Below are 52,943 nucleotides of genomic sequence, written 5' to 3'. Positions count from 1 at the left end.
GCGGCTCGTCTCCCGAGCCAGCCCGGCCAGCGTGATCCAGGCATCGGTCGGGCCCGGCTCACCCGTGCCCCCGGTCACCCCGGGGATGTGCAGGTAGTGGTCCGAGCGGAAGAAGGCATCGAAGCCGCACTGCTCCGCCGTTCGGGCGAGGGTCAGCAGCTGGTCGTAGGTGGCCCCTTGTTGGGGCTCGGTGAAGATCCGGACTCGCACGAACAATCCTCTCAGCCCGGCGCGGGCCCATTATCGTTAGCCGGCCCGGGAGGAGCCTGAGAACCAGGGGCCCACACGCCGCGAGCGCGGCCGACCGCTCCCACTCCCACCAGGGTCGAGGCGTACGGGCCGAAGCGGATCCTACGGAAGTGCACGCCCAAGCACCAGTATGGGACCTCGAGAAGGGGTCTGCGAAAACGCCGGGCCCTCGCTCAGGCAGATCAGAAGGTGGCCGTGCTCATCGGATGGCCGGGTGAAGTCGCGACGGGCGGGACCCGGGGGAAAGCCGAAGCTCGTCGTACCACCGCGCCGACAACGGCCCCTCGTATTCGGAATACCGATCATGCTCGAAAATGTGGGCAAGGTAGATCTTCTCGGGCCAGCTCAGCTCGAACTCCGTACGGGGCAACCCGTACTTGAGGCCGTGAACAGGGCCGACCTTGCGGTGGGTGTGAATCTCGTTGAACTCAGCGATGGCTGCTCGCTCGCCGTTGAAGTCGCTCCAGCCGAGCCCGAATATGTCGTCGAAATAACACACGACCCGAGGCAGGATTCGGCCGGAATCGCCATCAAGGAGATGGAAGGCGTGCATAGTCGAGGTGTAGTAGTCCAGGTCGAATGCTACGAAGCCGACCGGCGGATGTTCCTCGGCAAGCCACTCCCTTGCTGTGGTCTCGACCGGGCCCAAGACGAGGCGGCCGCGGCTCAGCCGGGTCTCGAGAGCGTGAACATCCATTGGGAAGTTCCCACCCTGTATGACGAAGGGGGCGTCTCGGAGATCTTGCGGCTCGGGCATCCCCGTCCCTGAGTCGAACCCGAAGACGTCGATGCCGACTCCGAGCAACGACTCGACCAACTCTGCCACCGATTCGAGGGCGAGAAGCCCGTTCCCGCCCGCGACGCCGAACTCGATCGCCGACATCCGTTCGATGCCGAGGCTGCGCGCGAGCTTTGCCGCTGCCAGCACCGACCAGAGATAGTGCGGTCGTGACGTCCCCGCAGTAGCCCGGCACCAAGTGAACATCGATGTGATGTCGGTCATGTCGGGCGGATCGGGAGGCGCGGAAGAGACATTGATGTTCTTGACCCATTGTCGGGCACGGCGTCCCGCTGCTCTCACGCGTCGGCCGACGCTTGGTGGTACCCGTTGAGAGACGTTGGCGACATATGCAGCCATATGATCCTCACACGCACTGCCGTGCCTCTCGCGCTCCGCTATCGAGGCGTGGTCGGTCTCCTGATCGGCGCGTCGACCTCCGGTGGCGTCGGCTTGTCGTTTGGGCTCGAACCATGTTCTGGGATCAACGGCCGAGCAGCCGACAACTTGCGGTATCCGACAGAGAAACTTGTGCCCTCGGCGCTCCGAGCGGGCCGGGCCGCGAAGGCGACGCGCCATTTGCGACGGCCTGGGGGCGGCGAATGCCCGGTTTTACGTCACGGTCGCCCCGACCGCCGCGGTTACCGCCGGGGCGGGCGAGGGGTGCCTACGTCCCGACCAGCTGCGACGAAGGCGGAGAAATGGCGATTCGATGGCTATGTAACTGACCAGTGCTACGGCGATACAGAGCGGCAGGAGGATGGCAAGCAGGGGCAGGAACCCGGTCGGCGACCATCGGGCGCCCGCGACCTCCTGGACGATCGGCATGTGCCAGAGATAGAGGCTGTAGGAGGCGGTGCCGAGCACGGCGAGAGGACGCCAGTCGAGACCGCGGACGAGCCGGCCTCTCCGAAGTGGCAGCGCCGCCGAGCCAACCACCAGGAAGCTGGCCAGGGCCGCGACCGCGTCGAGGTCGTACCGCCAGAAAGTCAGCAGCCACAGCGGAAGAGAGGCGAGGAGCCACGTGTTGCCATTCTGCAGCGGGCCAGCCAGCCACCTAGGTGTTCCCGCTTCCCAACGAACGCGGACCAGGGCGAGCGCGAGCCCCGAGACGAAGAAAAGGAAAGTCGTCGGAAGGGAGTACTCCCACCGGAGGTCGTGATGCGCAGGGTGGACGACCAGGGCTATCCGCAGGCCGAGGCTGGCGCCGGCGAGCACGGCGAGCATCAATGCGGCCCGGAGGTACGAACGGCGGGCGAGGAGACGGATCGCCGCGGCAAGCACTGGGAGCAGTATGTAGAAGTGCAGCTCGACGACGAGTGACCACATGGGTCCGTCGACGGTGCCCACGGTATGACGGGAGAAGCTCTCCCCGAATACAGCAAAGCGCCACCACTGGTCGAACGTCCCCCCGTGCTGGGTGGTCAAGAGGACGACGATGAGGACTGCGTAGTACAGCGGAAGGATGCGCACGGCCCTGTTGCCGAGATAGCGGCTCAGCCTGATGCTGGTTCCAGCCCCGAAGTCCCGACGCGCGAAGGGAAGGTAGAGCAGGTACCCCGATAGGGCGAAGAACAGGAACACCGCGAACCCCCCGCCCAGGAGTACGCGGTGGAGAAAACCTCCGTAGATTGCCGGTCCCCACAGATAGGCGAACCCGAAGACGTGCGACACCAACACGGCGACGGCAGCCAACGCCCGCAGCGATTCCATGCTGGCGAGCCGGGTCTCGCCGGCCTGATCGATGCGACCCCCGGCCTCTGGCTCTGCCCCCTCCGCGGCATCGGCCTCCACTCCGTGCGCCGCTGCCCTTCCTACGGTGCCCGAGCGAACCTCAGCCTTCGATGCGGAGACCATGAACGAATGTTCCGCCCATGGCGGCCTGGTTCCTGCGTCGCCCATGCTCACCGCGTGGTGACTGCACGCGATGCGACGGTGGCTCCTGAATTTCAGTGCTATCAATGACTTCCCTTGCTACTTCGCGCTAGGGTCGAGCGGTGGCCTCCCCCGATGTGACGCGCGCCTTGGAGCAAGTCGTGCGGGCGCTGCCCCAGGGAGGGGAAGCTCGTGAGGGACAACGGGCCATGGCCGAGGCGGTGGGGCGGGCAATCCACGATCGCCGCCACCTGGTTGTCCAGGCCGGGACCGGGACTGGGAAGTCGCTGGCCTATCTGATCCCCGCGATCCTGTCCGGCAAGCGCGTGGTAGTCGCCACTGCCACCAAGGCGCTACAGGACCAGCTGGCCACGAACGACCTCCCGTTCCTCGCTCGTCATCTGGGACGACCGTTTCGGTTCGCCGTGCTCAAAGGCAGGTCCAACTACTTGTGCCGCCAACGAGCCGCCGAGATGGCCGGAGGGGGGGAGCAGTTGGGCCTGGAGGAGGCTGCCGGCTGGGACGAAGCCGGCGCCAGCTCGGGATCGGCCGATGGCATGGTCGTGCAAGCGCGGCGCCTGCTGAGCTGGGGCGCCGAGTCGACGAGCGGCGACCGGGCCGAGCTTGACTTCGAGCCGAGCCCCCGGGCGTGGGCCATGGTGAGCGTCGGACCGAGAGAGTGCCCGGGGGCGCACCGCTGCCCCGCAGGCGAGAGGTGCTTCACCGAGGCGGCCCGGGAGCGGGCGGCGGGGGCCGACATCGTCGTCGTGAACACCCACCTGTACGGCGCCCATCTCGCCAGCGGGGGCGCCGTCCTCCCGGAGCACGATGTGGTGGTCTTCGACGAGGCCCACGAGGTCGAGGACGTGATGATCGCCGCCTTCGGTGCCGAAGTCGCGGCGGGACGCTTCCGCGCCCTCGCCCGATTGGCGCGCGCCGTGCTCCCGCGGGACGAATCGACCCTGGCCGACGAGCTGGCGGGAGCCGGCGACGGACTCGATGCAGCCCTGTCACCACACGTCGGCCGCCGGGTGCCGCCCCAGTCCGATCTGCACCTGGCCAGCGCGCTGGAGGTGGCGTCGGCCCGGCTCTCGCGGATCAGCTCAGCGCTCCGGCACGCCGATGCCGACCCCGGTCGCGACCAGCCGGGCCCGGGAGGAGCAGCCAGGACGAGGGCCGTACTGGCGGCCGGTCATCTCACGGCCGACGTGGCGATCGCGTCCGATGTGGGTCCAGATCAGGTCGCCTGGGCGGATGGACTTCCGCACGCGCCGGTACTCAAGGTAGCGCCCCTCGACGTCGGCCCGGTGCTAGCCGACGCGCTGTGGGCTCGAACAACGGTCGTTCTCACCAGCGCCACGATCCCACCGGGCATCGGACGCCGACTGGGCATGGGCGAGGGAGCCAACGACCAACTGGATGCCGGCAGCCCCTTCCCGTACGCGACGAACGCCTTGCTCTACTGCGCCACCCACCTGCCAGATCGTCGCCGCGAGGATGCTGAGGCGGCCCTGCACGAAGAGCTCGCTGCGCTGATCGAGGCAGCAGGCGGCCGCACCCTGGCGTTGTTCACCAGCTGGCGCGCCATGGAAGGGGCCGCGGCGGCGCTACGAGCGCGAGTCCCATTTCGCCTCATGACCCAGTCCGAGCTGCCCAAACAGGCCCTCGTCGAGGCGTTCTCCCGCGACGAGACCTCCTGTCTCTTCGCGACCATGGGCTTTTGGCAGGGGGTCGACGTACCCGGTCCTGCCCTGTCGCTGGTGGTCATTGACCGCATCCCCTTCCCCCGACCTGACGAGCCGTTGCTCCAGGCCCGACGGGAACGATTCGGCTCGACGGCCTTCCGGGAGGTTGACCTGCCTCGGGCCGCCACTCTCCTCGCCCAGGGAACTGGGCGCCTCATCCGCTCGGCCACCGACCGGGGAGTAGTTGCCGTACTGGACGCGCGACTGGCGAAGGCCAGCTATCGCTGGGACCTCGTGCGAGCCCTCCCGCCCATGACCCGCACCCGCACCCGCGGCGATGTCGCGGCTTTCTTCGGCCACCTCGGGGACTCTGGCAATCCATCTAGACAGCGACCGAGCGGCGAAGCAGCACTCGTACGCGCTCACTCCCCCAAGTCACTCGACGGCCCGCCGGGTGGGCCCTCGGACACCAGCCGGTGCTACGACGAGTAGACGCCAGTCCCGCTTGAAGTTGAGTAATCACCCGGTACAGGACCGTCAGTCTGGAGAGGTACCGTGGCGATCGTCGTCCACGGAACAGCCTGGCCCTGGTCAACGCTGACGGTGCACGATAGGTCGAGGCTGAGGACTGCGGACGTACGCGCGTACGTACCACCACAGTTCATCAGCAGGAGGTGGGTCGCCGCCGGCTCACCGCAGGGACTGCCTCCGAGGACGAGGGGATGTTCGAAGGCGACGGCCGGCTGGACGCCTACGGCGGCGCAACCCTCGGCAGTGCTTATCGGGTTGATCGTGCCGGTCTGGGACAGGCTCGAGTCGAGCTGGGGCGAGAGCTCACCATTGTTCAAGAACCCGACGAGACCAGAGTACGTCTGTCCTTGGATCTGAAAGACGCCTTCAAGATCCAACGAGAAGACGTGGCCTTGCGGCCCTGGATCTGGACCGGGCCCGAACCACCCCATGGCGAAGCTGGCCTCACCGTAATTCGATGGCGTCGCAGCCCCAGCAGGCTGCTGTGCCACGAATGCAGATGCGATGAGCATGAGCGCGAGAAGAGGCGCCCTCCCGTATCGCGTGGCCAAATGGCTACGCCGTATCACTATCGACCTCCCCAGCTCGACCCGTCCCACGCGGGCGCCGTAGGCCTACACCCGGGCCCGCCTTTTGGCAATTGGGGGGGCAGCGGAGACTCAGTACCCCAAGCGCTCGAGCGCGTGTGGGCGACGTTGCCAGTCCTTGTCGACCTTGACGAAGAGCTCCAGGTAGGCCCCGGGCTCCAGTTGTGCTCGCACCGCCTCGCCAACGGCTTTGAGGACGGCGCCGCCCCGGCCAATGACGATCCCCTTCTGGGACTCCCGCTCGACGAGTATCTCGCAGCGAATCCGCGGCCACTCCCATTCGGTGACCCGGCAGGCGATCGAGTGAGGCAGCTCCTCGCGTGCCTGAACCAGCAGTTGCTCGCGGACCAGCTCGGCCACCCACACGGCCTGGGGAAGGTCGGCGGCGACGTCCGGCGGGTAGTACGCCGGTCCCTCGGGCATCCGGGCCACGAGGGTGGAGACCAGCGGCTCGACTCCCTCACCGGTGACGGCCGAGACCGGGAAGTACTCCGCCAGCTCGAGGCCGGCAGCGGCCTGGAGCTGGGCTAGCACCTGGGCGGGCGAAGCGACGTCGATCTTGTTCACCACCACGATGGCATCGGTCGGGACCTGCCTGGCCACGAAGCGATCGCCCCGACCGAGCGGAGCAGTGGCGTCCAGCATCAGGACGACGACATCGACGCCGTTGATCGAGTCGGCGGCTAGGTCGTTGAGGCGCTCGCCGAGCGCTGTGCGCGGCTTGTGGATGCCTGGGGTGTCGACGAGCACCACCTGAGCCCCGGGCTGGTTGAGCACGCCACGAATCCGCAGGCGCGTCGTCTGGGGCTTGTCGGACGTGATGGACACCTTGGTTCCGAGGATGCGGTTCACGAGGGTGGACTTGCCGACATTCGGCCTTCCCACCAGGCCGACGAACCCGGTTCGCACCTGCGTCCCCTAGTCCCGGGGTTTATCCGTCGCCTCAGCTGGGTCGCCCGGCAGCTTGGCGATGCGAACCCGACCGATGCGGCGACCCTGGATCTTCTCAGCGGCCAGGCGATGACCGTTGGCCTCGACGCTCTCGCCCTCGGTGGGCACATGGCCGAGAAGGCTGAACACCAGACCCCCGACAGTGTCCCAGTCGCCATCGGGCAGCTCGGCATGGAGGAACTCGTTTACCTCGTCGACTGGCATCCGGGCATTGACCCGGTACTCGCCGTTGGCCAGGGGCTCGATCGCGGGCTCTTCGACGTCGTACTCGTCAACGATCTCACCGACGAGCTCCTCGATGAGGTCCTCGAGGGTGACGAGGCCGGCCGTGCCTCCGTACTCGTCGATGACGATGGCCATGTGGAACTTCTGGTTCTGCATCTCGCGCATCAACTCGGCGATCCGCTTCGTCTCGGGAACGAAGTGGGCCTCCCGGACGAGGCTGCGTGCGGGCGTCTCCTCGCGGTCGTCGAGGTCCGCCCGCATCAGGTCCTTGGCGTAGACGATGCCGATGATGTTGTCGATGTTGCCCTCGTAGACGGGAATGCGGCTGTAGCCGGCCCGCATGGCCACCTCGATGACGTCGGAGACGGGGTCAGACGCTTCGGCGGCCAGGATGTCGGGCCGCGGGACCATGACCTCCCGCACCACGGTGTCACCGAACTCGATGATCGAGTGGATCAACGCCCGCTCCTCGGTCTCGATCACGTCCGCCTCCTCGGCCACGTCGGCCATGGCCAGGAGCTCTCGCTCGGAGACGTAGGCGTCGGGACGACCCTTGCCTCCGGGGAGGATCAGGTTGGCGAGCCCGATGAGCACCCCCGACAACAGACGCACCGGTGGGAACCGGATCAGAGCGGCCACGATCGGGGCCGAGAAGAGGGCGGCCCGGTCGGGGTGCTGCACGGCCCAGTTCTTCGGCACCGCCTCGGCCAGGACGAAGATGACGGTCACCTCGAAGACGGTGGCCAAGGCCACGCCAAGGGCGCCGAACAGGTGCTCGGAGACCACGCCGACCAGGGTGGCGGCCACCAGCTGGCAGACGAGCACCAGGAGCAAGACCGGGTTGAGGAAGCGCTCGGGGTTCTCGACGAGGCGGGCCAACCGGCGAGCGCCTCGGCGACCCTCCTCCTCGAGGCTCACCGCCTTCACCCGGCTGGTGCGAACCAGGCTGGTCTCGGCCAGCGCCAGCACGGCGGCGAAAAGGAGAAGGATCGCGATGGCCACGACGAGTGCAGAATCGGTCGTCTCCCACCCGGTGGTGGCCAGCAGCACCATCACGCCTCTGCCGACGACGAAGCTCCGGGTCGTCGCCGGTGGTAGCGGTCCAGGAGCTCGCGCTCGCGCCGCTCCATGGCCGTCGCCTCCTCATCGTCGAGGTGGTCCATCCCGAGGAGGTGGAGGATGCCGTGGACCACGAGGAGGGCGAGCTCATCCTCGTAAGTGCCGGCGTGGTCCGGGGCGTTACGCCAGGCGACCGCGGGACAGATCACCACGTCGCCGAGGAGGCTCGGCACGTCCGCGGGCTCGGAGGGGACCCAACCCGGACCGGTGCCACCCGAGTCGGGCGAGCGGCCGCTCTCCACCGGCTCTTCGTCGATGGCGAAGGCCAGGACGTCCGTCGGCCCCTCCTCGCCCAGGAAGCGCTGGTTGAGCTGGGCCATGTCCTCCTCCTCGACGAAGAGGACGGACAGCTCTGCCTCACCAGTCACCTCTTCGGCGGACAGGACAGACTCGGCGAGACCCATCCACCGAGAGGGCTCCACCGGACGGGTCGACTGCTCGTCTGCGACGAACACCTCGATGGCCACCCTCGCCAGCTGCCCTTCTCAACGAGGCCCGGCAGTAGCCGGGCCAGATGCCCACTCGGGCGCGGGCTCGGGCGCCAGCCCGCGGGGCGACTCGCCGTCAGGCGGCGTCGTCCGGGTCGGTCCCACGGAGGGCCCGGGCGCCGAACCGCGGCCGACCGGGCCCCCGCCGCCAACCCGCTCGTAGGCCGAGACGATGTCGGCCACGATGCGATGACGGACGACGTCGCGCTGGGTGAGCCACACGAAGGCCAGGTCGTCGATACCGTCCAGGATCCGGTCGAGTCCGACCATCCCGGAGCGCCCCCCCGCCAGATCGACCTGGGTCACGTCGCCGGTCACCACGGCCTTGGAGCCGAAGCCGATCCGGGTAAGGAACATCTTCATCTGCTCGGGTGTGGTGTTCTGGGCCTCATCGAGGATGATGAAGCTGGAGTTGAGCGTCCTCCCTCGCATGAAGGCCAAGGGAGCCACCTCGATGGTGCCCCGGTCGATCAGTCGCTGCATCGCCTCCGGCTCGAGCATGTCGTAGAGGGCGTCGTACAGCGGGCGGAGGTACGGGTCCACCTTGGCCATGAGGTCCCCGGGCAGGAAGCCGAGCCGCTCGCCAGCCTCGACCGCCGGACGGGTGAGGATGATCCGGTTCACCTGCTTGGCCTGAAGTGCCTGCACGGCGAGGGCCACCGCCAGATAGGACTTCCCGGTGCCCGCCGGACCGATACAGAAGGTGATCACGTTGTCACGGATAGCGTCGGTGTAGCGCTTCTGGCCAGCGGTCTTGGGCCGGACGGTCCGGCCTCTGGCCGACCGGAGGACCTCGGAGCTGAGCACCTCGGAGGGCCGCTCGTTGGCCTTGACCATGTCGATGGTTCGACCCACGTTGACGGCGTCGAGGCCGTGGCCCTTCTCCAGCAGGAGCACGAGCTCCTCGAAGAGGCGACCCACCCGCTCGGCGTCCTCCCCTTCCACGGTTATCTCGTTGCCCCGCACGAGGATCCGGGCTCCCCCGAAGGCCTCCTCCACCAGGCGCAGCAACTCGTCGCGCTGCCCCAGGAGGCCGACCATCAGATGGTTGCCGGGAACGAGGATCTTGACTTGGGTCGAGGACACGGGTATCCGCTCGCGAGGCTACCAGCGGGCCAGGCGGCGGGACGCGCTCAGTTGGTAGCTGGCGTGCCTGCCTCACAGCCCTCCCCAGCGCCACTGAGGATGCGAACTCACCGGCGGATCAGACCCAGCCGGCGTCCCTTTATGGCGTCGAGCACCGCGCTCCGGAAACGAAACAGGGTGGCCAGGGCGAGGGCGAGCGCTCCCATCGCCCCGAGAGCCAGGCCGGCGGCTGCTCCGTTGTCACCCGATGCAACCTCCTTCAGGGCAATCAGCCGGCTCTTCCCCGGGGGTGACTGACTGGCACCCCGAGCCGTGCCATCCGGAGGCAAGGGGGGCGTTTCGTCAGGCGCTCGAACGAACGGGGCACCGCCAGCCGCCAAGGCGGTGCCCCCGTCCTGAGTCGACGGGTTGCCCACGCCATTCGCCCCTATGCCCGGCGCAGCGGCAGGAACAGAGGGGCTCCCGCGGCCCGAGCCCGCAGTGCCGCCCGGCGCGCCTTCAGCCGACGCGCTACCCGGTGATCCGGCGCCAGCCACCGAATGGGCCCCGATCAGGCTCTCGGCGGGCTTGTTCTCGGGGCTACGGGGCTCGGTGTCGTTCCACGCCCACCACAGGACGCCGCCCCACCAGGGCTGTCCGACGAACGTGTCGAGGAGGGCGCGGTACGCGAGATACTGCAGGTCGGGGTTTGCCGGGTTGGGAGCGTTCCACCAGGGCTGGTTGGCCGGATAGGTGGTAGCCGTGTAGCCGGCCTCGCCAAACACGATCGGCTTGCCCCACCGTCGAGCGAAGCCAGCGACCTCGGAGAACGCGTCCTGGGTCTGGGTCGCCCCCGGAGACCGATAGGAGTGCCACCCCGCCTCCAACTGGGCCAGCGTGGGGGACTGCGCGTCTGAGAGAGGGAAGTAGGCCGAGAGGAGCAAGACATCGATCGCATCGCCCCAGCTGAACTGGGGGATCTCCCGCCAATCGACCTCGTAGCCGATCGGGCCACTAAAGCGCTCACGCGCCGAAGCGATCACCTGCCGCCAGTATCCGACGTATCCGTCCGAGGCGGTCATCTCACTGCCTACGAGGAACATCGACATGCCAGCCTGCTGGGCCAGCAAGGCGTAGTGATTGACCATCGATTGGTAGCTCGCGAAGAAGGTGGCGGGATCGGGCGGGTTGTACTCACCCCGCCAGCCGCTGTTGTTGACGTTGGAGCCGATCACGATCTTGGGCGTGAGGGTGACATTCAGCCCAGCCTGGTGCGCCTCCTGCGCAGCAGCGAGAAGGTCCGCGTCCGAATCGGTTGCGCCCGGTTCAGGGGCCACGGTCGACGAGGACGAGCTCGGGACCTCCCACCAGACATCGAAGGAGACCGTGTTGGCGCCATCGGCCTTGATCCGCTGGAACTCGGACCCGTTCTGAGCGAGCGCCTTGTAACCAGTGAGGAAGTCCACCCCAGACAGCCGACCGCCTGTGGTGTCAGCACCCGCTCTCGCCGAGGAACCTGCCGTCGTCGCCAGTGTCAGTCCGGCGATGGCGAGTGTCCCCAGCGCCACCCTCAGGATCGATCGACCCATTCCCCCATATCATACCGATAGCGTCAACAGGGGCCAAAGCCGCGAATCAGGCAATTAGGACCGCGATGGGTGCTCCTGACCAGCGGGACTGCGCCGATGGCCCGAGGATTCTGTGGGTAGGCGAGGACGGGGGACGGCAAGCGCCACGAAGACAGGACCCCGCTCTCCCGCCGCCGGAAGGATTGGGTCCCCTTCGTGTCGAAATTGCCGCGGCCGCAGGCGAACAAGTTGCCACTCAGGACATGGAGCGAATGAGCTCGACACGAGGTTCAGGACCAGCTCTTCGACGTTGCCACGGCCTGCACTCAGTGTCGGGGCGAGCACGAGGTGCACGATGACAGCCCTCCTCTCCCGAGGTCGCGCGGAGGCGCTCGGTTTGCTCGAACGTGTTACAGACCCGAGCCGCCAGCGCTATGCCATATCTCTCTTCATGGTGGGGCAGCCGGCGCTGTCCGACCGACTGGCCGCATCCCTCTACTACTTCCTGGCGGCCCCCCGGTGGTCCGGCTACGGGGACACCCGGTCGCACAGTGCGCCGCTCCTCGACGGACTCACCTCGTGTCGCACCGCTCGCCGGGCACTCGACATCGGCACCGGTGCCGGCCCCTCGGCCGCCTTGGTCGCCGATCGGGATCCAGCGACCGAGGTCACGGCCGTCGACACCTCCCGCCGAATGCTTCGCCAGGCGCGATCGCGCTATCCGCGCCCGAACCTGTCCTTCAAACACGCGACGTCAATTCGCCTGCCCTTTCCGGCAGCATCGTTCGATCTCGTCACATCGCTGAATGCAGTCCCCGTGCTCGACGAGCTTCGGCGGGTGTGCACGGACGATGCCGAGGTGCTGACGGCAAGCACGACATACCCCGTGCGGGACAACCTGTCGGCCTGGGTCGGACGCTGGCACGAAGCGGGATTCGTCCGAGTCCGAACGGGGTCTGTGGGGTCCGGCTCCTGGGAGGTATTCACGCCAAGATGACGTATGCCCTCCCGTCGGCGACGGCTGCCAGTACTAAGGAAGACAGGCCGATCTTCGTCGTCGGCTTCCAGCGCAGCGGCACAACTCTTCTCCAGGCGCTACTGGGTGCCCACCCACGGATCGCTGCACCGCCCGAGACGTACTTCTTCTTCCGCGTGTACCACCTGCGGGACTTCTGGGGTGATCTTCACGACGATGCCCGGCTGCGCCGCGTTGTTCACGAGACCCTGAACCCCGTGCCGCCTCTGCTGGCCGATTCAGGTTTCGATGAGGCTACCTTGTTCGAGCGGCTGAAGGGCTCCGATCGCACGTACCGAGCCGTCTTCAACTCGATGATGGCCGACTTCGCAGAGCGGCACGGGAAGCAGCGTTGGTCGGACAAGACCCCGGGACAGCCGGCCACCGACGCCTGGGAGCTTTTTCCAGAAGCGCAGATCGTCCACATCGTGCGGGACCCGCGGGACGTCGTCGCCTCGTCGGCAGCCATGCCGTGGGAACAAGAAGACCCGGCGGCGATCGCCCGCCGCTACCTGCGGTTCACACTCGACAATGTCAGGGCGGGCACCGCCCGCGGTCCTGCCCAGTACATGCGCGTCCGCTACGAGGACCTCTGCCGGGAAGCCGACACGACCCTGCGCCTGGTGTGCTCATTCCTCGACGAGCAGTACGACCCAAGCATGCTATTGGATCCGTCCCGTCGGCAAGCCACGATCGCTACCGCCGCTGCGCCCTGGCAGCGTCGGGCGCTCGACGCTGTGGCACCAGCTCCTCGTGGTGCATGGCAGGACCGATTCGGGGCAGCAGACCGAGCGCGGGTGTCAGCGATCGTCACGCCGATGCTCGCCCCCTACGGTTATCCGTCTCCGCGGGCGGTCGCGAGGATTGCTGGAAGCGCTCTCAACGCGGCGTCCGCCCCCGCGCGGCTGCTTTCTTCTGGTCGTGCAACCGTTACTGCCCGCCTCACCCTACGAGAGCCTGAGCAGCGGTACGCCGCTGTGCGGCGTTTCCAGGAGGAGGGCGCACGCCGAGTCTGGAGGGCTCCCAACAACACCTGAGACTTAGCGAGTCTGCTGGGGCTCCCCGCTGAGCAAACCTCCCAGTACGGCCATCCCCGACGGGGTGGGCACGTAGTTGGCGTCAGGGCCCACGTCGGCCAGCAGATCGAACTGACCCGATGTGCTGCCGTCCCAGGCAAATGCCACCCAGCCCCACCCGTGGACCTGAGCGAATTTGATGACATTCGCCATGTACCGACCGTCATTGCGATCCGGCCAGCCGAACTCGGTGATCATGACCGGAACCCGGGTAGCGACCGACACCCAGGGATTAAGGAGGGCCGGGGGATCGTAGGGATCAGAGCTGCCGCAGGTGGGCGGCGGATTGGCGGGACAAGTGTACGCATGGACGCCGTACACGATGTTGTAGCCAGCGAGTGGGGCTGTGCTCGGAAACTGCGTCGCCCATTGGTTGCCGCTGACGAAGACGAGGTTGTTCGCCGCCTGGCTCCGCACGGCGTCGTAGAGCTGCTGCATGCCTGCGGCGACAAATGTCACGCCCGCCTGGTTGACGGGACCTCCATTCCGCCAGACGGCGTCGGAGATGTCATGAGGCTCGTTGTAGAGCTCGAACGCGACCAGTGGGTTAGAGCGGTATCGCTGCGCCACCTGCCGCCAGAACGTGATGGCGTTTGGGGCATCGGCCATCTCCTGGAGCCCGGGTCTCGAGCAGGGAGCGATGGCGTTGAAATGGAGGTCGAGCACCGCAACCATGCCCAGCTGCGTGACCCATTTGACGATATTGTCGACTTTTGTGGTGTAGGCGGGATCGTAACCGCAGCTGCCAGCCAGCCAGCGCTCCTCCCCCAGGGAGACCCGGACGAGGTTGGCCCCCCACTGCTTGGCGTGGGCGATGTCGTTCTCGTTGAAGTTCGGGTCGGGGCCGTCCGACTCGAGCCCGTACCGTTGTATGCCCCGTAGGACGACAGCACGGCCGTTGGCATCGAGGATCTGATTGCCGGCCGTGTGGAGAGGGCCGATCACGGCTGGCGAGCCCGATGGGGTCGTCGTGAGTAGGGGAGAGTCGACGTAGTCGACGGCATTTTGGGTTGCGTGCCAGAACAGGATTGCCATCTCTACGAACGTGCTTCCCGTCGGGGCGATCCCGACAGCCGGAATGGTTTGGTCCCAACCACCGGCGATGGCCGGCGTAGCCTGCCCCCAGACGCTAGATAGCGGCGTCCCGGACGCTGAACGAAAGACCAAGACGACATCGGCTTGGAGTCCATTGGCAGCTCCCGCCACCCATGCCGAACCGGTGTAGGCCTGCCCTGGCACAGCCGGCGAAGACGTTCCGGGGCCGCTCCAGGAGCTGGCCGCGACGGCACGAGCTACAGGAGTCAACGGCGCCACAGCCAGCGCGCCCGCACCCGTCCGGCTGGGGCTGTTGACCCAGGTGAGCCGAGCGTCCGTACCCGCCCAGGTCCCCACACCGGGACGAAAGGCCACCTGGACCGGTGTAAGCAGATTTGGGCCCGGGGGGGCGGTTGTCGGGGGGCCCCCTGGGCTGGGCTGGCTCGGGCCGGTTACTACGGCCGGTTCCGTTCCGCGATCGACCTTGCCCTGCCCAACGACGAGGGCCAGTACGAGCGCGGTGCCGATGGCCAGGACCATCGACGCCGTCACCCAGAACGTTCTGAAGACGCCGGTGCCGCAGCGACTGTCCGACGGGCGGTCAACAGGTTGCAACGCCGACACCGGGCAGGCCGCATCCATCCACGCGGCGAAGAGCTTCCGGGCGCGAGAGGCCACCCATCGGTAGAGTCTTCGCCGCCGCGGGTCATATCCCTCCGGTACTCGCGACCGCAACCCGCAGCCTCGCCCAGAACAGCACGAGACAGCATGGAAACTCCCGCCATCGAGGCCGCCCCGGCCAATCGGCTCTGCCGGAAGGCTGGTAGTTGGCAAGATCCGCGCACGTGAGGCGACTCCGCGTCGCTCTGGTACATCCATTCTCGTGGCCCGAGGTCCGTCGAGGCGCTGAACGCTACCTGCACGATCTTGGCTGGTACCTCTCGGGGGCGGGTCATGAGGTCCACGTGATCACGGGCACTTATGATCATCCCTCAGTCACCGATGAGGTAGGCGTGACCACCCATCGCCTCCGGCACCGCACCCGGATCCCCGGAGTGAAGCACCCGTTCAGGCCTGCCGACACATTCGGGGTCGTGGCCATGCAAGCGCTCGCCGCCAAACGCTTCGACGTTGTCCACGCCCTCACCCCGACGGCCGCGATCGGAGCGCGACTCACAGGTCAGCGCGTCGTCTACACCGTCCTCGGCCATCCGACTGTGGAGCAGTTCAAGCAGCGGGGCGGCTTGTCTCTTCAGTACTTCGTACGAGGCGTCGGCGCGGCGACGACGGTGACCGCCCTCAGCCAGTCCGCAGCTCACGCGACAAGGCATCTGACCGGCCGGCTGCCAGAGATTGTGGCGCCCGGAGTTCGCCTGGATCAATTCACACCGGATCTCCGTCCTCGCGTTGGACCGCCGCGGATCCTCTTCCCGGCAGATGCGGCCGACGCGCGCAAGGGCGTGGACGTCACCCTGGCCGCTGTGGCCCGGCTCATTGACCGCCGGCCAGACGCCCGGCTGATCCTCGCAGGTCCCGGCGACCCCTCGTGGGCGACCAAAGGCGATGGCCCGCATGGTCCGCGTGCCGTCGCAACGCTGGCGCTGGGAGCAACAGACGTGCTGGGCGTCGGGGAGCTGGGAGAGATGCCACGTCGCTACCGCGATGCGACGGTGACGGTGTTACCGTCACTTCACGAGGCGTTCGGACTCGTGCTCGCTGAATCGATGGCGTGTGGCACGCCAGTGGTCGGGAGCGCCGCTGGAGGCATCGCGGAGGTCGTCGACCGACCTGAGGTCGGCGCGACAGTCCCCTACGGGGACGTGGCTGCGCTGGCGTCAGCGCTTGACCACGTGATCGACCTGGCCGCAAGTCCGGCCACGCCAGCCCACTGTGCCCGACACGCCCGTCGTTGGGACTGGAAGGAGGTCATCGGCCCCGCCCACGAGAATGTCTACGAAGCCACCACGGCCAGTCGTCGGTCGTTTCGGATCCCTGCCCATGACACCTGCAACTGAACATCCCAAGACGGTCATCCTCTGCGGGGGTAAGGGGACCCGCGCCTATCCCCACACTCTGGAGTTGCCCAAGCCGCTACTCCAGGTCGGCGACCGCCCGATCCTGAGACACCTCCTGGAGATCTTCGCCGGGCAGGGATTCGAGGAGTTCGTGCTGGCCGCCGGCTTCCGGAGTGACCTAATCGTGGACTTTGCCGCGCGGCTCCCCAGCCAGTGGGCAGTCGAGGTTCTAGATACGGGCGTTGACGCCGGCACTGGCAGGCGGATCGCCGGCTGCCGCCCGCTAGTCGGGACCACCTTCATCGCGACATATGGAGATGGACTGGGAGCAGTCGACATCCCCGCTCTGCTCCAATTCCACGCCTCTCACGCCGGCGCAGCCACGGTGACCACCGTCCCCCTGCCGTCTCCGTACGGCACAGTCGAGTGCACGGATGAGAGTCGCGTCGTTCGGTTCGTGGAGAAACCCAAGCTGGTCGACCACTGGATCAACGCCGGGTTCCTCGTAATCGAGGAGCGGGCGTTCGAGCATTGGGCAGGTGACGACCTCGAGCGGGAAGTTCTTCCGTCCCTCGCCGCCGCGGGCGAGCTGTACGCCTACCGTCATAACGGCTTCTGGCGCTCAATGGACACATACAAAGATGCGCTCGAGCTGAGTGCACTATGTAGCGAAGGAGATGGACCTTGGCTGAGCTCGTCGGTGCCCGTGTCCTCGTAACAGGCGCCACCGGCTTCATCGGCTCCCACCTCGTTCGCCGACTCGTCGACGATGAGGCAGAGGTTCATGCCCTCACCAGCACCGTATCGTCCGTCTATCCGGTTCGGCTCCTCGATCTGCGGGAGCGGATCAACTTGCACGAGGGCAGCCTGACCGATCCAACTGCAATGGCGGTGCTGGCTGAGACGGTCAGGCCTCAGGTCGTCTTCCATCTTGGCGCCTACACACACGTCGGTAAGTCCTGGCAGCGAGTGGACGAGTGCGTCCAAACCAACGTGCACGGCACCGTGAACCTCCTGCAGGCTCTTGCGTCCACGGGTTACCGACGGTTTGTCTACACGAGCACCAGCGAGGTCTACGGTGACGTGCCCGTTCCCTTCGCCGAGGATGCCACGGTCAACCCGCTCTCGCCCTACTCCGTGAGCAAGTACGCCGGGGAGCGGTTCGGCCGGATGTTCCACCTTGGGAGAGGTTGGCCAATCGTGGTGGTCAGGCCGTTTAACGCGTATGGGCCGGCCCAGAGCCCCGATCGGATAGTCCCGGAGATCGTCGTCAAGGGCCTTAGGAAGGAGCGCCTGGCGATGACCCAGGGCTTCCAAACCCGAGAGTTCAACTTCGCCGAAGACCTGGCGGACGGGTTTGTCCGGGCTGCCACCGCACCTGGCTTGGAGGGTCAGGTCGTCAACCTCGGCGGAGGACAAGAGGTCTCCATGCGCGACCTCGCCAGGACAATCCTCGATCTCATGGGCAACCCGATTGCTGCCGAGTTCGGGGCTCTGCCCGATCGTCCGACCGAGATACCTCGCATGTACAGCGATACCAGGAAGACCAGGGACCTCCTCGGCTACGTCCCCAGCCATTCGCTGGAGGCCGGGCTCGAACGGACGATCGCGTGGTATCGCGCCGAGCTGGATCACCACTCGTCGCCTTTTGGCCTGTAGTCGGTGCCGTGCTCCCTCGATGGAGCTTCACTCAGGGAAGCACCTGGAAGTACAGATCCTTCAGCCGTGCGCGTGTGCTGGCAGACCAGGTTGGCGTCGCTCCGGGTTCCGGTCGGCCATGCTCCTCCGAGAACCTGGCGAGCAAGCCCACATCGGGGTCTCCACCGTTTCGTAGCTCCCGGATGACCTGCCGGTCTGGGGCGTCCATCTCCATGTGGACCTTATGAATCAAGAAGACATCCGGGTCCTTGAGGCAGCGCGCGAACGTTTCTGGCGACGGGTATCCGCTCACCAGGCCGCACGATCCAGGATGCCGGATGGGATTGCATCCGAGGCGCCCGGCTAATGTCGAAAACACGAACTCCTCGATTCCATAGATTCGTGAGCGCGAGGCGACCTTCAATATCTTTTGCGCGTTTGCAAACCGGGAGACACGGTCCAGATACTCTCGCCGAAACACTGTTCCCGGGTTGAATCCCCACGCCGGGTGGGGTAGCCCGTAGAGCGGCTCCCAATAGCGTTTCCACGAGTAGTTGATGCGACGGACCTCATCCCAGTCTGGGTAGTGACGAGCCGGCACTTCGAGGTAGCCCCCTGCCATGAATTCGCTGTTGACCATCGTCGCCTCAAGGAACTCCGCAAAGCCATGACGCACGAACAGCTGATCAGAATCGAGAACCACCAAGAAGTCGAATGGCACGCCTGCTTCGCGCATCCACTGCTGGACCCCCCAGTGAAAGGGGACGAGGTTGCCGAGCCTGAGCGGGATCGAATGGGGACAGACATCCACCCCTAACCCAACGGTCAGGCCCTCGTCGGTTCCGCCATTGAACACGACGACCTCTGCCTCGGGAACGAAGAACTGTACGTTGCCGATAAGCTCTTCGAGCGCGTCCCGATGGTCGTGGGCGAGGATCACGACTTCAATTCGAGGGGACATGAGGATCAGGGAAGGCCGAACAAGCCCTTCTCTATACCTGCCTTGACTGGAACTCCGGAAGGCGTCGGTTCGAAGGTGTTCATGTCATTGAGAATGCCGAACGCTGCTTTACCCCCTGCAATCCCGGTGTACCACCCGTAGGCCGTCCAACCTACGTGTCGGGACTCGGCCCAGTTAATCACGTTCTGGTTATAGGTACCGCTCGTTGGGTCGGGCCAACCGAACTCGGTCACCACTACCGCGTGGCCTTTGGTGGTCGGTGTCCATGCGTCCAGTCGCTGGCCGGGAGGGGCAGGATTGTACGGGTCCGGGGTCGTGCAGCTCGTGGCCGGCGCGCTGGAACACGTGTAGTAGTGGGCCGCGTACACGATGTTGAACCCATGGAGATAGTTGTCGGGCGGCGGGAGGTTCCCCCACTGGTTACCGCTGGCGAAGACCAGGTTCAACGCGCCCTGGCTACGCACCGCGTCGTACAGCTGCTGCATTCCGGCCGCTTGCCAGACGACACCATCAGAGTCGACGAGGGTCCCCCCGTTGAGCCATTGCGACCAGGTGATGTCGTGAGGCTCGTTGTACAGATCGAAGGCCACGAGAGGGTTGGTCCGGTAACGATTGGCAACTGATTGCCAGAACGCAACCGAGCCAGGGTAGTCCGCCATCCGCTGCTGGTTGGATGGCTGGCATGGGTGTCGAGCGTTGTTGTGCAGATTGAGCAGAGCAACCATTCCCCGGGAGGTGATCGACTCCACGACACGGTCCACATTGGCGGCATAGGAAGGCACGAATTGACAGTCGTTGGAGTTCCAGAACTCCTCACTGAGAAGGACACGCACGGTATTGGCGCCCCATTGCTTCATCCGGCCGATGCTCGAGTCATCGAGCGGCGAGAAATTCGCGATCGACGGCTGCCAGTCCAACCAATCACTGACAACGCCACGCAGCGTGAGTGGGTGTCCGAGGCCGTCGAGAATGAGGTTTCCCTCGGTCTTAAGCGGTCCTCTCACGACCGACACGGCTGCCTGGGCGATGCTTGCCGCCGGAGCCTGAGAATGTACCGCAGATGATGTGCTCGGGAGCCGTGACGCAGGGGGCTCTGAAGTCGTTCCGCCCCCCTGCATCGGGGAGGGGACGAGAGTGATCGGGGCACCCTGGTTGGAGGGAACAGCCATGCTCGAGCTCGGTAGGCTGGCGATGTTGCCCGCCAGGACGCGTTGAGGCGGGCCCAGAGCGGGTGACGACCGAACCGACGCTGACACCAATGCCACTGACAGCAGCAAGAGCGCCGCCACCACAGCTGGCATCGATCGACGTGGGTGTCGAGGTGGATCAACCCAAACGGCTTCGGATCGAAACTTCACACCGCTCCCCAGCGTGCTCACGAAGGAGCGGCGAACATAGCACAGGCGGGGCCACAAGGCTGCCACGGAAGCCGTGTCCGACGCATTAGCGGAGAGCCTCCATCACGGGAAAGAAGCAGTGCTCATCCGGTCAGCACCTGTCGAATCCGAGGACCAAAGCCATCGAGGTGAGCGGCCGTCGCACCGATCAGTCGTTCGCCCCGGGAGCGCAGGCGGTTGAAGCCGGCCGACCGGTAGATCACCAGGTGGGAACGCCGGTGATACTTCCGATAGTGCAGCAATCCACCTTCGGTGGCCCTGTCGAGGATGGTTCCGATCGGGAGCGGCCTGTGCAGGTGAGTATCGGCGGGGTCAGGCTCCAGGAGGTTGACAGCGACAACCTCGGCGAGCCGTTCGACTTCGCGTAGAAAGCTCAACGGGTCATCGGTGTGCTCGATGACATCGAACGCGTAAACGGCGTCGAAACCTCCCGGCACCTCCCTGTCAAGATCGTAGACGGGTGCGTCGATCCCCCGTCGCCGCAGCCGCCACCGCAAATAGCGGGTGCTCGGGTTGTCGAAATCGGCGAAGGCCATCTGATAGCCGCCGGGAGTCAGGCGCAGACCGTCGCTTCCAATTCCGCAGCCGTAGTCGAGGACTCGAGCGGGCGCGGGTACACACTGGCGGAGCGCTGCCAGATACGGACGTTTCGTTCCAGTCATCGCAAAGGCGGTCAGGTCGTAGAGGTACATGTCGCTGGTTCGATAGAAAGTCCCCTCATCGGGTGCCCGGCGCTCCTCCTCGTCGACGGCGTTCTCGTGGCTCCACAGCGTCTGGAGGTCAAACTCGTCGCCCAGATACGCCTTGAGATCGGCAAGGTCTTCTTCGCCTTCCCACACGGCGAGAAACCGGCTCGCCAGCTGCTGATGAAACCAGGTGCTCTCGCGACGCTGGGCCACCTGCGAGGCCCGGGCCCACTGCTTCGGCACACGGTCGGCAACGAGCGGCCACAAGTGCGATACGTGGCGCTCGGCGTCGGCAGCGAGGATGAGATTGGCGAACCACGGGGAGAACCAGGGGTGCTTCGCTTCCATCATCCGCTCGGCACGAGCCCTGCTCTCGTACCGGCGGGCCAGCCGTTCGAAGTCGTAAGGATGGAGGTGGTAGGCGACGGCACCGGGCTCGTACCAGAGCACGAGGCCCCGCTGGTCCATGCGGTAGGCGCAATCAAGGTCCTCGTAGTCGAACTCGAAGTCCTCGTCGAAGCCCCCGGCATCAAGGAAGAACGAGCGCTTGAGGGATGCGTTGCAGGAGTAGAACCGGCCCCAGCCCGCCTCCTCGCCATCGATGTTCGGATAGTCGAACTGCGTCCCCGAAGAGTCCAACCAGCGTGCCACGCGATTTCGAGGGACGTCCCGGTGCCAGTCGACGTGTCCAAGCACGGCATCGCAGAGTCTCCCATGGGTTCGGTGCCCGGCCAGGTGGCGCTCGATCATCTCAGCGCTCGGGACCATGTCGTCACCGAGAAACAGGACGAGGGACCGGTCGGTGGCCCGCACTCCCGTATTCCTTGCCGCCCCCGGACCCCTGTGGTCCTGTACGACGATCCGCACATCACCAAGGGCCGGAGGGCGCTGATCTGTCCCGTCGACCACGACTATGGTCTCGAACCCCGACACCGTCTGGCGACCAAGAGCCTCGAGCGTCCTGCCGAGAATCGACCAGCGGTCGCGCGTCGGGATGATGACAGACAGATCGGTCGCCCGTGGCTGGGTCGCCGTCGGCTCCCGTTCCATCCAAAGACCAACTACGAGGCGTGTGCCCCGCGCCTTGCGCCGCGGAGCTGCCGGATCGAGCGGACGACGAGCGGAGGTGCGAGCTCCTTTCCCCACCTACGGAGCGAGTCACCCCTGGCGCGAGGCCTCTGTTCCCTGGGGAACAGCGTATTGCGAGCCGGCTCGGCTGCGGTCGTGGCCGGCAGGGCGTAGTAGTAGAGGGCAAGGGACCTGCGGGTCACGCCTTCGGGACAGGCCAATGGAGACGGGTGGCCGTGAAACGAGGTGGCCGTGGTGCTGAAGATCACGCACCGGTTGAACACGGGCTGGATCCGAGCCTCGCACCGGGCCATGTCGGCCCCCCACAGCTCGAGTGCCCCCGCCCAGCTCTCTTGCCAGTCGCGGTTGAGGTAGACGAGCACGTTGAGCCGCCGCTCCAGGTGGGTAACCGGGTGGAGGTTGAAGTCGGCGTGCACCTCGAGGTAGCCGCCACGCTCGATCTGGTGGAGGCCACCACCGAAGAGATGTGGGTCGGGAACGAGCCCGGGGATCCCGGTGAGGTCCTGGAGGAGGTCGATGAACGCCGCCCCGTTGAGCTGGGCGAGCAGGCTGCGAGTAGACGAGCCCATGATCGAGTGATCCGTAGAGGCGAGCTTGCGCTCCGTCTCGCTGTCGAACCGCCACCAGTGGGCGCGGTCCGGTGTCGGGAACTCAGCCACGACCTCGTCGAGCACTCGTTCCGGGAGGAAGTCGTCGATGACGACGTGAGGATACGGAGCGGCTGAGCGGTATTGGTTGCGGTGTTCGGCAGCTATCGCTGCGAGCCGCTCGACGTCAAGGCTGAACATGGTCTCGATCAAGTTGAACTCAGCTCCAGGGGCAGCTAGTGGTTCGCCCTCTCGGGGTCAGCTCCCTGCACGGCTGTCAGCCCGTCAAGCGAAGGCGGGGGCGGTCGGCGCGTTTGAAGCTCTGGAGGAGTGCGAGGTAGAGATCCTCGACCTCGGCTGCCCGAGCGGCGGGATCGAAGTTCTGGGACACGTGGGCCCGCCCCGCCCGTCCCATCGCCGGCCAGCGGTCGGGGGTGGCGAGCAGGTCGCTTATCGCTGCCGCCAAGGCAATGACGTCCCTCTCCGGCACGAGCGCGGCCGCCTGGGAGCAGACGGCTTCCGGTATCCCTCCGTGCTGTGTGGTCACCACCGGGATCCCACTTGCGAGCGCCTCGAGGTTCACAAGCCCCAGGCTCTCAGCGTCGCCGTCCGGCGCAGTACGGCTCGGCGTCAAAACGAGGTGGGTGTCCGCAAAGGCCGTCACAACAGCATCAGGGGATGCCCCGTCCCAGATCTGGGCACGAAGGCCGAGATCGGCAAGGAGTCGCCGCAGCTGGCCCTCCAACGGGCCGTATCCCACGAACCGGGCCTCCACGTCGGGCCTCTGTTCCTGGACGAGAGCCAGTGCGCGAGCGGCGTCGAGCACCCCCTTCTTCTCCACGAAGCGACCGGCGAACGTGACGACGACTGGGCCAGCGGAAGGACGGCGCTCGGCGAACCGGAGCCGAGAGAGGTCGACCCCGGACGGGATGATCCGAAGGCGATCCTCGCGGATCCCGAAATTGACCGCCGCGTTCGCCAGGTACGCCGACGGGACGATCACCACGTCGGCCTCGAGGAGCGCATGAGGCTCCTCCATCGCTGGGCCCTCCACGAGGAGGTCATGGCCGTGAAGTGAGACGACGAGCGGACGGTTGAGCCTCCGAGCCACGACGGCCGCCTCAGCCGCCCAGTATCCGAGGTGGGCGTGCAGGATCCGGGCCCGCTCAGCCACGGCTATGACGGCGATGGATCCCCTCCGCAGCCGCCTCTGTCGCTGCTCGGCGACCCGGCTGGCGAGCGCACCGACCTCGTAGGTGCGCAATCGGCCGCCCGTCACCCCGGCCCGCCGGCCACAGACCACGATGGCACGAGTCGCCCTGGACGAGCCAACGAGCTCGGGAACGAAGCGCTCCGAGGGCAGCCCCCAGTCTCTCATGCAGTGGAGCACAGTAGGGCGGCGCACTGCGGGCATCGCTATTCTCTTCGCCCATCAGCCCCAGATTCCTCCGGAGAGCAGGCACAGGCCGCCAGAGGCCTACAGGTATGAATAGGCCGTTTCCTGCATCTGACCAGCCGTGAGCGGTCCGTCTATTGCCGACCCCGAGGGGGCCGGCTCGATGGCGACTGGGCTTCCCGCGACACACTGGGAGGCTCGCAGCCTCGCCGTCACCAGAGAGCTGGAGTGGCACGGGTGGCACCTCATCGGGGATCGCCTCCTGGCCGACGGATCAGGGTCGTGCCGCTGGATCATCCAACCCCCCGCCCAGAGGAGCTGGACGGCCAACGGTGCTCTGGAGCGATCGGATCCCGTGGCCTGGACCCTCGAACCGATGGACGGTGGCGTCAGGTTGGTCGTCAGCGCTTCGGCCGAGCTCGACACGGTTGACCTCGGTCGGTCGGCAGCGCAGGCCTTCGAGCACGGGCACCACCCGCCTCTCACCGTCGTCGGTTCCTTCGCCACGCTGGGGCCGCCGGCACATCTGGCCCGATTCCTCGTCGGAGGCGCAGTTCTCGACACCCACGAGTTCCTCGGACAGCGTTGTCCCTCGGAGCAGACGGCGCTGTCCATCTACCGCCTGGCGCGTCTCAGAGGAGGTGCCTTCTGGGACGGAGTCGCTGCCCATGTGGCGGCAGTGGTCGCCGACCGGATCGAGCGGGCACCCGGCGGAATGCCCGTGCACGACCTGATGGGGCAGGGTGAGACACACGTGCGCTTCCTCGTCGATGCCATCTTGTTGCTCCAGGCCGAAGCCGAGCGGAACGGAGGCGGCCACCCGGCCGCATTGGCCGAGAGGGCGCTGGACGCTCTCGAGGGATTCGCCATCCCCTGGGAGGGGGGCACCTGGTACCTCCATGACTCGGTCGAGCGCGATGCAGGCGCGAACGAGCTGGTTCTCAACACCCACGTGCACTCGCTCATCGCTCGGCTTGCCGGTGGGCGCCCGATCGATGAGGGCCTGTTGGCGCTGGATCGTTGCCTCTCGCTCACCGGCGAGCGGGCTCGGGGCACAATGCTCGCCGCTGCTCTGGCCGCGTCCGATCGCCTTCGGGCAAGCGGGCCAGGCTCGCTGGCCGAGGTCGGGAACCAGCTCCATTGGATGGCGCAGGCCTCCGCCGGCCGGTCGAGGGCGAGGTCGGCCCACTTGCGCCTTCCCGGAGGCTGGCTGGCTCGTGATGCCGGACCATCGCCGAACCCGCCCTACCACCTGGTCAACCTCAACGACCTGGCCGTGCTTCAGCGCAACCGACCCACCGCCAGAGTGGGGAAGGTACTACGGTCAGCCGCCCGTTATGCCCGGTTCTCGGGGTTCTTCGCCGCCGAGACGGCCTGTGGGGACGAGGCCGCGGTGCTCGTCCCCACCGCGTTGACGAACATGGGCTGCGTCCGTGCCGCCCGGCGGGCGGCCTCCGGCCTGCGCCGATCTGGCATCGATCCAGCCATCGGATGGCCAGGCTTCGCCGATCAGCTGTGGCCGAGGCTCGCGCCCGCTACCCCGTGATCAACTGACCAGGACCCTCGCGCCCGTCCACCGCGGGCCGTCCGGCCGGACAGCACAGGAGACTGTGCCTCTCGCGACGAACCTTCCGTGCAGGTGACCGCCCGCTGCCGCGCGGGACCAATCTTCAGAGAATGAGTGGCGTGAGCCGAACCGAACGAGACAACGAGGAGAACCTGCCTCCGCCGCCGTTGGTCTCCCCAGAGCTCTACGACGACGACTACTACCTCACGACGTGTGCCGGCAGTGATGAATGGCGCGGCTCCGGCGGAGCGGCCGTCGCGGGTGTCTACGTGGGCTCCCTGCAGCGAGCCCACCTTCAACCCGGAGAGGTGCTGGTCGACATCGGCACCGGCCGCGGCGAGCTCCTGGCGGTCGCAGTCGAGTCGGGTGCTGGTCGAGCCGTGGGCGTCGAGTACTCGCCGGCGGCGGTCCGCCTCACGTCGGAGACGATCCGGGTCCATGGAGTCGGCGACCGAGCCGAGGTCCTGTTGGCAGACGCGCGACGAATACCGCTCGACGATGGGACTGCCGACCTGGTGACGATGCTCGACGTAGTCGAGCATCTTGCCCCCCGCGAGCTCGACCAGACGCTGAGTGAGGCCTTCCGCGTCTTGCGCCCCGGGGGAAGGATCCTCGCGCACACCTTCCCGAGTCGAACGATCTACGACGTCACCTACCGCCTCCAGCGAGGGCTCCATCCCCGAAGGCGCCGCACGTGGCCTGTTCAGCCGAGGGTGGAGTACGAGCTGTTGATGCATGTCAACGAGCAGACAGTCGCGACGATGCGCCGCTCCCTGCGCAGAGCTGGCTTCTCACAGTGTCGAGGCCGGCTCGGGGAATGGGTCTACACGGACTTCGTCCCGGAGGAGAGGGCCAAGCAGCTCTACCGCCGCCTGGCCCACATACCCCTTGTCAACCGTCTGGGTGTGGCAAACATCTGGGGTGAGGGAGTCAAACCGTGATGGGAGGACGTATCCAGTGGTAATCGCGCAGCCGGACGAGGCGCTTCGCCAGGCCGTCAGCTCCACCTCCTGGTACCACACCCTGGAGCTCGCTCCGGGTGTCACGACCCACGGCTGGTTCGATACGCGTCGGGTTCCGCCGATGCTCTCCTTCCCTGAGACTCTGGCCGGTCGCCGTTGTCTCGACATCGCGACATTCGATGGCTTCTGGGCCTTCGAGATGGAGCGGCGAGGGGCGAGCGAGGTAATCGCCATCGACGTCCCGGACCCCGCCCAATGGGATTGGCCGATCAACAGCCCTCCTACAGTCGTCGAGGAGATCTCTCAACGAAGGCCCGGCTCGGGATTCGAGATCGCGCATCGCACCCTTCAGTCCAAGGTGCGGCGCCTGGAGCTGAGCGTCTACGACCTGGACCCGGCGCGCGTGGGCACATTCGATTTCGTGTATCTCGGCAGCCTCTTGCTACACCTGCGTGATCCGGTACGCGCCCTGGAGAAAGTCCGGAGCGTCTGTCGGGGAGACTTGATGGTGGTCGATGCCGTCGACATCGCCCTCTCGATGCTGTCTCCACGTCGCCCCCTGGCCGAGCTCGATGGTCGTGGTCGGCCTTGGTGGTGGAAGCCCAATCTCGCCGGCCTGAAGCGCCTCGTCGAGGCCGCCAATTTCACGACCACCGATGGACCGCGCCTGCTGTGGATGCCTCCGGGCCCCGATCAGGTCAAAGTGCGCTCTCCTCGGGCGCTTCTCACACCGGCTGGCCGCCAGGCTGCCCTCTCCACCTGGAAGGGGGACCCCCACGCAGTCCTGCGGGCGCGATAGGCGGGCTGATGTGACCAGGATGGGCATTGCCAGATCTGTCGGAGGATGGCGCCGAGTGCCTTGGCACGTGCGCTACCGCGTGGGTGCAGGGCTGGCATCCCAGGCGCGAAAGGCATTGATCCTCGCCACGCATCAGCACTGCACCGTCGAGTTCCAGGGCCCGGTGCGGCTGGGGCCGGGATTCACCCTCGACATCCCCGACGCGGGCTCGTTCCTCGTTGGTCCCGGAGTGGACTTCCGCGTCGGGTTCAAGTGCGAGATATCGGGAAATGGTCGGGTCAGCATCGGCGCTGGCAGCACCTTCACATCCAACGCCCTGATCCAGTGCACCAGCTCCATCGACATTGGCGAGCGTTGCGCCATCACCCAGTCGTGCCTGATCGTCGATGGATTTCACCGATACCGAGACCACGCCCGTCACGTGCTCGACCAGGGCTATGACCTACGCCCTATCCGCATCGCGAACGGGGTGGTGATCGCCTCGAAGTGCACGGTCTTCGCCGATATCGGAGAGGGCTCCGTCATCGGCGCCAACTCTGTCGTCAGCAAGCCGATCCCGGCCTACTGTCTCGCCGTAGGAGCACCAGCCCGAGTGATCGAGTATTTCGGGCCTCCCGAGAAACGGCCTCCGGAGGTAGACATATGAACCCAAACCACGATGTTTCCCGTCGCCGAGGTGGCCAACTCGGACAGCGTTGAGGTGTCCTATCAGAGAGGCTCACTAGCGAGATTGTCGACCTCATTTGGGTCAGGCGCCGCTAACAGCTCGGGGTCGCCTGTCCTGAGCTGAAGCTATACGTGATCACGCCCTGCTGAAGGTTGCTCTGCCGCCCACCGGGGATGGCGAATTCGTCACTCACGGGGTACCGCAAGCAGCTCCTCTCCCAGCCCATGCTGGCCCACTTGTCCCGAATGCGCCCATGGATGGACCAGGCGCCGGTGTTCGGGGTCCAGTAGATGGAGCCGGAGTTGCTGAAGTGATTGAACCGGCCCACTCCGTCAGGGGTGCCGTTCTCGTCGGTGACGGGGTAGCCGAGGACGCTCGAGGGTCCGCCCAGAGCCTGGTACTTGTCCCGAATCCGACCATGGATGGACCAGGCGCCGGTGTTCGGGGTCCAGTAGATGGAGCCGGCGGTGCTGAAGTGGTTGAAGCGGCCTACTCCGTCTGAAGTGCCGGTCTCGTCGGTGGTGGGGTAGCCGAGAACGCCCTGTTCCCAGCCCATGCTGGCCCACTTGGCCCGGATGGCGCCGTGAATGGACCAGGCGCCGGTGTTCGGACTCCAGTAGATGGAGCCGTCGTTTGCGAAGTGATTGAAGCGACCGACGCCGTCTGGCGTGGGGGTCTCGTCGGTGGTGGGATAGCCGAGGAAGCCAGAAGGGCCCCCGAGCGCCTGGTACTTGGCCAGCAGGGCACCGCAGACCCGATGAGTCCCGGTAGCGGGCGAGGCGTACGTCGTGCAGTACGGATCAGCACCTCCCTGAAGCGCCGCCGCCAGCCCCGTGTAGGCAGACTTGTGAGCATAGGTATCGCTGAACGGAAGGGCCCAGCCGTAGCCCGGATAACTTGTCGGTATCCAGGAGTACTTGTCGGTGAAGCCCCAGGTGACGAAGGTGGAACAGGCGGGCTGGGCCAGGCATGTGGCCAGCGTCGCGTAGTAGATGTGCGCCTGGTCCCAGCTTTGGGCGTCGGTGGGGGAGGTGTAGCCAGCGGGCGGCAGCAGACGCACGTCCATCTCGGTGACCGCCACCTTCAACCCCTCGGAGGCGAGCCGGGTCATGTTGCTGGCGATGTCAGCCTGTGGGGGTGGGTTCAGGTCGAAGTGCGACTCGAGGCCTACGCCATCGATGGGCACCCCCGTGGACTTAAGGTAAGCAGCGACCCAGTTGATCGCGTCCGACTTGGGCCCCAGCCCCTCACCGCCGTAGTCGTTGTAATACAGCTGGGAATTGGGATCGGCCTGGTGAGCGAACTGGAACGCCATCGAAATGTAATCCGAGCCAATGACACGCTCCCAGATGTTCGGTACGAGTTGACCGGGACCGGTGACGGCCTCGTTCACCACATCCCACTGCGTCACCGTGCCCGGGAATTCGTTCTCGAAGTGGGTGACCACGTTCGAGATGTGGTCGTGCATGATCTGAATGAGCTGGTCACGGGTCCATGTCCCTTGCTCCAACCAGGCAGGGTTGTCATTGCCCCAGACGAGATTGTGGCCCCGGACCTGCTGGTGGTTTGCCGCGGCGAACGCAACGATAGGGTCGGCCGAGCTGAAGTCGTACTGGTCCTTCGCCGGCTCGGTGGCCGCCCACTTCATGGCGTTCTCCGGGGTAACGCCGTTGTAGTTAGCCGTGAGGGTCGAGCTGTACTGGTCATCAACCCCCGGGGAAAGGATCCAGTACCTTGTTGCCGCGCCGAACAGGACTCCCCGCGCGACAGTGAAGGGGAGCAAGGCCGGAGGATCATTCACGACCGCGGCCGCTGGTGCAGCGGCGGCTCGCCCCAAGCCACCCGTGGTGACCAGAACCAGCACCAGCATTAGCCCACTAATGCCCCCAACAAGCTGTCGCAACCGACGCGGCAGGTCACGCTGGTGGCGCGTTAGAAACTCGATCCGCCTCTTTCCGCTCGCCACGTCCCACCTCGTGCAGAGCTCGAGCCCGATTGTAGCGCTCGCGGCGGTTTTGCGCGTCTCCTACTGACATGCCCGATTACAGGCAAGTGCGAGGATCATCCAGAGGACGACAACGACTTCGGTTCCAGCACGCGGTTTTGGCGGTCGACGTGGGATTTCGTGCTAGGCCTATGTTGTCAAGGGCGCCCGATCAGGCTTCACACCGCCAGGTCGGGCGGCGGCGCTCCCCCTAAGCAGCCGCCGCCCGGTCGAAGCGTCTCAGTCCTCGATGGCCCTGCGAAGCCCGTCGGCCGACACGAGATCACGGTTCACCGTGAACGAGGCGTGGAGGTCGACGACCCCGTGAACCATCCGACGACCGCTCACATAAAAGAACAGCGGGCGTGTCCGGGCAATCGCCGTGGCCAAGTCCGAGTCCGTCGCTCCGACCACCGCCTGGTAGGTGCCGGTCGGCAGCGGCAAGGCGACCTCGATGTCACAACTCAAGTCATCGCCGGGTGCGAAATTGCCGGTTGCCGCCCGCACTGGCGCGTTGTCGGCGTAGACCGGGATGCCCGCCTCGTTGACAATGCTGAGACCAAGCACCGGATCCCGCGCTGCAGTGTCGAAGCATATGCGCACGCGAAATGTAACGACCGAGTCACTCGAGACGTGCGTCACTGCCTGGCCGTCAGCATCAAGGAGTTCGAAGGATTCAACGGCGGCGCGAGCCGCTGGCTTGGCCTCCGTCCCGGAAGCTCCTGTCACTTCTTCGACAGCCGTTTCAGCCAGATAGTTGTGGTACACCGACAGCGCATCATCGGTCGAGCCATCGAAGCGCACCCTGCCATCGTGGACCACCAGAGCTCGCTGGCACAGGGTCCTGACCGAGGCCAGGTTGTGGCTCACCACGACGATGGTCGCCCCGGAGTTTTGGACCTCGGACATGCGCTTGTAGCACTTCAGCTGGAAGGCGAGGTCACCCACGGCGAGCACCTCATCGACGACGAGGACGTCTGGCTCTGACTGGGCGGCCACGGCGAAGCCGAGCCGGACGTACATACCCGAGGAGTAGAACTTGACGGGCGTATCGATGAACTCCTCGAGTTCCGCAAAGGCCACGATGGCCTCGAAGCGACGCTCTATCTCGCTCCTGGTCAGCCCGAGGATGGTCCCATTGACATAGACGTTCTCCCGCCCGGTCAGCTCAGGGTGGAAGCCGACGCCGACCGAGATCAGCGGGGCGACCCGCCCGTGCACGGCCACGCGCCCCTCTGTCGGAGCCGTGACACCGGCCATCAGCTGGAGCAGGGTGGACTTGCCGGATCCATTGCGTCCTATCACCCCTACGGACTCACCAGGTGCCACGTCCAAGTCGACATCGCGCAAAGCCCACAGGGCGCTGCGGCGGGTCCGCGGGCCGAGATGCAGGGCGCGCGTAACGAGCATCGGCGTGTCTTCGTACTTCGTGAAGCGCTTACCCACTCCACGAAGCTGGATGCGCGGAGTCACAGGAGGTCCACGAAGACGCGATCGAAGCGACGGAAGAGAGCGATGCCGACCACGAACAAGGCAACCACCCATCCAAGCGAGCACCAGACCGACGGTATCCAGTCGCCAGAGGTGCCCACGATGGCGGCATGGAACAGCTCGACCATACCCGTGGCCGGATTGATCCAGAGGACATGGGCCAGGCCGTGAAGCCTGTCAAGCGGGTAGATCACAGGAGTTACGTACATCCAGGCAAGTAGGGAGGCCTGGACCACCCAGCGAACATCTCGGAAATAGACGTGGAGAGCGGCGAGGGTGAGGCAGAGGGCAGCGGTTAGGGCGACCAACAGGACGGTGGCTGGCACGAGCAGCAGGAGGCGGGGGCTCGCCGGTACGCCAAGAGCGAAGCAGATCCCGACAACGACGACAAGACTGATGAGGTACCCGTACAGATTGGATCCCACGGTGACGAGCGGTAGCACCATTCGGGGGAAATAGATCCTGGACGTCAGCGACGATCCGTCCACGACGGCCGTAGATCCCGTCCCCAGGGTCGAAGAGAAGTAGGTCCAACCCACGAGCCCAGCGAGGATGAAGGCTACGTAGTTCGTGGTTCCTGGCCGAAGATGGGCTAGTCGACTGAATACCACCGCGATGACGACCGCTTGGAACAGCGGGAGGCCCACGGCCCAAAGCAGGCCGAAGGAGGCTCGCCGATAGCGAACGAAGAACTCCTTTCGGGACAAAATGCGCACGAGGTCCCGAGACCGCCACAGCTCGATCAGCAGGGACCGTGAGGAGGTCGCCCGAGGTGTGAGCTCGAACCCGGTGGCTACGCTCATCGCCGACGACTCCCGAGCCCAGCCCCACTGCCGCTGTGGTGGCGTGCACCTCTGCGCCCGCGCTCGCTGGGCTCGACCGGAAGGACCGGTATCGTCATCGTCGGAATGAAGGTTCTCGTCGTCTCGAACATGTACCCACCCCATTACTACGGCGGCTACGAGCTTTCCTGCCGGGACGTGGTGGAGCATTGGCGAGAGCGGGGCCACCGGGTGACCGTCCTCACCACCAACATGCGGGTGGCCGGAGTGATCGACCTCCCTGGCGAGAGGGACCGCGGCATACGTCGCGACCTGGACTTCTACTGGGAGGACCACGCTCTCGTGAGCCCCAGTCTCTGGCGGCGGCTCGAGGTGGAAAGGACCAATCAGCGGCACCTCCGGAGAGCCCTTGACGATGTCACCCCCGATGTGGTGTCGGTTTGGAACATGGGAGCGATGTCGCTTGGTCTCGTGACCACCATCGTCGAGGCGCGGCTGCCACTGGTCCTCGTGGTCTGCGATGACTGGCTGGATTACGGCCCAGCCCTGGACGCATGGACGCGGCTGTTCGCTCGGCGTCCCCGCACCCGGCTGCTCGTGCGCCGCCTGACCGGGCTGCCTACCGGGCTGCCGGCCGACCTGGGGGACCGGGCCACGGGCTGCTTTGTGAGTGAGGCAACCCGGAGCCACGCCACTGCTCGTACTGGCTTGCGCTTCACCCAATCGACAGTGGTCTACAGCGGCATCGATCCTGCCGACTTCCCACTGGGCGTGCCCGAAGTCAGGGAGGCCCGCCCCTGGGGCTGGCGGCTGCTGTCGGTCGGTCGTTTAGATCCGCGCAAGGGCGTCGATACCATCATCCGCGCCCTCCCCCTCCTCCCCGAGCAGGCCACCCTCTCCGTGTTGGGCCGCGGCGATTCCCGCCACCTTGGCGAGCTCCATCGGCTAGTCGATGAGCTGGGCCTGGCGGACCGGGTCCGGTTCGACGCCGTCCAGCGGGAGGAGCTCAGGCGCCACTACGAAGAGGCGGATGCGCTCGTCTTCCCCCCCACCTGGTCCGAGCCCTTTGGCCTGATCCCTATCGAAGCCATGGCCTGCGGCACCCCGGTGGTAGCCACGGGCACCGGCGGCTCGGCCGAATTTCTGTCCGACTGCCGCAACAGCCTGGTCTTCCCGCCCGGTGACGCCGTTCTGCTGGCAGCTGCCCTTCGTCGGCTCGCTGACGACCCGGCGCTACGCGCCCGCTTGGTGCAGGGCGGGCTGGCGACGGCGAGTGAGCTGACCGTGGATCGCCTGGCCGAGGTCCTCGAAGCCTGGCATCTCGCTGCGGCCGATCGATTCCGCTACGGGCCACCCCCTGACCGTCCGCCTCCCACGCTCACCAGGACGTCCAGTTGAGAACTGAGCGACTGTGCCTCTGACCAGCCAACGTGGTAGCCCGATCGCGTCGGTGGTCGTGGCCACGCACGAACGGGCTCACCTTCTCCCGCGCCTGGTGGGTGCTCTCGAAAATCAGGAAGGCGTCGGGCCCTTCGAGGTGATCGTCGTGGACGACGCCTCCACGGATGGCACGTGGCGCCAGCTCCAAGCGCTGGCCAGAGACGCAGGGGTCCTGTTCAGGCCTCTGCGGCTGGAGCACAACTCGGGCCCGGCAACGGCCCGCAACGCCGGCTGGCGGGCCGCACGTGCCCCTCTCATCGCCTTCACCGACGATGACTGCACCCCCTGGCAGGGGTGGCTGTCGGCCATCGTGGGCGCCTTGCGTCGCGCCGATCTGGTTCAGGGCCGGACCCTCCCAGACCCTGAGGCGCCAGGCCACGGTCCGTTCAGCCGAACCCTCCAGGTGACCGAGGAGTCGGGGTTCTATCAGACCTGCAACATGGGCTATCGGAGAGACCTGTTGGAGCGTCTGGGCGGGTTCGATGAGCGCTTCCGGCACCCCACGGGGGAGGACACTGACCTTGCCTGGCGAGCCCGAGAACAAGGGGCGAAGTCGGTCTTTGACGGTACGGCTCTGGTGCATCACGACGTCCGGCCTTCAAACTTCCTCACCCATCTGCGGGATACACCACGCTGGGAGGGCGTAGTCCTCGCCGTCCGGCACCATCCGAGCCTGCGACGGCACCTCTACCGACACTGGTTCTGGAAGGACTCGCACCCGCCGGCGCTCCTGGCGGCACTCGGGCTGGCCTTGGCCGCCAAGCCGCGATCCTCCCCTGCGACCAAGCTGGGCGCTCTGGCCCTGACACTCCCGTACGTCCGGTACCGGGCCCGGGTAAACCCGCTTGGCGGGGGACCACGCCGTCGAACCGCCGCCATCCCCGCCGCCCTGATTGCAGACCTAGCTGAGGTCGGCGTGATGATCGCCGCCTCGGCAAGGTATCGGACCATCCTCCTCTAGGCGTGAGTCGGCCAGCCTTGGGCTCGCCTTCAGCCGATGAGCGCCTCGGGGTCACGCTGACTCGCCGCTGGCCCTGCGTTCCGTGCTGGCCCGGAGAACGGTCCGGGCCACACGCCCACCGGAGGTGTGATCGCGACAGGCGATCTGACCTTTCGGGCCAGCATGTGAACATGACAGCCGAGGCGGTTGACCAGGGGAATCGCTCGAGCGACGGCCTCGGTCAGCTCCACGACGTGACGGCCGAGCTCACCTCGCTTGTCGAGCTGGCGAACGGCGTTGCTCTGAGGCGGGGGGAACTCGAACGTCGAGAAGTGGAACGTCTCCAGTCCAGCGGCAGCGAAGAGGTCTCGGGTCTCAGCGTAGATGTGGTGAGTGTGCGGGAGGTAGACGTCCGGAAGGTCGTCGGGAAGCAGGTCCGGATCGACGCGTTCGGGCCAGACCCACGGGCGCCGGGAGATCAGACCCGGGCGGTAGGCTCCCAGCGCCTTCTCCAGCCAGGCAAAGAGATGACTGAGAGGCGACCGCAGCGGCACCTCACTGGCGTTGTTCGTCGTCATCACGTACACGCCGCCAGGGCGCAGGACCCGCGCCACCTCCCAGACCGCTACCTCAGGCCGCAGGAGGTGCTCGATGACCTCGGACATGACAACGACGTCGAAAGCAGCGTCCGGAAACGGCAACCGCTCACCATCTCCCCGGACAACCGCACGACGCAACGGGACATCGAGGTCACGCAGTTTCTTGGCGGCGTAGACGATGTGGTGCCCCCCGAAGTCCATGCCCACGTACGAGCCATCAAGGTCGAGGAGGCGGTCCGCCACGAGGGCTGACCCACAGCCCACGTCGAGGATGCTCCCACCAGGTGGTACATGGCGACGAACAGCTGCGGCAACGAGGTCGTAGCGCATCTCGTGGCGATGCTGGTGGAACTCGCCCCAGAGGGCGAACTCCTCCTCGATCGTCGGAACTCGCTCGTTGTAGTGGCGGGTGAAAGCTTCCCAGTTGGCCCCTCCGAGCATCTCGTACTCACGGGCGGTCTCCTCGATGCCTCCGCGGCGGTACCGGGCATACACGGCGGTCCAAAAGCCGACGAGAGCCAGGGCAGCCAACGCCCGCTGGCGACGGGACGCAGAGGGGCGCACGGCGCCCAAGAGCAGACTGGCTGGTATTCCCGGACGGAGGAAGTCGGCAATCTTCACAGCAGACGCGCCTTTCGATGGCCTGGCACCAGAGGCCGCGAGGCGCCCTGCGAATCGTCAATCGTCATGATGAACCCATTCCGCGATGGGCGATTGCGTTCCTGCTCAGACTGAGTCGACCACATCTCGAGACTTCTCGTCACAGCACCAATCGACGCGCCCGCATGCTCCCGGCAGCTAGCGCAATCGCGGACACGGCGTCAAGCGTCAGGTCGACGGGTAGGACCGTGGCCCGTCTTGTCCATGATGGCTCCAGCTGTGCGACCCGGCGAAGCCGGGCACCTACCCATATCACCAAGGCCGCGGTGGCAACGCCATCACGCCTGGCGAGAAAGGCGAGCGCCGCAGCGTAGAGAGCCAGGCGAGGACGGCCGCCGAGGACGAGCCCGTCCAAGAGGAGCGTCTGGCGAAGCTCTGGGACCTCTCGCACAAGTGACGGGAAAGCCCCCGCGGTCCAAGCCCTACGTAGGGACTCGACGACGTCGACGGGAAAAACGTGGTGCGCTACGACAGCATCGGGAGCGAATGCGGCCCGGCCCGAGCGTCGCACCTGCCAGCCCAGCAGGACATCCTCACCAAAGCCGAGGCCCCGCAATCGGGAGCCGGGTCGAAAGCCCAGCCGCTTGCCCGCGCTGATGTCAAAGCCTGCTGCCGCGTCATAAGCTGTACGGCGATAGAAGACATTGCAGGTCTGATAGAGGCCATCCTCGGTCGGCGCTTGCACACAGCGCTCGAGGGGCCGCGGCGGCCGCAGGGCACGGGTGACACCCTGAGCAAGGTCGGCACCCTGTTCGATGGCTGCCACCCCGGCGGCCAGCCAGCCGGGCTCCGGCACACAGTCGCTGTCAGTGAAGGCCAGCAGCCCGGCCTTGGCATGGGAAACTCCGAGGCGACGAGCCGCCACCGCCCCAGCTCCGCCGCCGGCGACCACTTTGACGGGCCTCCCCAGAGCGGCATCCTGACGAGCCTCATCGCCGCTGCCGTCTTCCGATCCGTCATCCACCACGATGATCTCGTGGTCGGTCAGCGTCTGGGCCGCGAGAGCGTCGAGCATTCGGCGGAGGAGGTCACGCCGGTCCCGCACCGGAACGATCACCGAGACTCTCGGGCTGGGCGCTGGCCGGACCAAGCTCATCTCCTGTGCGACGGTCGGATGGCCCATCTGTGTTGGTTCGACGATGGGGGCCCGCCCTCCTTCGGTGGCGCGTCTAGCGGGCAGGTCCAGCGCAGCCCCTCATCGAAGAGGTGAGCGGTGACCTACGAGCCGGCCCAGTACTGGTCCCAGCGCCTCGCTGACGACTTCAGCCTGCGCGGGACAGGACACATCTGCTATTCGGAGCCCTACAACCAGTGGCTGTACCGCGCCAAGCACCGCGCCCTTTGGCGGGCCCTCGGTCACCGCACCGGTCCCGTGAGAGCACTCGATGTCGGCAGCGGAGTCGGCTGGGTGGTCGACCAGCTGCTTGCATGGGGTGCGACGGTTGAGGGCTGCGACATCGCTGACGTTGCGGTGGATGGTCTCCGCTCCCGCTTTCCGGGAATGACCGTCTACCGGCACGCGGTGGGGTCGGAGCCCCTGCCCTGTCCGGCCGAGACCTACGACCTCATCACCATGATGGACGTCGCCTATCACCTGACCGACGACGATCAGTGGCAGGCGGCCGTCGAGGACCTGGCCCGGGCGCTCCGCTACGGCGGCCGTCTCGTGGTGACGGACCGCTTCGGGGCGACCGACGCTGTGCCCGCTCCCCACGTGCGCCTTCGCGCCAAGCCCCGTTGGCTCGACTCCACCGCTGCGAGCGGGCTCCGGCTCGTGGCAATCGGACCCCTCTTCCGATGGCTGTCCCGGGATGAGCAGGCCGCCGGCTTCGCCCGGCTGCCCGATCGGGTCCGCGGCGCGATCGAGTACGGCCTGGAGCTGACCGTTCCGCGACCTGCCCATATGCGATGGGCGGTTTTTGCCAAGTAGCCTCCCCCGCACGGGTGAACTGGAGGACTCTCGGGCGGTCTGAGCGCCTGGGGCCTGCTCCGTCCCTCCGGAGTGGGTCCGCAGGAGTTGCTCGCATACCCCGAGGGGGGGAACTCCGGGCAAACACCAGGCCCGGCTCGGTCAACCGGCAGGAGAAGACGTAGGGCAGATCGAAATGCTGCGGCCAAGCGCGCTGAATGGCCCAGGGGAAGAACGTTGGGAGCTGGGATGAGACATGAGGGTGCGCCACTCGTCGGCGAGACGGGGGCGACGCGCGGGCGACAGACCGTCTCGGCCAACCAGATCGCTCAACCGACAGCCCTCGAGAGTTTGAAGGAATCTCCCGCTCTGCCAACAGTCACGGCTGACCAGCTCGCCCCGACCATTCCCACGACCCGGGCGGCGGGAGCCAGCTCTCCGACGGTCTCAGCTGACCAGATCGTCTCGCCCCTGCCCCTCGTAACACCACGGAGACCCCCCCTCCGGTCGCCGAGGGCTGTGCCCCTCCCCGTCGGCCTTGACGGTGTCCGACCAGTCGAGGACTTCCCCCGGTGGCTCGGCATAGTGGACCACGTGCACGGGTCGGTGCCCTCCGTACCGACCCTCGCGGCTGACGCGATCGTGGCAGCCGGCGCGGCCGTCGCCGCCGGCGTGCGCGGAGTGGGCGTACCCACCCTGGTCTCGCTGGTCCTCGTCACCTTCCTGGCCAGCGGGCTCTACGCCCGCCGTACATCCATCGAGACTCAGGGAGTGGCCTGGTACCCGGCCCGGCTGGTCGGGCCCCTGTTCGCCGTTGTCGTGGTCCTCTCGGCCATCCTGGCGCCGCTGACCGAGCTTCGGGTGGCGGCCTTCCTTGCCACGGGACTGGTGGCTCTTCGTACCGTCACCTGGGCGGTGGTCGTCTCCGCCCGAAGGCGGGGCCACGGTCTGCGTCGCACCATGGTTATCGGCGCAGATCAGATGGCCGAAACGGTGGTGGACAAGCTCTGCGCCTTCCCCGAGGCCGGCCTGCTGCCAGTCGACGTGCTCCATCCTTCGGTCGACGCCAAGCGTGTAGGGCACCTGCCGGACGACCTGTCGAGGGTCGTTACCGAGCATCGGATCCGCCACGTCGTGCTGTTGCCTGACGGCGACCGAGACGGCGTCGTGGCCGATTGCATCGAGCGCTGCGAGGGCCTCGACCTGAGCTTTTCCATGTTGCCTCCGCTTGCCGAGCTGTTCCTCCACCCGTGCCTGGTCGCCCAGGTGGGAGGGCTACCCCTCATCACTCTGGGGACGGTCAGTCGAAGCGCTCGTGCCGTGCCCGGAAAGCGCCTCTTCGATCTCATCGTCGGGTCAGTTCTCGTAGTGCTCGCGGCCCCCGTGATGACCGCGACTGCCGCCGCCATCTGGCTGCAGGACCGTGGGCCGATCCTCTTTCACCAGCAGAGAGTCGGACAGGGAGGCAAGACCTTCGCCACTCTCAAGTTCCGCTCCATGGTCGTCGGCGCCGAGCATCTGCTTCCGGAGCTGAAGGTAAACAACGTCACCGATGGGTTGCTGTTCAAGATGGAGGAGGATCCCCGAGTCACAGCCGTCGGTCGCTTCATCCGCCGTTACTCAATCGACGAGCTTCCTCAGCTGTTCAACGTGCTCAAGGGCCAGATGAGCCTCGTCGGACCTCGGCCCCTCGCGGTCCACCCGGACGAGTTCGGCGCCCTCGACGGCAGACGCCACTGCGTCCCGCCCGGCATCACCGGTTACTGGCAGGTCGCAGGCAGCAACGGGCTAACGTACGACGAGATGGTCAAGTTGGATTTCGCGTACATCAACAATTGGTCTGTCTGGCTCGACGCCCGACTGTTGGCACGCACGGTGCCTGCTGTCTTTCATCGCCGCAGCCCCTGCTAACGCCTCTGGGCGCCTCGTGAAGATCTCGGTCGCGGCGAGCGAGTTCCCGGACCCGGAGGGCACTGCCGCCGGGCGTGACCTGTGGTCGTGGTGTGAAGGCGCCATCGCCCTCGGGCACGACGTTGACGCTTGGACGTGGCATCCGGCGATGCCCCCCCGCCCCTTGCCGCCGTGGTGCCGCTGGCAGCCGTGCCACCCAGGACCTCTTTGGAAGGCACATCTGCGGAGCGTGGTGCAGCCCCGCTTCGAGCAGGCGTACATGGGCTGGGAACCCGCTCCCGGCGCCCTAGCCGTCGCAGACCATGTCCCATCCTTCCCTGCCGTCGCCCGGTTCCCCCGGCGAGTCGTGACCGTGCATTTCCGGGCCCTGGCAGACGCGTGGGCCGTCAAGCGCCTGGCGCCGGGCGATGTGCAAACGGCTCGTTGCGAGCATCGGGCCGGCCGCCGGGCACGACTCGTGCTCGCCTACTCGCGCCGCGTGGCCGAACGCCTTCGCCAACCTGCCACCGTGGTCCCCATCGGCTACCCAGCACCGACAGCGCGACTGGATCCGGTCGAGGCGCCGGTCGCGGCGCTCATGGCGGATTGGTCTTGGCGGCCGAACCGCCTTTCCCTGACCTGGCTGCTCGACATGTGGCCCGCCGTGCGCGACAAGGTTCCGGGGTCCACGTTGCTCATTGCCGGGCGACACCTCGACCGATCCGAGGTCGGCGTGGTCCCTGGCGTCGAGGTCGTCGGAGCGGTGTCGACCAGTTCCGAGGTCCTGGCCAGGGCCGCCGTCGTGGTGTTTCCCTGTCCGTCGTCGAGCGGTCCGAAGATCAAGGTCATCGAGGCACTCTCCTACGGCATACCCGTCGTGACGACACCAGCGGGCGTCGAGGGCATCTTCGGGGCCCCGGATGCCGGCACGGTCGTCGCCGACCGCCACCACTTCGTCCCCGCCGTCGCCTCGCTACTCGCCGAGCCCGAGCGGCGGGCTGAGCTGGGTTCGGCTGGCAGGGAGAGGATCCTCCACCACCATGCTCCGCTTGTCACGGCCAGCGCCCGGCTGGAGGCCTTCACGCAAGCATTCGGGGCTTGAGGTGGCCAACACCGCCACACGACCTCTCGTCTCTGTGGTGCTGCCGACCCACGATCGCCCCCACCGCCTAGCCGGTGCCCTAACCTCGGTGCTCGCCCAGACCTACCGCTCTCTCGAGGTTCTCGTGGTGGACGACGCGTCGTCGAGACCTGCCGAAGAGACAGTCGCCTTGGTCTGTGCGCACGACAGCCGAGTGCGCGTCCTCCGCCTGGAGACCAACAGCGGAGCAGCCGTGGCTCGGAACACGGCGCTCCGCCGGGCGGGCGGAGAGCTCATCGCCTTTCTCGACGACGACGATCGGTGGGAGCCCGACAAGGTGGCGAAGCAGGTCGAGGAGCTCGAGGCGCACCCGGATCTCGGCATCGTCTCGTGCAACTACCTGATCGAGCACGAGCCCTCACACTCTGCCGCCGAGGTCTTCCGCGGGCCGAGCACGTTCACCGCTGAACAGGTGCAGTGGGCGAACTTTCCAGGCAGCTTCTCCTTCGTGATGGCCCGCCGTAGCGCGCTCGGTGACGAGCTCTGGCTCGACGAAGCGTTTCCGAGTGTGGAGGATTGGGACCTGTGGTTGCGCTGCGTGAGACGAGCACGAGCCGGCGTGGTGAACGACGTCCTCGTGCGCCAGGTGTTCCACGCCGAACGCCGTCTATCGAATCCGTCCTCCGAGTCGCAAGGTCTGGAGATGTTCCTGGACAAGCACGCGCCGAGCCTCCCCGCCGAATGCCGGAGCTTCATCGCCGCGCACATCCGGATGCAACGCGGGGAGGGCTGGACCAAGCGAGGGGCCGTGTTGCGCTCCTTGCTCGCGCCGTCGGCCCGGGTCTCCGCGATCCTCACACTTGAGCAGGTCGGGAAGCAGCTCGGCCGGCTCCGCAGCGACCCCGGACTCGTCAATCGCGCTCTTGCTCGGATGATCGGGCCCGACGGGATCGCGTAGGCCAACTCTCGGGCTCGACTCGCCAGGGCGAACTCTCAGCATTTGATGCCGAGCTGTCGGTAGACGGCTGCCGTGCCCGCCGCCGTGGCCGCCCACGTGTACCGGCGAGCCTGCGCAAGTCCGTTGACGATGAGCTCATCGCGATGGTCCTCGTCGGCGAACAGCGCTCGGATGGCGTCGGCCAGCGCGCCACTGTGCGCTGGCTTCACCAACACGGCCGCCTCGCCAAGAATATCCCTGAGAGGCGCGATGTCGTAGGCGACCACAGCGGTGCCACAGGCCATCGCCTCCAGGGGAGGCAACCCGAAGCCCTCATACACAGAGGGGTAGGCGAGGACCGTCGCCGAGCCGTACAGCGCAGGGAGATCGCTTCGGGCGACGTAGCCAAGGTGCCGCGTTCCGGTTGGGACGGTTCCGGAAGGGCCCGCCGCCCCGCCAATGACGAGCGGCAAGTCGGCGATACGACAGGCGTCGGCCAGAGTGTCGATGTCCTTTCGGGCACCCAAGCCGACGAAGAGAACGAATTGCGGAGGTAGATCGAACCTCTCCCGAGTCTTCGCAAGCATCTCCTCCGTGGCGGGCACCATGTCCGCCGCCGGTGCTAGGGGCACTACGACCGATTCGCGGCCGAAGGACTCCCTCAGCCGGTCGCCAGTGAAGCCCGAGTCCACGATGACCGCGTCAGCCGTCCGCACCGCGTGGCGAAGTGCAAGCAGCTCGCCCCTGCGTCGCTGACGCGGGAAGGACCACGGAATGTCGACGACGCTCAGGTCGTGCACCGTCGAGACCGTGGCCGCCGAAGGTCTCGCAGGGATGTGGACGTCCAGACCGTGAACGAGGTCGACCGAACCGAGGGAACGAGCCCCTTCCAGAAACCGTCGATAGCCCCGTACCGGAGGACGCACCCTGGGCCTCACCCCTGGCGGCAGGTCGTCGACGCTGTCGGCACGTACCGCGGCCAGGAGGTCGGCCACCACGGCATCAGGAATCGCCCAGAGCAACTCCCGGACGTAGGTCTGGACACCCGTTCCTCCGGGCTGCAAGGCGAGGGCGTTGAAACCCAACCGGGCACGGGTCAAGTTGTCATCTCCACTCGGAGCGTCGTGTCGGACCACCTGCTATCGCATTTCCGCCCTGTGCCGGCGAGGAAGTCTGAACCAGCCGAGGGAAAGCAGGGTTGCAACCGCCAGCAGGAGGGTGCCGAGGGCGATGCCGCCCACAGCCTTCGTCGAGTTGCTCGGGGCCGATCCGACGGAAGCGAGCTTGGTGTGGCAGGGCCCCAATAATGTCTCGCCATGCTGCGCCGTACTGGGCGGCCCGGCGCACTGGGACCCGATAAGGCGTTCGGCAGGCTTGTTCTCGGGGCTCCTCGGACCACCGTCATTCCACGCCCACCACAGCACGCCACCCCACCAGGGTTGCCCGACGAAGGTGTCCAGCAATGCCTCGTAAGCCAGGTACTGGGACTGAGGAGCGACGGTGGGATTGGGCTTGTTCCACCAGGGTTGGTCGGCGGGATACGTGGTGGCCGTGTACCCGGCCTCGCCGAAGATGATCGGCTTGCTCCATCGGCGGGCAAAGTCGGCCACGGCTGAGAAGGCGTCTTGGGTCGTGGTCTGGCCGGGTGCTTGATAGGAATGCCACCCAGCCTCGAGCTGCGAAAGCGTCGGATTCTCGTCGTTGGAGAGAGGGAAGTACGCAGAGAGCAACAGTGCATCTACGGCGTCGCCCCAGCTGAACTGGGAAATCTCCCGCCAATCCACCTCGTAGCCGATCTGGCCTGTGAAGCGTTGGCGGGCGGAGGCGATGACGCGTCGCCAATAGCTCGTGTACCGGTCGCTCGCGATCATCTCACTTCCCACAACGAGCATCGACATCCCGGCTTGCTGGGCCAGCGACGCGTAATGGTTGGTCATGGCTGCGTAGTTGGTGAAGAAGTTCGCCGGGTTTGGAGGATTGTAAAGGCCCCGCCAGCCGCTGTTGTTGACATTGGACCCGATCACGATCTTCGGCGTCAGGACCACGTTGAGACCCGCCTGGTGGGCCTGGCGCGCGGCAGTTATCAGGTCAGCGTCGGTGTCAGTAGGCGTCACGGGAGCTGCTGTGGCCTTGGTGAAATCGGGAGTGACCGAGTTCGAGGAGAAGTCCGGGACCCGCCACCAGACGTCGAAGGAGACGGTGTTGGCGCCATCGGCTTTGATGCGTGGAAAGTCGAAGGCCCACGGCGTGATGCTGTGGTAACCGGTAAGGAAGTCCACACCAGACAGTCGAGGACTGGCGGGTCCGACGCTTGCATGGGCGGGAGTGATCGGCAGCAGTGCCAATGGCAGCCCACAGATCAGGAGTATCGCCGGGAGCGATCGCCGAATTCTTGGGCCCATCCGCTCGGATCCTACGTCGCCGTACCTGTTGCGCTGAATGCCCGTCGCTTGCGTGAGTGGCGGTACTGATCGCCGTAGTGCTCGCCGTCGAGACTCAGACGTGCACCGCGCAACACTCCTACCGCCACTCCGGGGAGGCTGACCAGCCCGGCAACAGCTCCCCACTCGTAGCCGGCTTGCAGATCGCGTAGCGCCCGCAGGACACCATCGCGCCACAGTCGAGCGAGAAGGATCTCCCAGCCCTCTCGCCGTCGTATCCGAATGGCCTTGACGGCCACCGCGCCCGCGCCGATGCCATAGCGAAACGATTGCGCCAACGATCCGCGACGTCCTCTCCACTGGCGGTGTACGACGACCGCGGTCGGGTCGTAGACGCCCGCCCATCCAGCGCTCGCAACCCGCCACATGAGGTCCTGGTCCTCGGCCGCGTGGATCGGCGTGCCCGGACCCATGGCCTCGTCGTAGCCTCCGACTCCGAGTAGAGCCGACCGCCGGAACGCCACGTTGTTGCCCATACCGTAGGTTGCCGGGTCGCCTGGTCCCTCGAAGCGGCGAAGCTCCGTGTCGATCATCAACGAAAGTGGGAGCTGAACATCGAGGTCACCGAGCACCCGGCCGGTGACGAACCCCACTCCCGGGTCACGGAAGGGCTGCTCGATGCGGGCCGTCCAGTCTTCGGTCACCAGACAATCGTCGTCGGTGAAGGCCACCACCGGAGCCCGAGCGGCCGCCAGCCCGGCGTTCCGGGCTCGGGACGCCCCAGGTACGTCCTGGCGCACGACGCGCAGGCGTACTCGCCCACGGTCGCTGTGGTTGTCCACGACCGCCCTCACTGAGCCAGGACGAGAGGCCGAGTCCACCACGATGATCTCATCAGAGGTACGGAGGTTCTCGACCAGCCTGACGATCGTCTCCCTGAGCATCTCGGGGCGATCTCGGGTGCAGACGACCACTGAGCACGCTGGAGCGGCCCCATCCCACGAGCCGGTATCGCTCATTGCGCACCGACCCGGTGGAAGTGGCTGCTCCCACCAGAGGCGGGTCCGTCGAACCACCAGCTGCTGCCCTCACCGATTGACGCCGCCGATCGCACCAGATCGCACAGGAGATGAAACCGGACGGCGGGATCGCTGAGTCCCTCGGCCCACCGGCGGCGGGCCTCCGAGGCGAGTCGGTTGACGGCTGGCCCGGCCCCGTTGAAGCGACCCCGCTCGAGGACCTCCCGATCGAGCAGCCACTCAGACCGGCCGTGCAGCCAGGCTCGGCGGAGCAGGTACCGACGGGAGAGCCGCTCTGTCGGGAGCTCGTGGACGACAACGGCGTCCGGGACGTACCGGAGGCGGCATCCTGCGGCCGCGAGCCTGCGGCTCAGATAGTCGTCGTCGGCGACGAGGTGCCGACGACCGCGCGGACCGAAGCGCGAATCGAAGCCGCCGATGTCCCGGAGACGGTCGGTAAGAGCAGCGGCACTTGCTGTCACCAGCACCTCCCCCTCGTGAAGAGCTCGCTGCTCGGTAGCCGGCTCGAACCGGGTGAGATACCCACCAAGGCCCGCCTCGTCCAGCCATCGCGGTCGCGAAACCATCGGATCGAGGACAACGTGACCCCCAACAGCCTCACAGCGACCAGCCAGCAGTGGCTCCACCAGGGCGGCCAGCCAGCCAGGATCGGGGACCACGTCATCGTCGAGCAGCGCGCACACCGCTCCTCGCGCTTCGGCGATCCCGCGGTTCCGAGCCGACGAGACACCCAGGATCGGCTCGCGCACATAACGCAGCGGGACCGGCATCGATCCAGTCGCCTCGATGACTACGGATTCGGACCCGGGTGCCGGTTCGTTGTCGACGACGATGACCTCCCACTGTGCGCCTGGAGCCCGCTGAGTCGCCAGCCCCGCGAGGGCCAGGGCCAAGCTCCGGGCGCGGCGATAGGTAGGCAACATCACCGTCACGTCGGGCACCGGATCGGTGGAGCCCACAGGGCCGGAGTACCCTACGCCCGGTGTCACCCGCACCACTCGTGAGCATTGTCGTACCCGTCAGAGATGGCGCTGGCGTGCTGGACCAGTGCCTCGACGCCCTGGCTGGCCAGGAGGATGCTCCGCCCTCGGAGGTGATTGTCGTGGACAACGGCTCTCACGACGCGACCGCCGAGCTCGCCAATGGGCACCCGATCGTGGACCGAGTGCTGCTGGAGCCCCGCCCCGGCTCGTACGCAGCGCGGAATACCGGAATCGCCGAGGCCCAAGGGGCGGTGCTCGCCTTCACCGACGCCGACTGCAGGCCCGAAGGTAGATGGCTCGCCGAGGGGATCGCGGCCCTCGACAAAGGCGACCTCGTCGGTGGGGACGTCGTCCCGAGTGGCAGTCCTTCGCCGACGATCTGGGAGCGCTACGACCGGGCTCAATACCTTCGCCAGGGCGACAGCGTGGCCAAGGAGGGGTTCGCCGCCACGGCCAACCTCTTCGTCGCCACCCGGGTCATCGAGCGCATCGGTCCCTTCGACGCAGGCCTCCGCTCGGGCGGAGATTTCGACCTGTGCCAGCGGGCCGGCGCGTCGGGGTTCCGGCTCGTTCATGCCCCCGCCGCCCGCGTCCGTCATCTGCCTCGATCGACGGCGGCCGGCACCTGGGCCCTCCATCGCCGCCTCGGAGCTGGATGGGGCGACCTCGCCCGGCGCGGCGAGCGCCCGACGGCCTGGCGAGACCCGGCGATGTGGCCAGCGCTCGGTGTCGTCACCGAGCTCGCCGCCCAGCAGGGGCCCCGACTCCGACGCCGGCAGCTGCTCCTCCCCCACGGCGTCGCCATCACGGGCCGCTGGCTCGGCCGGCTCACGCGACGTCCGTGAGGCCCCGCCGGAATGACAACGAAGCATCAACGTTGTAGGCGTCGTGGGCGTCGTGGCGCCACCAGCTGGAGGACTACGTAAGCCCCGATCAGTGCTACTGCGGCCAGCGCCGCGGCCACGGTCTCGGCGCGGGTATGCGAGGGTGCGATCTGGTTAGCCCCGGTCGCGGGGCTGACGACGCTGAAGGTGTACTGGAGGTTGGCGGGAAGCTGGAATCGGGAGTTCTCGTCCGAGACGTAGCTCACCAGCTCGTCGGCCACCGCTTGAGCCATCCGCTGGGCCATTGACGGGTCCGACGCGGTGGCCTCGGTGTAGAGGATGAGCGAGTCCTGTGCCGGGACGGCTGAGGTGGACCCGGCCACCATCCCCTCGTCGACTCCGAGTTGCTGAGCCACCGGGCCGGCAATGGCTGTCGTCGAGACGAGGCCAGCGTACTTGAGACGGAGCTGGTTGAGCTTGTTGATGATTCCGTCGTCGCCAGCTGTAGCGAGCTGTTGGGGGTCGTCTATCAGGAGAGTTGCGCTACTGGACCACTTGGCTGGTTCTTTAAGGATGAGGGTCGCGCCCAGGGCCGCTGCCAAGAGCGCGATCGCCAGCGAGAGCACCAGGTTGCGGCCGGGCCGGTGCTTCAGTGCCTCCCACAGCGCCCGCGACCAGTCCTGGCCCGGCTCGTCCTCGTGGGAGGCATCGTGACCATTGGTGACACCTGACGTCGGCGTGAAGAAATCGGCCGGCGGCGGACTCGGCCCGATCCGGCGGGTCCGAGCTGTCGTCGTGGCGCGATCACGAGGGGTGGAGCCAGCCACCCTCGATAGTTCGTCGGTGGTGCCAGAGTTCCCTGCTCAGACCCATCGGCAGATTTGACCGACCGCCCAGTCAGCTCACGGCGACTGGAACACCACGGCGCCGTTGGGATCCGGCCTGGCGAAGAAGACCGTCCGCAGGGTCCCGTGCAGAGAAGGCTCGTGGTGATCCACCACGAAACCCGCCAACCTCAGGGCGGCGACAACCGCGGTGGTCGACAGGCCCCAGAAGTTGTTGTCAAAGCCTCCGGCGCCCTGAAGTGGTTTGGTGATCGGATACCGGGGTTGGGCTCGGCGGCCTTCCCACGAACGCCGTTGGGAGTCGGTCAAGTAGGGAAAGAGACAGGCCGCGTGGGGCACGCCGGGGACCTCAGGAATGGTGAAGGTCTCGAGGACCAACTCGGAGGTGCAGATCTCCCGGAGGCCTCTTAGGAGCTGGCACGGATCCGGGACGTGGTAGAGAACGCCGAAGCACCACACGAGGTCGACTGAGCCGACGAGCTCTTTCAGGACCCCTGGCTCGGTGGCATCCGCACCGTAGAACTCCACCTTGGATCCTCGGTCCTCGCGAGCACGTTCGAACTCCGAAGTGCTGTAGAGATCGACTCCAGCGATGCGGTTCGCACCCATGTCCTCGGCCATGAAGCAGTGCGCACCGTGGATCTTCCACATGCAGCCGACGTCCACAACACTGCGACCCTCCACTCGGCCTCGCATGTAGTCCGCGGTCTGGGTGGCGCGGGGAACGCCGGTGCGAACCTGGCGCCAGCGACGCGCGGCCTTGTGGCCGTGCGGACTGTTCAGTGCTCGAACCTTCAGCTCATAGATCATCGGCTCACCGGCTGCGAACCCGGTTCATCAGCGGAAGCGGAGCATGCTCTCGGGGTGCTTTTGGATGTACCGGGCCATGCCGCGCATGTGCCACAGCGTGTGCCTGTGGAGGAACCGCCGATCGATGACGGCAGCAAACCGGTGCTGGACCATCGCGTCGGGCACGAACCAGCGTTCCCAGCCGGCTCGGGCCGCCCGATAGCCAAGGTCGATGTCTTCGCCATAGAGGCGGTATCCGACGTCGAGACCGCCTATCTCGTCAAACATCCGGCGGCGCAGAAGGAGAAAAGCCCCAATGAGCCAGTCCGCGGGCACCGGCAGATCCGGTTCCTCATCGGTGCAGTAATGCGCCTGCTGCCAGCGGTCAGGCGGAAACGCAAAGCGGAGGGGCGTCCGGCGAACCGCAGTGCCGGAAACAGTTGGGAACCGCCGCCTGGACGACTGGAGGCGGCCATCCGGATACACCAGGCGGGGCCCGAGGACCCCAGCGGCGGGCTTGGTCTCGGCGAAGCCGATGAGGCGGTCGACCACGTCAGGACGAGCCACGGCGTCAGGATTGGCTATCACAACCCACGGGGCGGTGGTGGCAGCCACACCACGATTGGCGTTCTCTGCGAAGCCAACCGGTCGTCTGTTCTCGATGAGCACGGCCGCGGGGGGAACGGGCAGCGGGCCGGGCAGGTTGGCCACGACAACGAGCTGGTCGACCTGGCGATCCAACGCCGTCAGGCAGTCGGCGAGATCTTGGTGGGGTCCGTGCGTGACAACAACTGCCCCGACCTCCGTGCCGCTCACGACAGCACCTCCCGATACACGTCGAGTGTCCTCTGAGCGACGCTCGCCCAACGAAACCTCCGTGCCCGATCGAGTCCGGCCGCCACCAACCGGTCGCGATCCGCGATGGCGACCTGGACACCCGCCGCCAGGGCATCAGGATCGCCCGGCGGCACCAGCACCGCAGCGTCTCCGGCGACCTCAGGAATTGCCCCGGCGGTCGTAGTCACTACCGGCGTGCCGGACGCCATCGCCTCGAGGACGGGAAGGCCGAACCCCTCGTAGTGCGAAGGGAAGATCATGCAGGCGGCTCCGCGATAGAGCCCCGCCAGGTCCTCCTTGGAAACGTATCCGGCCAGCTCGACCCTCGAGCTCAACCGGAGCCGGTCCATCGACGCCCGCACCTCCCCGAACCCCCGCTTCACCGGGCCGACCATCACCAACTGGAGGTCCTCGGGCAGGCGAGCCAGGGCGTCCAGGGCCACGACCGGTCCCTTGCGAGGCTGCAGGGCGCCGACGAACAGCAGGTACGGCGGGCGGTCAGGCCGGTCCCCCGTGCGGGTGAAGGCAGGGTCGAGTCCCCCCCCGGTCACCACGACCCGCTCGGGCTCCAGGCCGTAGCAGTCCAGGATGTCCGCTCGAGACCACTCCGAGACCGTGAGCACACGGTCCGCCCGACGAACCGCGAAGGGCACCAAGGTGCGAAGGGCCAGCCTGTCCTGGTACCCCATGAGCTGGGGCATACGCTCGAACGACAGGTCGTGCACCATGACGACCGCCGGTCCTCGATAGAGGGGCGGGATGACGTACTGAAAGTGGGCCAGACGCGGCCGGAGAGCGTTGAGGGCCCGAGGAAGGGACCAGCCCAGCCTCTGCACCCGGCTGCGAGCCGGGAGGACGAACGGCTCAACCCCCGCAGGGACCACCTCTTCTCGTCGCGCGACGGCCACCAGCCGCATTCCGTGATCCACTCCGGCCAGCTCCCTGAGAAGGTTCTGAACGTGGCTCTCGTCGCCGGTCCTGCGCCGGCCGAGCACGTCGGCGTCGACGACCACCTCGGGAGCCGCAGCAACGGTCACTGGGGGTGAACAGTGCTGGGCACGGGGGATTATTTCAACGTCCGACGGCCGCGGACCTTGCTCAGCGCGGGAGTATCCGGATGAGCCGATCGCGGTATTACCGCTACGAGTCAGATCGTGCTGAGTAGCGGGGCAGCTACTGGTTCAAGCTCACGCTCGGAGTCCGGACGACGCCGACCAGCCGGAGCAATCAGGCCGACGATGAGGCCCCCGGCGGCCAACCACACCGGCGCGGTCTGGGCCCAGGTCGGCCGACCCGACTGGATTCCACCGAGAGGAAACACGCGAAAGCCAGGCACCGCCGCGTGGACCCGAGCATTGAGCTCGCTCTCGGTAGCCCGTACGCGATCGGCGGTAGGTCCCTGGATCCGCGCCTCACCGACTCCTTGCGACGCCGGCTGCGTGAGATCCATGCGCCTACAGCTGATGGTCACGCCATCGGTTCGAGGCGCAGCCGCCATGACATCGCAAGCGGTGTTGACCAAGACGCGACCGATGTACTCGTCGGGCCTCGGCTCTGTCGCCGCCCAGTAGGCCGTCTGAGTCTCGAATCGATAGGTCGAAGCGGCGTGCACAGGCGTGAGGGCGAAGACCGCAGCTCCGGCGGTGAACCCGGCGACCGGCAGCAGAACTCGATCTGCCCAGCGTCGCCTCTGACCAGACGCCTTGCGAGGCGCAAGCTCACAGATGGCGGTCGCTACAGCCACCAAGATCCACAGTGCCCACCCGGATTGGAGCACACTGGCGAAGTCATAGGAGGCGGCGGCAACCGGAACAAGCGCGATCCCCGCGAGGCAACCTGCAGCGATGGCGCGAACAGGGCCGGGTGGTGCCCGGAGGGCCGCCAGCCCGACGCCAAGAGCAGTCAGCAACGATGCCAGCCAAGCCAGGAGGCCGAGGATCCCGATCTCTGCGTAGAGAAGGACGTAGCTATTGTCGACGCCGGGGAGCCCCCGCGTGGCAAGTGCACCTAGGCCCAGACCCTGGTACGGGTGGGGAGCGACGGCCTGCATGATCGGCGGCAGGCGGTCCACCCGGATGGATGCGGAGTCGCTGTGGCTGGCGGACGAGAACGGGGCAGTGAGCGATGGTACGAACACGAGAAGTAGCACCGCTATGGCCGCGGCGATCAACAAGGGAAGTCGTATCCGGAGGTCGAAGCGGACTCCGACGAGGAGCACCAACGCGGCGACCGTGCTCGCAATGACTGGACTCCGCGAGACGGAGACGACAACGCCGGCCAGGACGAGCGCCGGAGCCAGACGAACCAACAACCGGCGAGACGACAGGCCCACGGCAGCAACCAGCGGCAGGAGGATCGCGGTGACCCAGCCGTACTCGAGAGGGAACTGGGCCGCCGCTTGGGCTCGTGACGAGCCACCTCGGGTGCCGAGCTCGATGGCTCCGGGAGCGCTCTGCTGCTTGGGCAGGCCGTGGAACCACCAGGATGACCAACCCGATCCGAGGACCCGCTCGAACAGCGCGATCACCGCAGTCACAACGACCAGGGCGACCACGGTGCGGGCGACTCGGCGGGGGCCGATGGTCCTCGCGACGGCCAACACGACTACGAAGAGCACCAGCTGGTCGAGCACGCCCAGCCATATATGGAGGGACGCCTTCAGGGGCACGTCACTGCCGGCCAGCGCGACACCTGTGGCGAACGAAGCCGCCAGGTAGACAAGCAGAACGACGTGAATCCGGGTAGGACGCAACGAATCCACCGAAACTTCACCGCGCCGGATCCGCACGACAAGGCCGATGACGAACGCCAGTAAGACGAGGCGATCGACGAGCAGAAGGCTCGGCGCTCCAGGAAGCCAGAGGCTCCCCGGCACCAATAGCCAGGATCCCAGGAGCACACCCAGAGCGATCTCGAGCGGCGCCGCGTACGCGGCAGCGGCAGCGCCCGCGGCGACGATGAATACGACAACGGCCGGCATGGCAGAACTGAGCTACCTAGGTCCCAGCGCGGCCGGGGCGGTCAGCCCCGGAAGGGGCGAGACCGATTGGCGCGCAACGGTCGGTTGGGCCGGCGGCGGTCGTCGGCGGGTCCCTCATCGGGGGGATCATCGATGCCGTACTCGTCCTCGATCGGAGGCTGCGCTGACACCGGCGCGCGTCCAGGCGGCGGGGTGGCCCGACGAACTTCCCGCGTCCTCGGTGCGGGATCCCGGTCGAAATCGTCCTCCTCGGCGGTCGGCCGAGTCCGGGGGACGCTGCGGGCGGGGAGCTCCCCCCGGCTGGCGGGCTGTCGAGGGTCGAGCGCCCGACCGTACTGTGGGGTGCGCCGCGGCATGACCGGGCGGCTGTTGCGGCCGGCGTCGGGAGCGGGGATGGCCGCAGGCGGGCGAGCCGACTTCGCGGCCTCGGCCACTGCGTCGGCGATCGCCTCGGCCTGGGCCGGCCTGAGAGCCTCGGCCACCGCAGCGGCGATGCTGTCCAGCTGGTCGGACGCCAGCGCCTCGGAGACGGCGCGAGCC

The 52,943-nt window shown here is 66.7% G+C and carries 47 protein-coding genes; 18 read left to right on the top strand and 29 right to left on the bottom strand.

What is annotated here, in order from left to right:
* The 3 genes from VGF64_15395 to VGF64_15385 all read right to left on the bottom strand — a co-directional run.
* Positions 1 to 210 (bottom strand): LLM class flavin-dependent oxidoreductase (locus VGF64_15395; GenBank protein HEY1636148.1); only part of this gene is annotated, 210 nt, incomplete at its 3' end.
* A 238-nt stretch (positions 211 to 448) separates the two neighbouring features.
* Positions 449 to 1,252 carry a hypothetical protein gene (locus VGF64_15390; protein HEY1636147.1) on the bottom strand — a complete coding sequence of 268 codons (804 nt, stop codon included), beginning with the start codon at positions 1,250 to 1,252 and terminating at the stop codon, positions 449 to 451.
* A 387-nt stretch (positions 1,253 to 1,639) separates the two neighbouring features.
* Positions 1,640 to 2,884 carry an acyltransferase gene (locus VGF64_15385; protein ID HEY1636146.1) on the bottom strand — a complete coding sequence of 415 codons (1,245 nt, stop codon included), beginning with the start codon at positions 2,882 to 2,884 and terminating at the stop codon, positions 1,640 to 1,642.
* Between the two features lie 140 nt (positions 2,885 to 3,024).
* On the opposite strand from VGF64_15385, the gene VGF64_15380 reads away from it, so the two are divergent.
* Positions 3,025 to 5,079 (top strand): ATP-dependent DNA helicase, encoded by a 2,055-nt coding sequence (locus VGF64_15380; protein ID HEY1636145.1) that lies wholly within the window; start codon positions 3,025 to 3,027, stop codon positions 5,077 to 5,079.
* A 698-nt stretch (positions 5,080 to 5,777) separates the two neighbouring features.
* Here the strand turns inward: VGF64_15380 and era are convergent.
* The 5 genes from era to VGF64_15355 form a co-directional block, all read right to left on the bottom strand.
* A complete protein-coding gene (gene era / locus VGF64_15375) occupies positions 5,778 to 6,614 on the bottom strand; it encodes a GTPase Era (GenBank protein ID HEY1636144.1) in 837 nt (278 codons plus the stop codon).
* 9 nt (positions 6,615 to 6,623) lie between these two features.
* Entirely contained in the window at positions 6,624 to 7,934 is a 1,311-nt protein-coding gene (locus VGF64_15370) for a hemolysin family protein (GenBank protein ID HEY1636143.1), read from the bottom strand.
* The gene (ybeY, locus tag VGF64_15365; protein ID HEY1636142.1) at positions 7,934 to 8,467 is read right to left on the bottom strand and encodes an rRNA maturation RNase YbeY; all 534 of its coding nucleotides are present in this window, start codon (positions 8,465 to 8,467) and stop codon (positions 7,934 to 7,936) included. The genes VGF64_15370 and ybeY overlap by 1 nt, the downstream gene beginning before the upstream one ends.
* A gap of 18 nt (positions 8,468 to 8,485) precedes the next feature.
* Entirely contained in the window at positions 8,486 to 9,574 is a 1,089-nt protein-coding gene (locus tag VGF64_15360; protein ID HEY1636141.1) for a PhoH family protein, read from the bottom strand.
* A gap of 107 nt (positions 9,575 to 9,681) precedes the next feature.
* Positions 9,682 to 11,142, bottom strand: coding sequence for a hypothetical protein (locus VGF64_15355; protein HEY1636140.1), 1,461 nt, complete (start codon positions 11,140 to 11,142; stop codon positions 9,682 to 9,684).
* Positions 11,143 to 11,476: 334 nt separating this feature from the next.
* Between VGF64_15355 and VGF64_15350 the strand changes: the two genes are divergently transcribed.
* Entirely contained in the window at positions 11,477 to 12,118 is a 642-nt protein-coding gene (locus tag VGF64_15350; GenBank protein ID HEY1636139.1) for a class I SAM-dependent methyltransferase, read from the top strand.
* Positions 12,115 to 13,173: a sulfotransferase gene (locus tag VGF64_15345; GenBank protein ID HEY1636138.1), complete on the top strand. Its 1,059-nt coding sequence runs from the start codon at positions 12,115 to 12,117 to the stop codon at positions 13,171 to 13,173. Before VGF64_15350 ends, VGF64_15345 begins: the two co-directional genes overlap by 4 nt.
* A gap of 3 nt (positions 13,174 to 13,176) precedes the next feature.
* Here the strand turns inward: VGF64_15345 and VGF64_15340 are convergent, their stop codons facing one another.
* Positions 13,177 to 14,247, bottom strand: coding sequence for a glycoside hydrolase family 5 protein (locus VGF64_15340; GenBank protein ID HEY1636137.1), 1,071 nt, complete (start codon positions 14,245 to 14,247; stop codon positions 13,177 to 13,179).
* A 526-nt stretch (positions 14,248 to 14,773) separates the two neighbouring features.
* On the opposite strand from VGF64_15340, the gene VGF64_15335 reads away from it, so the two are divergent.
* The 4 genes from VGF64_15335 (at position 14,774) to VGF64_15320 (ending at position 17,921) form a co-directional block, all read left to right on the top strand.
* Positions 14,774 to 14,935 carry a hypothetical protein gene (locus tag VGF64_15335; protein HEY1636136.1) on the top strand — a complete coding sequence of 54 codons (162 nt, stop codon included), beginning with the start codon at positions 14,774 to 14,776 and terminating at the stop codon, positions 14,933 to 14,935.
* Positions 14,936 to 15,092: 157 nt separating this feature from the next.
* Positions 15,093 to 16,262 carry a glycosyltransferase family 4 protein gene (locus VGF64_15330; protein ID HEY1636135.1) on the top strand — a complete coding sequence of 390 codons (1,170 nt, stop codon included), beginning with the start codon at positions 15,093 to 15,095 and terminating at the stop codon, positions 16,260 to 16,262.
* Positions 16,246 to 16,980, top strand: coding sequence for a sugar phosphate nucleotidyltransferase (locus tag VGF64_15325; protein ID HEY1636134.1), 735 nt, complete (start codon positions 16,246 to 16,248; stop codon positions 16,978 to 16,980). Before VGF64_15330 ends, VGF64_15325 begins: the two co-directional genes overlap by 17 nt.
* Positions 16,947 to 17,921 (top strand): GDP-mannose 4,6-dehydratase, encoded by a 975-nt coding sequence (locus VGF64_15320; protein ID HEY1636133.1) that lies wholly within the window; start codon positions 16,947 to 16,949, stop codon positions 17,919 to 17,921. The genes VGF64_15325 and VGF64_15320 overlap by 34 nt, the downstream gene beginning before the upstream one ends.
* 31 nt (positions 17,922 to 17,952) lie before the next feature.
* Here VGF64_15320 and VGF64_15315 read toward each other — a convergent pair whose 3' ends face one another.
* The 5 genes from VGF64_15315 to VGF64_15295 form a co-directional block, all read right to left on the bottom strand.
* Positions 17,953 to 18,840, bottom strand: coding sequence for a hypothetical protein (locus VGF64_15315; protein HEY1636132.1), 888 nt, complete (start codon positions 18,838 to 18,840; stop codon positions 17,953 to 17,955).
* Between the two features lie 26 nt (positions 18,841 to 18,866).
* Complete coding sequence (locus tag VGF64_15310) at positions 18,867 to 19,874, bottom strand: cellulase family glycosylhydrolase (protein HEY1636131.1); 1,008 nt, start codon at positions 19,872 to 19,874, stop codon at positions 18,867 to 18,869.
* Positions 19,875 to 20,341: 467 nt separating this feature from the next.
* On the bottom strand, positions 20,342 to 21,994 hold the full coding sequence (locus VGF64_15305) for a glycosyltransferase (protein ID HEY1636130.1): 1,653 nt from the start codon (positions 21,992 to 21,994) through the stop codon (positions 20,342 to 20,344).
* Between the two features lie 11 nt (positions 21,995 to 22,005).
* Positions 22,006 to 22,833, bottom strand: coding sequence for a 2OG-Fe(II) oxygenase (locus tag VGF64_15300; GenBank protein ID HEY1636129.1), 828 nt, complete (start codon positions 22,831 to 22,833; stop codon positions 22,006 to 22,008).
* A 64-nt stretch (positions 22,834 to 22,897) separates the two neighbouring features.
* Positions 22,898 to 23,998: a glycosyltransferase gene (locus VGF64_15295; GenBank protein ID HEY1636128.1), complete on the bottom strand. Its 1,101-nt coding sequence runs from the start codon at positions 23,996 to 23,998 to the stop codon at positions 22,898 to 22,900.
* Between the two features lie 181 nt (positions 23,999 to 24,179).
* On the opposite strand from VGF64_15295, the gene VGF64_15290 reads away from it, so the two are divergent.
* The 4 genes from VGF64_15290 (at position 24,180) to VGF64_15275 (ending at position 27,990) form a co-directional block, all read left to right on the top strand.
* Positions 24,180 to 25,562, top strand: a complete 1,383-nt coding sequence (locus tag VGF64_15290; GenBank protein ID HEY1636127.1) for a hypothetical protein — start codon at positions 24,180 to 24,182, stop codon at positions 25,560 to 25,562.
* Positions 25,563 to 25,702: 140 nt separating this feature from the next.
* Positions 25,703 to 26,524: a methyltransferase domain-containing protein gene (locus VGF64_15285; protein HEY1636126.1), complete on the top strand. Its 822-nt coding sequence runs from the start codon at positions 25,703 to 25,705 to the stop codon at positions 26,522 to 26,524.
* A gap of 16 nt (positions 26,525 to 26,540) precedes the next feature.
* A complete protein-coding gene (locus VGF64_15280) occupies positions 26,541 to 27,344 on the top strand; it encodes a class I SAM-dependent methyltransferase (protein HEY1636125.1) in 804 nt (267 codons plus the stop codon).
* A gap of 55 nt (positions 27,345 to 27,399) precedes the next feature.
* Positions 27,400 to 27,990, top strand: coding sequence for an acyltransferase (locus VGF64_15275; protein ID HEY1636124.1), 591 nt, complete (start codon positions 27,400 to 27,402; stop codon positions 27,988 to 27,990).
* A gap of 112 nt (positions 27,991 to 28,102) precedes the next feature.
* On the opposite strand, the gene VGF64_15270 is transcribed toward VGF64_15275, so the two are convergent.
* The 3 genes from VGF64_15270 to VGF64_15260 all read right to left on the bottom strand — a co-directional run bounded on the left by VGF64_15270 (position 28,103) and on the right by VGF64_15260 (position 32,289).
* Positions 28,103 to 29,794: an endo-1,4-beta-xylanase gene (locus tag VGF64_15270; protein ID HEY1636123.1), complete on the bottom strand. Its 1,692-nt coding sequence runs from the start codon at positions 29,792 to 29,794 to the stop codon at positions 28,103 to 28,105.
* A gap of 441 nt (positions 29,795 to 30,235) precedes the next feature.
* On the bottom strand, positions 30,236 to 31,468 hold the full coding sequence (locus VGF64_15265; protein ID HEY1636122.1) for an ABC transporter ATP-binding protein: 1,233 nt from the start codon (positions 31,466 to 31,468) through the stop codon (positions 30,236 to 30,238).
* Positions 31,465 to 32,289: an ABC transporter permease gene (locus VGF64_15260; protein ID HEY1636121.1), complete on the bottom strand. Its 825-nt coding sequence runs from the start codon at positions 32,287 to 32,289 to the stop codon at positions 31,465 to 31,467. Before VGF64_15260 ends, VGF64_15265 begins: the two co-directional genes overlap by 4 nt.
* A 105-nt stretch (positions 32,290 to 32,394) precedes the next feature.
* Between VGF64_15260 and VGF64_15255 the strand changes: the two genes are divergently transcribed.
* Both VGF64_15255 and VGF64_15250 read left to right on the top strand, forming a co-directional pair.
* Positions 32,395 to 33,666: a glycosyltransferase family 4 protein gene (locus VGF64_15255; GenBank protein HEY1636120.1), complete on the top strand. Its 1,272-nt coding sequence runs from the start codon at positions 32,395 to 32,397 to the stop codon at positions 33,664 to 33,666.
* 58 nt (positions 33,667 to 33,724) lie between these two features.
* Positions 33,725 to 34,669 carry a glycosyltransferase gene (locus VGF64_15250; GenBank protein HEY1636119.1) on the top strand — a complete coding sequence of 315 codons (945 nt, stop codon included), beginning with the start codon at positions 33,725 to 33,727 and terminating at the stop codon, positions 34,667 to 34,669.
* Positions 34,670 to 34,698: 29 nt separating this feature from the next.
* Here the strand turns inward: VGF64_15250 and VGF64_15245 are convergent, their stop codons facing one another.
* Together VGF64_15245 and VGF64_15240 are read right to left on the bottom strand one after the other, a co-directional pair.
* Complete coding sequence (locus VGF64_15245; protein ID HEY1636118.1) at positions 34,699 to 35,868, bottom strand: class I SAM-dependent methyltransferase; 1,170 nt, start codon at positions 35,866 to 35,868, stop codon at positions 34,699 to 34,701.
* Positions 35,869 to 36,007: 139 nt separating this feature from the next.
* A complete protein-coding gene (locus VGF64_15240) occupies positions 36,008 to 37,003 on the bottom strand; it encodes a glycosyltransferase family A protein (protein ID HEY1636117.1) in 996 nt (331 codons plus the stop codon).
* Positions 37,004 to 37,120: 117 nt separating this feature from the next.
* Here VGF64_15240 and VGF64_15235 point away from each other — a divergent pair, with 117 nt between their 5' ends.
* From VGF64_15235 to VGF64_15220, 4 genes are all read left to right on the top strand, one after another.
* Positions 37,121 to 37,837: a class I SAM-dependent methyltransferase gene (locus VGF64_15235; protein ID HEY1636116.1), complete on the top strand. Its 717-nt coding sequence runs from the start codon at positions 37,121 to 37,123 to the stop codon at positions 37,835 to 37,837.
* Positions 37,838 to 38,335: 498 nt separating this feature from the next.
* Positions 38,336 to 39,727, top strand: coding sequence for a sugar transferase (locus VGF64_15230; protein ID HEY1636115.1), 1,392 nt, complete (start codon positions 38,336 to 38,338; stop codon positions 39,725 to 39,727).
* Between the two features lie 232 nt (positions 39,728 to 39,959).
* Entirely contained in the window at positions 39,960 to 40,808 is an 849-nt protein-coding gene (locus VGF64_15225) for a glycosyltransferase (protein HEY1636114.1), read from the top strand.
* A gap of 37 nt (positions 40,809 to 40,845) precedes the next feature.
* Positions 40,846 to 41,745, top strand: a complete 900-nt coding sequence (locus tag VGF64_15220) for a glycosyltransferase family 2 protein (GenBank protein HEY1636113.1) — start codon at positions 40,846 to 40,848, stop codon at positions 41,743 to 41,745.
* Between the two features lie 35 nt (positions 41,746 to 41,780).
* Here the strand turns inward: VGF64_15220 and VGF64_15215 are convergent, their stop codons facing one another.
* The 4 genes from VGF64_15215 to VGF64_15200 all read right to left on the bottom strand — a co-directional run bounded on the left by VGF64_15215 (position 41,781) and on the right by VGF64_15200 (position 46,104).
* Positions 41,781 to 42,824, bottom strand: a complete 1,044-nt coding sequence (locus tag VGF64_15215) for a glycosyltransferase family 1 protein (protein HEY1636112.1) — start codon at positions 42,822 to 42,824, stop codon at positions 41,781 to 41,783.
* Positions 42,825 to 42,863: 39 nt separating this feature from the next.
* Positions 42,864 to 44,003 (bottom strand): hypothetical protein, encoded by a 1,140-nt coding sequence (locus VGF64_15210; protein HEY1636111.1) that lies wholly within the window; start codon positions 44,001 to 44,003, stop codon positions 42,864 to 42,866.
* Between the two features lie 134 nt (positions 44,004 to 44,137).
* Entirely contained in the window at positions 44,138 to 45,124 is a 987-nt protein-coding gene (locus VGF64_15205) for a glycosyltransferase (protein HEY1636110.1), read from the bottom strand.
* Positions 45,121 to 46,104 (bottom strand): glycosyltransferase, encoded by a 984-nt coding sequence (locus tag VGF64_15200; GenBank protein ID HEY1636109.1) that lies wholly within the window; start codon positions 46,102 to 46,104, stop codon positions 45,121 to 45,123. Before VGF64_15200 ends, VGF64_15205 begins: the two co-directional genes overlap by 4 nt.
* A 23-nt stretch (positions 46,105 to 46,127) precedes the next feature.
* Between VGF64_15200 and VGF64_15195 the strand changes: the two genes are divergently transcribed.
* Positions 46,128 to 46,973, top strand: a complete 846-nt coding sequence (locus VGF64_15195) for a glycosyltransferase (GenBank protein HEY1636108.1) — start codon at positions 46,128 to 46,130, stop codon at positions 46,971 to 46,973.
* Positions 46,974 to 46,999: 26 nt separating this feature from the next.
* Here the strand turns inward: VGF64_15195 and VGF64_15190 are convergent, their stop codons facing one another.
* The 6 genes from VGF64_15190 to VGF64_15165 all read right to left on the bottom strand — a co-directional run.
* A complete protein-coding gene (locus VGF64_15190; protein HEY1636107.1) occupies positions 47,000 to 47,779 on the bottom strand; it encodes a hypothetical protein in 780 nt (259 codons plus the stop codon).
* Positions 47,780 to 47,854: 75 nt separating this feature from the next.
* On the bottom strand, positions 47,855 to 48,607 hold the full coding sequence (locus VGF64_15185) for a class I SAM-dependent methyltransferase (protein HEY1636106.1): 753 nt from the start codon (positions 48,605 to 48,607) through the stop codon (positions 47,855 to 47,857).
* A 27-nt stretch (positions 48,608 to 48,634) separates the two neighbouring features.
* The gene (locus VGF64_15180) at positions 48,635 to 49,402 is read right to left on the bottom strand and encodes a glycosyltransferase family 2 protein (GenBank protein HEY1636105.1); all 768 of its coding nucleotides are present in this window, start codon (positions 49,400 to 49,402) and stop codon (positions 48,635 to 48,637) included.
* Positions 49,399 to 50,460 (bottom strand): glycosyltransferase family 1 protein, encoded by a 1,062-nt coding sequence (locus VGF64_15175; GenBank protein HEY1636104.1) that lies wholly within the window; start codon positions 50,458 to 50,460, stop codon positions 49,399 to 49,401. Before VGF64_15175 ends, VGF64_15180 begins: the two co-directional genes overlap by 4 nt.
* Before the next feature lie 110 nt (positions 50,461 to 50,570).
* The gene (locus tag VGF64_15170) at positions 50,571 to 52,403 is read right to left on the bottom strand and encodes an O-antigen ligase family protein (protein ID HEY1636103.1); all 1,833 of its coding nucleotides are present in this window, start codon (positions 52,401 to 52,403) and stop codon (positions 50,571 to 50,573) included.
* Between the two features lie 41 nt (positions 52,404 to 52,444).
* A partial coding sequence (locus VGF64_15165; protein HEY1636102.1) for a hypothetical protein occupies positions 52,445 to 52,943 on the bottom strand: 499 nt, incomplete at its 5' end.

It is taken from the genome of Acidimicrobiales bacterium (assembly GCA_036491125.1).
In the GTDB taxonomy this organism is placed as follows: domain Bacteria; phylum Actinomycetota; class Acidimicrobiia; order Acidimicrobiales; family AC-9; genus AC-9.
The sequence above is the reverse complement of the archived record's forward strand: the minus strand, read 5'-3'. Positions and strand labels throughout refer to the sequence as shown.

Excerpts from the sequence above, each read along its gene's own strand:
- VGF64_15340 (HEY1636137.1), bottom strand. The coding sequence starts at position 14,247 with ATGGCAATCCTGTTCTGGCACGCAACCCAAAATGCCGTCGACTACGTC.
- VGF64_15345 (HEY1636138.1), top strand. The coding sequence starts at position 12,115 with ATGACGTATGCCCTCCCGTCGGCGACGGCTGCCAGTACTAAGGAAGAC.
- VGF64_15295 (HEY1636128.1), bottom strand. The coding sequence starts at position 23,998 with ATGAGAGACTGGGGGCTGCCCTCGGAGCGCTTCGTTCCCGAGCTCGTT.
- VGF64_15350 (HEY1636139.1), top strand. The coding sequence starts at position 11,477 with ATGACAGCCCTCCTCTCCCGAGGTCGCGCGGAGGCGCTCGGTTTGCTC.
- VGF64_15255 (HEY1636120.1), top strand. The coding sequence starts at position 32,395 with ATGAAGGTTCTCGTCGTCTCGAACATGTACCCACCCCATTACTACGGC.
- VGF64_15290 (HEY1636127.1), top strand. The coding sequence starts at position 24,180 with ATGGCGACTGGGCTTCCCGCGACACACTGGGAGGCTCGCAGCCTCGCC.
- VGF64_15370 (HEY1636143.1), bottom strand. The coding sequence starts at position 7,934 with ATGGTGCTGCTGGCCACCACCGGGTGGGAGACGACCGATTCTGCACTC.
- VGF64_15335 (HEY1636136.1), top strand. The coding sequence starts at position 14,774 with ATGGCCAGGACCATCGACGCCGTCACCCAGAACGTTCTGAAGACGCCG.
- VGF64_15260 (HEY1636121.1), bottom strand. The coding sequence starts at position 32,289 with ATGAGCGTAGCCACCGGGTTCGAGCTCACACCTCGGGCGACCTCCTCA.
- VGF64_15170 (HEY1636103.1), bottom strand. The coding sequence starts at position 52,403 with ATGCCGGCCGTTGTCGTATTCATCGTCGCCGCGGGCGCTGCCGCTGCC.
- VGF64_15385 (HEY1636146.1), bottom strand. The coding sequence starts at position 2,884 with ATGGTCTCCGCATCGAAGGCTGAGGTTCGCTCGGGCACCGTAGGAAGG.
- VGF64_15390 (HEY1636147.1), bottom strand. The coding sequence starts at position 1,252 with ATGACCGACATCACATCGATGTTCACTTGGTGCCGGGCTACTGCGGGG.
- VGF64_15355 (HEY1636140.1), bottom strand. The coding sequence starts at position 11,142 with ATGGGTCGATCGATCCTGAGGGTGGCGCTGGGGACACTCGCCATCGCC.
- VGF64_15240 (HEY1636117.1), bottom strand. The coding sequence starts at position 37,003 with ATGAGCTTGGTCCGGCCAGCGCCCAGCCCGAGAGTCTCGGTGATCGTT.
- VGF64_15205 (HEY1636110.1), bottom strand. The coding sequence starts at position 45,124 with ATGAGCGATACCGGCTCGTGGGATGGGGCCGCTCCAGCGTGCTCAGTG.
- VGF64_15185 (HEY1636106.1), bottom strand. The coding sequence starts at position 48,607 with ATGATCTATGAGCTGAAGGTTCGAGCACTGAACAGTCCGCACGGCCAC.
- VGF64_15305 (HEY1636130.1), bottom strand. The coding sequence starts at position 21,994 with ATGGAACGGGAGCCGACGGCGACCCAGCCACGGGCGACCGATCTGTCT.
- VGF64_15325 (HEY1636134.1), top strand. The coding sequence starts at position 16,246 with ATGACACCTGCAACTGAACATCCCAAGACGGTCATCCTCTGCGGGGGT.